The sequence below is a fragment of the Mesorhizobium sp. M2D.F.Ca.ET.226.01.1.1 genome, from assembly GCF_004022705.2.
Taxonomy (GTDB): domain Bacteria; phylum Pseudomonadota; class Alphaproteobacteria; order Rhizobiales; family Rhizobiaceae; genus Mesorhizobium.
Genome location: NZ_RZOY02000006.1, coordinates 323,414 through 379,704 on the forward strand (window position 1 = coordinate 323,414; position 56,291 = coordinate 379,704).

Consider the following 56,291-nt stretch of genomic DNA (forward strand, 5'->3'; position numbering starts at 1 on the left):
GACTACGGCCTCTCCTTCGACCTCCAACTCTTCCCCGCGCAAATGAAGGACGGGCTGACGCTGGTCGGCGAGAACCCGCAGACGAATTTCATCCTCACCCATGCCGGCATGCTGACCGGCATGGAGCCTGAAACCACTGAAGCATGGAAGGCGGGTCTCCGCACGCTTTCGACAGCGCCCAATTTCTACGCCAAGCTGTCGGGGCTAGGCACGTTCGTCCACCGCAACGACCCGGAACTCATCGCCTACATCGTCGACAACGCGATCGAAATCCTCGGCAGCGACCGGCTGATGTTCGGCTCGAACTTCCCGATCGAAAAACTCTGGACCAGCCATGCCGAACTGATCAAGGCGCACCGCGCGGCGGTTGGCAGGCACGGTGCGAAAGCCGAGGCGGACATCTTCTGGAATACGGCGGAAAAGGTCTACCGGCCGGTGTAGCTCGGCTTCTTCCTTCCCCCCTTGTGGGGGAAGGTGGATCGGCGCGCAGCGCCGAGACGGATGAGGGGTGCTCCAGCGGAGTGAGACCTTAGAAAATAGGTGCTTCCAGCATCTTAGATCTTGTACGCTGCACTCCGTCCAACACCCCTCATCCGTCCGAGCTTCGCTCGGCCACCTTCTCCCACAAGGGGAGAAGGGGAAGTCGGCGCCTCACTTTACCTCGAACTGCGGATCGAGCGGTATCTGCATAGCGGTGACCAGATGGTTGGTCTGACCCGCGAGCCCGATGATCGACACCAGCTCGCGGTGATCTTCTCCTCCGTCGCCTCCGCCCGCGGGAACTCCTCGACGATGCGGCCCTGTCGGCAGACCAGGATGCTGGAGGAGAAGGAATTTGCGTCCCCAAAGCGCACTAGGCCCGATGTTATTTGTCCTCGAGATGCTCAGAGACTTCGGCGCCGGCATTGGCCGGCAACACCAGGAAACGCATCGCCGCCGCAAAGGCCGAGCAGGCCCATCGCGACAAAGGTGATTCTGAAGTCGACATGGTCGGGCAAGACCTCACCCCTGGCGACGCGCTGGTTGAACAGCATAAGCCTGATCCAGTCCAGAGCTTATCCGACAAACTTCCGTGTCGCCCTTTCGCCTGTTATGGATTAGCCGGGGTGGCCGAGGACAATGTATGAAGCCCATCTACATCGATTACCTCAACGCGCTCGACATCGAAGCGCTTTCCATGACCGATGCCGAGATCATCGGCGCCGTCGAAGCCGGGCTCGTCGCGCAAGGCAAGGGTGAGACGGTGATCGAGCCGCGCGTCCACCTCGAACCGGACCCCTCCTTCCACGGCCACTTCAACGTGCTGCGCGGCTATGTGGCGCCGCTCGACGCCGCCGGCGTGAAGATCGTCGGCGACTATGTCGACAACTACAAGCACGGCCTGCCGTCCGAATTCGGCATCCTCAATCTTTTCGATCCGCGCACCGGCACGCCACGCGCCATCCTCGACGCCACCGTCATCACCGACATGCGCACCGGCGCCGTCACCGCTATCGGCGCCAAGCATCTGGCGAAGAAGACCTCGAAGGTGCTCGGCCACATCGGCGCGCGCGGCACCGCCTATTGGAACGCGCGGCTGCTCGACCATCTTTTCGACTTCGACGAAATCCGCGTCCACTCGCGCCGGCCGGAAAGCCGCGATGGCTTTGCCGCCAAGCTGTCGGCCGACCTCGGCAAGAAGGTCACCGCCGTCGCCGACTGGAAAAGCTGCGTCGACGGTGCCGATATCGTCGTCGAGGCCTCGCGCCTCAACGAACCGCAGCCTTTGCTCAAGACCGAATGGATCAAGCCCGGCGCGCTGGTGGTGCCCTATGGCACGATGAGCGCGGTGGAGCTGTCGCTCACCGACATCATGGCCAAGATGGTCGTCGACGACTGGGGTCAGTGCAAGGGCGGCAAGTTCGGCTCGTTGCGCGCCCATGTCGAAGCCGGAAAGCTGAGCGAGGCGACGCTGCATGCCGAGCTTGGCCAGATCGCCGCCGGACTGAAAGCCGGGCGTGAAAGCGACGACGAGACGATCCTGTTCTGGCATCGCGGCCTCTCGCTTTCCGACATCGCGCTCGGCAAGGCCATGCTCGCCAAGGCGGGCGAAAACGGCATCGGCCAGAGGCTGCGCTTCGCATGAGCCCGCTCGTTCTCACCGGCGCCGGTGTCAGCATCGAGGATGTGGCTGCAGCCGCGCGCAATTCCACCAAGGTCGAAGTCACGCCGCTGGTCATCGAGAAGCTCGGCAAGGCCCGAAAGGTTCTCGACGAGGCCGCGGCCGCCGGGCAACAGATCTATGGTCTGAACACCGGTCTCGGCGCCAATCTCGGCACAGCGGTGGAAGGTGATGCTGGTGCCTTCCAGCGTCAGCTTCTCGACGGACGCGGTGCCGCAGTCGGGGAAGCCTTGCCGATGCAGACCGTACGAGCAGTGATGTTTGCCCGCATCGCCATGCTTTCGGCAGGCGGCTCCGGCCTCTCGCCGCATGTCTTCACCGCACTCGTCGAAGCCCTCAATGCCGGCGTCCATCCGGTTATGCCGTCGCTGGGCTCGATCGGCGCCGGCGATCTGGTGTTGATGACAGCGATCGCGCACACGCTGATCGGCGAAGGCGATGCCGATTACCAGAGCCGTCGCATGCCTTCTGCCAAGGCGCTGATGATGGCGCGTCTTGCCCCGGTCAGCCTGGCGCCAAAGGACGGGCTGTCGCTGATCAACGCCTCGGCGGTCTCGGCCGGCACCGGCGCGCTGGCGCTTGTCGACGCGCTGTCGGCGATGGAACAGCAGCAACAGGCCGCCGCGCTGACCATGGAGGCGCTCGGTGCAAACCGTACCATTCTCGACCAACGCCAGCATGTCGCCCGCCCCGCGGCGTGCCAGCTGCTGGCCGCAAAGACTCTGCGCGAGCTGCTCGCCCGCGACCAGGAGCCGGCGCCGACCACCATTCAGGATCCGCTCTCGATCCGCTGCATGCCCTCGATTCACGGCGCGCTGATCCAGGCGATCGACCATGCAAGGCTTGCGGTCGAAATCGAGCTCAACGCCGCCGCTGACAACCCGCTGGTGCTCGCGGAAGACGCGCTCGTGCTGTCGACCGGCAATTTCCATACCGCGTCGCTGGCGCTCGCCTTCGAGACGCTTGGCATCGCGATCGCCCAGTGCGCGGCGGCCTGCGCCGCCCGCTTCATCCAGCTCACCGGCTCGAGCCGCCATGGCCTGCCGAAATATCTGTCGCCGATCGGCGGCGCATCCGCTGGCTTCGTGCCACTGCAGAAGACGGTGAGCGCGATTCTCGGCGGCATCCGCCAGAAGGCCAATCCGGTGATGCTCGACTTCCTGCCGGTGTCCGAGGGCGTCGAGGATCATGCCACTCAGACACCGCTCGCCATCGCCAAATGCGCCGAGATGATCACGCTGTGGCGGCGTCTGGTCGCGCTAGAGCTGATGGCGGCGGCCCAGGCCGTCGACCTGCGCGAAGGGCTGGTGCTGGCCCCGGCAACCGGGGTGATCCATGCGGCGGTCCGAACGCATGTCGCGACGCTCAAGGAAGACCGGCCGCTGGGGACCAGCGCCAACGCACTCTACGCCGCGCTTACCGACGGAACCTGGCAGGCCTAGAGCGTTCCACCGTTTCACGGAAACGGCGAACCGCTCTATCTCTTTGTTTTATCGCAATTTCCAGGCGGAAAACCGCCCACACTTTTCCTGGAATTGCTCCAGTTCCGCAGTACCTGACGCTGCTTGCTCAGACCTTTGCATCCACCTTCTTCATGAACAGCGCGAGCTCGTCCGGATTCATGTGCACGTTATGCCTGTCTTCCGGATAGGCGCCGCTGTTGACGTCGGCGACATATTCCGAAAACGCCGCGATACGCTCCTGCTGCAGCCGGTCATATTCGGCGGCGAAGTTGCGGTAGACTTTCGAGTGGCGCGGCATGTGACCGCGATTGGTGCCGAGTATATCCTCGGCAAACAGATATTGCGCGTCGCAGCCTGTGCCCGCGCCCATCGACAGCATGATCAGCGTGGTGCGCTCGGAGATCGCCTTCGCCACTTCCACCGGCACCACCTCGATCTCGGTGCCGATGGCGCCGGCGGCCTCCAGCTGCTTGACCGCCTCGAACACCTGCATGGCGGTGTCCGCGGTCTTGCCGACCGCCTTGAAGCCGCCGGTCCAGGTCGCGCGGGAAGGAATGAGGCCGACATGGCCGATCACCGGAATGGCATCGTCGGCCATGCGCTTGATCGTGGCGTAGCCGGCGCTGCAATAGACCGCGTCGGCGCCGGCCTTGTAGAGCCGGAACGACCAGCGCAGGAAATCGTCCGCCGTGCCGATCTCGAAAAAATTCTCGCCCGGCATGGTGAAGAGGCTGGGCGCCGCGTCGCGGTACTGCGGATTGAGCACCAGTTCCGGCGGCACCGAGACGATGTCGATGCCGGCGCGCTCGGCAGCCTCGGCTTCGTCCAGCGTCAGCACGCGCAGCATGGTCAGCTGCCGCTTGCCCTTCATGGCGCGCAGATCGGCAACAGTCGGTCTCTTTCGGCTCATTGACTTGTTTCCTCATTCTTTCGTCGGCTCAACCGATATCGATCAGCACTTTCCCGGCCTCGATCTTGACCGGATAGGTCTTGAGGTTGACGCAGACCGGCGCGCCTTTGGCCTGGCCGGTCTTGTAGTTGAAGCGGCCATTGTGCTTCGGGCATTCGATGATGTCGTCCATCACCAGCCCGTCGGCGAGGTGCGCCTTTTCATGCGTGCAGAACCCGTCCGTCGCGAAGAACGCATCGTCCGGCGAGCGGTAGATCGCGAAGGTGCGGCCGCCGTGGTCGAAGCGGATCACATCCTCCTCGTCCACGTCGTCGACCGCACAGGCTTCGACCCATTCCGCCATCGTCTGTCTCCGGGTTTGCCGCGGCGCCTATTCGGCGGCCGCGGCCGTTATGTCGAGATCATGGAACTCGCCGCGATAAGGCTTGGCCGTCGGCGGCAATTCGCGCTTGAGATAGAAATCCTCGTACTTCAGCTGCCTGAGCAGCACCGGCCACACCTCGCGATAGGCGTGCCACATCGACGGGTTCGGCATCGGCAGATCGTGCTTGATCAGCTCGTGCAGCTTCGGCAGCGCATGATAGGGCACCATCGGGAACATGTGATGCTCCACATGATAGTTCATGTTCCAGTAGATGAACCGGCTGACCGGGTTCATGTAGACGGTGCGGGTGTTCAGCCGATGGTCGACGACGTTGTCGGCGAGCCCGATATGCTGCAACAGGCCCGTCAGCACCATGTGCCAGGTGCCGTAGAGGCGCGGCAGACCGATCAGCACCAGCGGTATCCATGATTGAAGCGCGATCGCGACAGCGATCGTCGCGACGTACACGACCATGTGCCAGCGCGCCGCGACCACCGCCTTGTGCTGCTCCATCTGCGGGATGTAGCTTTTCTCGTCCTCCGACAAATTGCCGAAGGCCTGGCGCACCAGAATCGGCAGCGAATAGCGGAAGTCGAGGATGCCGGTGAAGGCCAAAGCCGCCTTGATGAGGTCCGGCGGCCGCATCACCGCGATCTCGGCGTCGCGGCCGACGATGATGGTGTCGGTGTGGTGGCGCGCATGGCTCCAGCGCCACTGCACCGGATTGCGCATCAGCATGAAGGAGGCAAGGTGATAGACGACATCGTTCATCCAGCGCGTGCGGAAGGCGGTGCCGTGGCCGCATTCGTGCCAGCGCGAGTCGCTCGACGAGCCGTAGAGCACGCCATAGACGAACAGGAACGGCACCACCCACCAGCTGCCCCAGAACCAGACGATGCCTGCGGCCGAGCCCAGGATTGCGGCAATCCAGATGATGGTGTCGCGGATCGCCGGGCCGTCCGAGCGCTGCATCAGCTCCTTCATGGTCTTGCGCGGTACATCCGTGTGGTACCATTCGGCCGAGGCCAGCCCGGTCTCGATCGCCCGGCGCGTGCTTTGGCCGACAAGGCTGTAATCGCGCTTGGTGCTGGAGGCCACCGTCATCGTCCCTCCCCGCAATCAAAGCCCGTTCGCGCGGAATTTGCCGTCGAGGAATGTCTTGGCGCGCGGCACGTCGTCCTCGGTCAGATGCTCGATGATCACCGGGATATTCGGATGCTTCTCGCTGAGCCGCCTGAGGTAGAGGTCGTAGTTCAGCGCGCCGAGCCCCGGCGCCGGCAACTCGATCTCGCCGACGCCGCGGAAGGTCAACCCCTCATGCGCGTCCGCGTCGCCGATATCGGCGTGCTTCTCGGTCTTGTCGCTGCCCGAACGCTTCACATCCTTGGCATGCGCGATTTTGATCTTGTCGGTCAGCGTGTCGAACACCTGGTTCAGCACCAGGTCCATGCGGTCGATGTTGTGCGCCTCGAAATAGTTGGTCGGATCCATCAATAGCCCAAGCCCAGGATGGTCGACCTGCGCGAACATTTTCACCGTCTCCTCGACCGAGCCGACGACATTGTTGACATAGGTCTCGAGCAGGAACACCGCGCCGTGATCGTAAGCCGTCTGGGCGAGGTCCGAGATCACCTTGCGGCATTCCTCGAAGCCTTCCTCGGTCTTGTTCTTGGGATGATGCACCCAGTCGGACTCGGTGTTGTAGGTGCCGGTCTCCGAGATCACGTAAGGCGAGCCGAAGCCGCGCGCGTTGCGGATGATCTCCTTGAGGTAAGCGAGCCGCCTGTCCCGCTCTCCCTTATCCGGGTGGATGATATTGGTGTAGCCAGACACGCAGCAGACCGGCAAGTTATGATCGCGGAACGTGTCGCGCACCGTCCGCGCCTTGTCCTTCGTGATCTGTCCGGCCGACAGGTCGATGTCCTTGAAATGCAGGTCGAGCTGCACGGTGTTGAAGCCGAGCGCCCGGATGCGCCTTGCCGATTCCTCCAACCCGTAGGGGAAATAGCCTGTGAAGATACCTGCCTGCATCATGAGGTGAAGTCCTCCGGGTAAGCGATTCAGTTGCCGCGTCTTTCGACTGCCTCAGTCGACGCGGATTTCGGACAGCCTGACAGTTCGGCCCTCGGCCATGGACCGGTAGCCGGCCTCGACCAGCGCCATGGTTTTAACGTTGTCGGCAACGGACAGCGCCGGCGGCGTGCCGGTCTTCAGCGCATATTGCAGTTGCTCCATGACGCCGATGAAGGCATGCGGGAACCACATTGTCTCCCAGCTTGGGCTGACCCATTTCCCGCCCGTCGTCTCGGTCGAGGCGTAGATCAACGTAGAGGCGACGCCCTTCGGCCAGCCGATCGTGCCCTTTGCAACACCCTTGGTGCCGTCGACGCGCCAGTTGATGTGCTGGTCGTCGTCGTAGCCCTCCTGGCGGGGACCGGACCAGACGTCTTCTAGTGACACGGCAAGCACGCCAGATGGAAAGCGCAGGGTCGAAACGGTAATGCCGTCGGAATGGTCGAATTTCGTGCGCGGGTCCTTGCGCGTCAGTGTGGTGATCTCGTCTGGATCGCCGAACAGGAAGCGCAGCACGTCGAGATGATGCACGCTCATATTGGCGAGCGTCAGCCGGTCGTAATCGGCCAGGAAGGTCTGCCAGTGCGGGATCGCGTGCATGTCGATCTCGGCAAAGACGATCTCGCCAAGCGCGCCACTGTCGATGATCTGCTTCAACACGCGCATCGACTGGTCGTAGCGCATGTTCTGGTTGACCGAGAGGATCTTGCCGGAGGCAGCCGCCTCGTCGCGCAGCCTCATAGCTTCCTCGACCGACAGCGCCAGCGGCTTCTGCGCCAGGATCGCCTTGACATGCTTTTGCTTCAGCGCATGGCGGATCAGCGCCGGTTGCTGGTCGGGAGGAAAGGCAAGGTCGACGATTTCGACGCGATCGTCCTCGATCAATTGCTCCGGCGTGTCGTGGACAGTCGGGATATGCCAGCGATCCGCCACCTTCGCGGCATTCGACTTGGTACGGGAAGCGATCGCCACCACCGGAAAGCCGGCTTGCGCATAGGCGGCGAGATGGCATTCGGCCATGATCATGCCGGCGCCGATGCAGCCGATCCGGTAGTCATTGACCCGGACCCTTACGTCAGGCTCGAAACCTGTACTCGCCATCCATTCCTCCCGTCGAGGACTGGATATAACGCGTTGGTCCGGGCCTCAGCCAAGCCCCGCGCCATCATTTCCCATCAGCGAGATCAGGCGGCCGCGATCAGCACCGTGCTGTCCGGCGACCAGCTGAGCACCACGGGCTCGCCCTCGGCCAGCCTTTCGGCGCCGGTGTTCTGGACGATCACCTTCAGCGTCTGGCCGTCACGGTCGACGAAATAGGTGCTGTTGTTGCCGGCGAAGATGCGCTTCGAGACCTGGCCCTTAAGCGTGTTGGCGTTGGCTGGATCGGGCTTTGCCGCGCCCGTCGAAATCTGGATGCGCTCGGGCCGGACCGCGCAGCTCGCCTTGGCGCCCGCCGGCACCGACGCGCCTGTGGAGGCCGCGATCGTCGTGCCATCCGGAAGCTTGATCCCGGAGCCAGTCGCATCGCCACGAAAGATGTTGGCATCACCGAGGAAGGTCGCGGCGAACTCGCTCTGCGGTCGGTCGTAGATCTCTTCCGGCGGTCCCTCCTGCACCAGCCTGCCGTCACGCAATATGCCGATGCGGTCGCTCATCGTCAGCGCCTCTTCCTGGTCGTGCGTGACGAAGATGGTGGTGATGCCGATCTCGCGCTGGATGCGCTTCAATTCGATCTGCATGTCGACGCGCAGCGCCTTGTCGAGCGCGCCGAGCGGCTCGTCGAGCAGGAGCACGCGCGGCTTGGTGACGATGGCGCGCGCCAGCGCGACACGCTGGCGTTGACCGCCGGAGAGCTGGTGCGGCTTGCGCGCGCCGAGCTTGCCGAGTTGGACGAGATCGAGCGCGCGCTGCACTTCCATAGCGATCGTCGCTTTCGGCTCGCCGCGCACCGAGAGGCCGAAAGCGACATTGTCGGCGACGCTCATATTGGGGAACAGCGCATAGTTCTGGAACACCATGCCGATGCGGCGCTTCTCGACCGGCACGCGCTCGACGCTTTCGCCACCGATGGCGATGCGGCCGGAATCGGGAAAGTCGAAACCGGCGATCTGCCGAAGCAAGGTGGTCTTGCCGCTGCCGGACGGCCCGAGCAGCGCGTAAAAACCGCCGTCGGCGAAATCGATAGAGACGTCATCCAGCGCCTTGTGCGCGCCGAAGCTGCGCGAGACATTCGCGACCTGGACGCCAGCCATTATTTCTCTCCGCCGAATTTGAAGAAGCGGGCCGTGAGCAGCATCAGCGCCATCGACACGACAATGATGATCGTCGAGACCGCGTTGATCTCAGGGGTAAAACCCTTGCGGATCGCGGCATAGATTTCGACCGGCAGCGTCGTCTGGCCGGGCGTCGACAGGAAATACGAAACCACGAACTGGTCGAACGAGACGGCGAAGGCAAACAGCCCGCCGGCGATCACGCCGGGCATGATCCAGGGCAGCGTGACACGCATGGTCACCTGCCACTGGTTGGCGCCGAGCGAACGCGCCGCCTCCTCCAGCTCCGGCGCGAAGGTCTGCAGCCGCGCCGAGACGACGACGATCACATAAGGCAGTGCCAGCGCGACATGGCCGAGCAGGATGGCGACCAGCCCGCGGCCGATGCCGACGCCGAAGAAGAAGATCAGCATCGCCGTGCCGGTGATCAGCCACGGAATGGCGATCGGCGGGAAGAGCAGCGCCTGCAGGACTTTCTTGCCGCGGAACTCGTAGCGATAGAGCGCGAGCGAAGCCATCGAGCCGAGCACGGTCGAGATCAAAGTGGTGATGATGGCGATCTCGATGCTGTTCCAGGTCGCTGCGATCAGCTGGTCGTTCTGCCAGAGCGAGGCGTACCAGTCGGTCGTCCACTCGAACGGCAACTGGTAGAAGGGCGAGGCGTTGAAGGACATCGCCGCCATGATGATGATCGGCAGATAGAGGAAGCCGAGCAAAAGCACTATGTAGAAGCGCCCAAGCCCTTCGAGGATGCGCGTCGTTGCCATCAGCCGGCCCTCCGCAGCACAGGTGCTGCCAGCGCCAGGATGATCAGCACCACGGCAAGCAGGATGAAGGAGAGCGCGGCGCCCAACGGCCAGTTGAAGACGGCGACGAACTGGTCCTCGATGACCGTGCCGTAGAAGGTGCCGGTGCGGCCGCCGAGGATGCGCGGCTCCATGAACGAGCCGACGACCGGCACGAAGATCAGCGCGGCGCCCGCGATCAGTCCCGGCATCGACAGCGGGATGATCACCCGCCAAAGCACCTGCCGCCGCGACGCGCCGAGCGAGCGCCCCGCCTCGATCAGCGAGTCGTCGATGGCCTGCAACGTCAGATAACAGGTCAGCACCATGTAGGGCACATAGGAGTGCACCAGGCCAATGATGACGGCCGGATAGGAATACATTAGATCGATGTTGATCTTGAACGGCAGCACCGCGTTGAGCGCCGTGTCGAGGATGCCGCCTTCGCGCAGCACCATCGCCCAGGAGAAGATGCGCACCAGCCCGTTCGACCAGAAGGGCAGGATGACGAGCAGGAAGATCGCCTCGCGGCTGCGCCCTTTCAGCACCTTGGCCAGCACATAGGCCGCCGGATAGCCGATGACGACGCACCACAGCGTGACCTCAAGCCCGAGCCGCAGCGACGCGAACAGAAGTGTCGAATACAGGCTTTGCGAAAAGAACGCCGCGTAGTTGCCGAGCGTGAAAGTCCACTCTTTGCCCGCCAGAGGCAGGTCGGTCATGAAGGAGAAGAACGCCATGGCCGACAGCGGCAGGAAGATCGCCACCGTCAGCCACAGATAAGCGGGAAGGAGAAGCGGCAGGGCCGGCCTCAGTCCGCGGCGCGAACCGATCGCAAGCTGGTCAGCCATTCTGCCTCTCCTCCCCCGAAGGACGCCGATTACTTCACGTTGACCTTCAGCTCCTGCCACAGCGCCAGATACTTCTCGCGCTGCTCGTCGGTGACCGGCGCCTGGAACTGGATGCGCTTGGCGACATCGGGGCTGCCCATGACCTTGCGGTTGAAGGCATCCTCCGGCAGCGCGTCGACAGCCTTGGTGTTGGCCGAAACCGGCGCGCCGACCTTGGTGACCCATTCGACATAGAATTTCGGGTCGATCATGTAGTTGATGAAGGCCTCGGCGCCGGCGACGTTCTTGGAACCGACGGGGATCGAGAAGGCGTCGAGCCAGGCGACGGCACCTTCCTGCGGGATGACCAGCGAGACCGGCAGCTTGAAATGCGTCTTGGCGCGATCGGCCGAGCCGCTCCAATAGGTGCCGATGTCGATCTGATTGGAGGCGACCATCTGGTTCCAGTCGTTCTCGGAGCTCCAGAAGGTCTTGATCTGCGGCATCAGCGAGGTGAGCTTCGCCTTGACCGCTTCCATATCCTTGATGTCGTTGATGTTCTGCCCCGAAGCGATCGCGCCGAACTGCACCGCCTCGACGGCGTCGTCGCGGATGATGACGCGGCCTTTATGCGCCGGGTCCCACATTTCGGCGATCGACGTCGGCGGCTTGTCGAAAGACTTGTCGTTGATGGCGATAGCGGTCAGGCCCCACACCCACGGCACACCATAGACCTTGCCGTCATGGTTCAGCATCGGCGAGCCGGCCTTGTCCTTGGCGATATCGGCATAGTTGGAAAGCTTCGAGACATCGATCGGCTGGATCAGCTTGCCGGCCATCGCCTGGTCGTTGAAGGCGGCGTTGATCATGACGACGTCGTAGAGACCCGGATTGGTGCGGATCTTGGTCAGCATCTCCTGCTCGGAGTTGAAGAAGTCGTTGACCACCTTGAAGCCGGTCGCCTTCTCGAAATTGGCGACCGCCCACGGCTCGTCGGCGCCATAGCCTTTCCAGTTGAGCACATGCACTTCCTCGGCGGCTTGTGCTGCCAGCGTGAATGCAGAGACAAAGACGGCGGTCGCCGCCAGGAAAGCGGTCAGTCTGGGCATGCGCATGTTCTTTTCCTCTCATTGTTTGCCCGGTTGACGGGCTTGTTAAGTTGCAGTCGCTTCCTCCTGGCCAAGCGCGGTCGTCGCTTCGCCGCGCTCAGTCAGGAATTCCTGGATTTCTTGATGGGTCGGCGCCGAGGACCCGCCATGACGGGTGACGGAAAGGGCTGCGGCGGCGTTGGCGTAACGGGCCGCCTCGCAGGGCGACATACCGTACGAAAGGCCGCTGATGAAGGCGCCGATATGCGTGTCGCCGGCCCCGTTCGTGTCGACGGCCTCCACCTCGAAACCGGGAACCGCGCGGGTGCCCCCGTCGGCCATGCGCACCAGGCAGCCATGCGCGCCGGCGCGAATGACGACGCCTTCGGCGCTGGGGCAATGCTCGGCCAGCAACCGAATTGCGACGGTCTGGACGTCGCCGGCACCCGCTATTTCGGCTGCTTCATTGGTGTTGCAGCTCAGCCAGGTCGTACGCGCCAGCACCCTGTCCAGGATCGGTCGCGGAATATCGGCGATCACCGGTGTCGGATCGAAGACAAAGGGAATGCCGGCCGGCAGCGCCTCGATCCAGTCGGTGAGCGCATCGCGGCTGCCGGGATAGCTCAGCGTGTAGCCCGAGGTGAAAACCCAATCGCCCGGAAGGACTTGGACCGGCTTCATCATGTCCGGCGTGAGCCGGCTCTCGGCGCCCGGCCAGGAGACGAAAGTGCGTTCGGCATCGCCGCTGATCATGGCGACGCAATTGCCGCTGTCCATCAGGGGCGACGGCGGCGTCAGCGTCTCGATGCCTTCGGCCGCGAAAGCGGCGCGCAGGAACTCTCCGTCCGGCCCGGTGCCGAGATGGCCGCCGAACACCACCTTCATGCCGGTGCGGCTTGCCGAGACCATCATGTTGAAGCCGCCGCCGGCGACGCGGGCATAGCTCGTCGCGGTCTTTTCTGAGCCGGCCGCCGGCAAGGCATCAATGCGGTAGACGTAATCCACCACCGCGCTGCCGACATGGACGAGGCGCCCGCTCATGCGGCGTCCTCCTTGCCTGGCCCGGCCTTGGAGCCGCGTGCCGCGACCAGATCCGCAGCCAGCGCGCGGACCTCCGCGATGTCGATGCCTTTCAGCTCGGCGATGCGGTCCTGCGGCAGCTTCGACAGGCCGGCGCAGGCACCCGCCATGCCGGCGGCAATCGCCCCGATCGTGTCGGTGTCGCCACCGAGATTGGCGGCGATCACGGCAGCCCGCCATGGATCGCCTTGCGCGACCTCCAGCACCGCGAAGGCCGCCGGCACCGATTCCTGGCTGGCGACGCCGGTGCCAATCAGGTCGACGATCAGCTTGATCGCTTCCTTTTCCGCCTTGCCGTGGACAAGCTCCTGCGCCCAGAGGATGCGCGCGGCAATGTCGCCGCCGGTGACCCAATGGCCGACCGTGGCACCCAGTCGCGCCGCTGCTGCCGCGTGGCCGGAAGCGGCGCGCCAGTCGCCACCCGAGACACCGCGGCTGACTGCGGCGGCGACCGCCGCAGCGGAGGCAATAGCGATAGATGTGTTGTGCGTGGCCCGGCAGGTTTCCGCCACCTTGGCGACCAGTGCGTCAAGCGGCTCCGGCGGCATCATGATGCCGGCCGGCCCGACGCGCATCGCCGCGCCATTGGTGTCGCCGCCGCGCCCAGCCTCTTCAGGCGGCGTGCCGCTGTTGATGGCGTCGATGGCGCGCTTGGTCGACGGCCCAAGCAGGTCATAGCTGTCGCGCGCCTTGACGTCGCGCTCCCAATCCAAAAGCGCGTTGACCCAGCGCGCATGGTCGAAGCGATCGCCGGACTCGACGAGGATGCGGCCAAGCAGCAACGCCTGCTCGGTGTCGTCGGTGATCGCGCCAGCCGGCAGCCCTTTCGACACCGGATGGTCTTCGGAAGGGGCGACGAAACCCTCGACATGGCCGTAGAGCCCGGCGATGCGGGCCGGCGACAGAAGCTGCGTCGGCATGCCCAGCGCATCGCCCAACGCCCCGCCGATCAGCGCGCCCATTGCCCGATCCATCGAGGCAGCGTCTGCCATGCTTAGAACTCCAGGTGTAGCGCGAAATGCGCGGGATTGAGCAGGCTGGTGACGAATTCGATGGCGCGTCCGTCGGCGGCGCGCGTCAAGCGGCGTGTGCGCAGGAACGGCGTGCCGGGCGCGCAGGCGAGGATCGTGGCGTCGGCCGCGCTCAGCATCTCGATGTCGACCCATTCCTCGCCGTGATCGGGCACGAGCCCTGCCCCGCGCAGCGTCTGGTGGAGCGTGCCTTCGCGCAGGCCGCGCAAGGGAATGTCTTCCAGCTCGGGCGACAGCGGCAGGCGGCTGCGCTCGATCGAGATGGCGTGGCCGTCATCGGCATTGGTGCGGGCGCGGTCGACGGCGATAAAGGACGAACTCTCCACCCCGAGCCTTGCCGCCAGTTCCGCGTCCTCGATGATCTCCAGCCGCAATGTGCGGGTCTCGGCATTGGCGCCCGCATTGGCCAGCGCGCGCGACCAGCCGATCGCATCGTCGACCGGCATGCCGTCGAAGGTCACGAACGAGCCGATGCCAACCTTGGTGGTGATCAGCCCCCGGCTCGACAGTTCTTCGAGCCCTTTGCGGACCGTATTGCGGCTGACGGAGAAGCGCTGGACGAGCTCGTTCTCGCTCTGCAGGCGGTCGCCGAAGCCGAGCAGGCCGGAGCGTATCTCATGCTCCAGAACCGTCGCGATCTGCTCGGGCTTGCCCGTGCCGGGAGTAAGCTGCATCGCGCGACGGGCCATATCGATACCTGTTCAATGAACCTGTATAATCCTGTTCAATAATAGAAAAAAGAGATAGAGTCAACGAGTTCGTACCGAGCGGCGTTAGCGGGCTCCTGACGCCAAATTTCAAACGTTGGCGCCGCCCCTCACCTGCCTGCCGGCATCCTCTCCCCGTATACTGACGGGGAGAGGGACGCTCTCATCAGCGGTTTCGCCAATCGCCAACGTTGCAGGACCAGGTGCCGGCGTCGCGGGCAGCCCCCTTCTCCCCGTCACTATACGGGGAGAAGTGCCGGCAGGGCGATGAGGGGCAGCGCCGACTTTAGCGATTGGCGGCAGATTGGACGCTGAGATGGTTACCTGCGACACACGTGGGCGAGACGTTGCAGAGGATCAAACAAAGAAGAACTCCTCAACCCGCTGCTTGGCCTTGCGCAACACCGGCAGTATCTCGCGTTCCATCGCTTGAACCGAGAAGCGCGCCGATTGCGTCGAGACGTTGATGGCTGCAACGGTGCGGCCGGAGCGATCGACGATCGGCACCGCGATCGAGCGCAGGCCGAGTTCCAGTTCCTCGTCGACGATGGCGAAGCCGTTCGCCCTCGCCTTGTCGATGGCCTTGCCGAGCGCGGCGCGGCTGGTGATCGTCTTCGGCGTTCGCCGCTCAATCGCGACTTCAGCAAGGAAGGTTTTCAACTCATCCGCCCCCGAACCGGAAAGCAGCACCCGCCCCATTGAGGTGCAATAGGCCGGCAGTCTCGTGCCGACGTCAAGCGCCACGCTCAGGATGCGGCGCCCTGGAATGCGCGCGACATAGACGACGTCCTCGCCCGACAGCACGGCCGCATTGCAGGCTTCGTCGAATTTGCCGGCCACCTCGCGCATGACCGGCGCAGCGAAGGTCCAGAGCGACGCACCGCCAAGCCAGGTCCGCGCAACCGTCAAAAGGCGCGGCGACAGCGAGAACAGCCGGCCGGACTGCGTCGCATAGCCCGTGGCGACCAATGTCAGCAGAAAACGGCGCGCACCGGCGCGGGTCAGCCCGGCTTCCTCAGCCATTTCGGTCAAGGTCATGCCTTCCGGATGGCGCGCGAGAATTTCCATCACCGCCAGGCCGCGCTGCAGCGATCCGACATGGTCGCGCGAACCAGTCTCATCGTCCGCCACCGCTTCCATGACGTTGACTCCCAATTCGCGTCAGATTAGAAAGTATCGCATATCAAACATCTGTTCTCAATGCGAACTTTTTCTGATTTGTCGGAGGGGAAAATGGTGAAGTTTCTGCCGCTGAAGGAAGCCGTCGCGGAGAACCTGCACGATGGCGACACGGTGGCCTTCGAAGGCTTCACCCATCTGATCCCGACCGCCGCCGCGCATGAGGCGATCCGCCAGGGCTTTCGCGACCTGACGCTGATCCGCATGACGCCCGACCTGATCTACGACCAGATGATCGGCATGGGCATGGCGAAGAAGATAGTCTTCTCCTATGTCGGCAATCCGGGCGTCGGCCTGCTCAGGCGCGCCCGCGACGCCATCGAGAACGGCTTTCCACGCACCATCGAGGTCGAGGAGCACAGCCACGCCGGCATGGCCAACGCTTATGAGGCGGGCGCCGCCGGCCTGCCCTGCGCGGTGTTCCGCGGCTACCGCGGCGCCGGCCTCGCTTCCGTCAATCCCAACATCAAATCCATCACTTGCCCGTTCACCGGCGAGGTGCTGGCCGCTGTTCCCGCGATCCAGCCGGACGTCACCTTCATCCACGCGCAGAAGGCGGACCGGAAAGGCAATGTGCTGGTCGAGGGCATCATCGGTATCCAGAAGGAGGCCGTTCTTGCCGCAAAGCGCGCCGTCGTGACGGTGGAGGAAGTGGTCGACAATTTCGACGACCTGCACCCCAACCTCACCGTGCTGCCAAGCTGGACGATCGCGGCGATTTCGGTGGTCCCTGGCGGTTCGCACCCCTCCTACACGCATGGCTACTACGAGCGCGACAACGCCGCCTATCTCGAATGGGACGAGATCGCCGCCGACCGCGACCGTTTCCAGGCGTGGATGCAGAAGAACGTCATCGAAAGCCGCGCCGACGACTTTGCCGGCCGCGTCGAGCATTTGAGGAAGGCCGCATGAGCGAACTCGGTTTTACCCCCAACGAGATGATGACGATCGCTGCCAGCCGCGCCTTGAAAAGCGACGATGTCTGCTTCGTCGGCATCGGCGCGCCGTCGGCTGCCTGCAACGTCGCGCGGCTGACGCACGCGCCCGACATCACGCTGATCTATGAGAGCGGAACCATCGGCACCGCGCCCGACGTGCTGCCGCTGTCGATCGGCGACGGCGAGTTGTGCGAGACGGCGGTTACCACCGTCGCCGTGCCGGAGATGTTCCGCTACTGGCTGCAGGGCGGCCGTATCTCGATCGGCTTCCTGGGTGCCGCCGAGCTCGACAAGTTCGGCAACATCAACACCACCGTCATCGGCGACTATGCGCATCCCAAGACCCGCCTGCCCGGCGGCGGCGGCGCGCCGGAGATCGCCACCTCGTCGAGGCAGGTCTACATCACCATGGCGCAGTCGAAGCGCGGCATGGTCGAGAAGATCGACTTCTTCACCTCCTTTGGCCATGGCGACGGCGGCGATCATCGCCAGCGGCTTGGCATCGATACCGCCGGACCGACGCTTTTGATCACCGACCTCGCCATCTGGAAGCCGGACCCGGTGACCAAGGAATTCACCGTCGTGTCGCTGCATCCGGGCGTCACGCGCGAGCAGGTGCAGGAGACTTGTGGCTGGGTCGTAAAATTCGCCGAGGCCCTTGACGAGACGCCGGCGCCGACGGAACTCGAGCTGAAGACATTGCGCGACCTGCACGCCCGCACCAAGGCGGCGCATCAAGGAACCGCGAAAGGGAAAGCTGCCTAGATGACCGACGCCTTCATCTGCGATTACATCCGCACGCCGATCGGCCGCTTCGGCGGTTCGCTGTCTTCCGTGCGCGCCGACGATCTCGGCGCCATCCCGTTGCGGGCGCTCGTCGAGCGCAACAAGCGTCTCGACTGGACCGCCATCGACGACGTAGTCTATGGCTGCGCCAACCAGGCCGGCGAGGACAACCGCAACGTGGCGCGCATGGCGCTGCTGCTGGCCGGCCTCCCCCAGGACATTCCCGGTTCGACCGTCAACCGTCTGTGCGGCTCGGGCATGGATGCCGTCACCATCGCCGCCCGCGCCATCAAGTCAGGCGAGGCTGAGCTGATGATCGCAGGTGGCGTGGAATCGATGAGCCGCGCGCCCTTCGTCATGCCGAAGGCCGACACCGCCTTCTCGCGCAATGCCGAGATCTACGACACCACCATCGGCTGGCGCTTCGTCAACCCGCTGATGAAGAAGCAGTATGGCGTCGATTCCATGCCGGAGACCGGCGAGAATGTCGCCGAGGATTTTTCCGTCGACAGAGCTAATCAGGACGCCTTCGCCGTGCGCAGCCAGCACAAGGCGGTCGCCGCGCAAGCTAATGGCCGGCTGGCGAAGGAGATCACGCCGGTGACCATCCCGCAGAGGAAAGGCGACGCGATCGTCGTCTCGAAGGACGAACATCCCCGCGCCGGCACCACCATCGAGACGCTGGCCAAGCTGCCGACGCCGTTCCGCCAGGGCGGCACGGTGACCGCCGGCAACGCTTCCGGCGTCAATGACGGCGCGGCTGCCCTCATCATCGCCTCCGAAGCGGCGGCAAGGAAGCACGGCCTGACCCCGATCGCCCGTATCCTCGGCGGTGCCGTCGCTGGCGTTGCCCCGCGCATCATGGGCATTGGACCGGCGCCGGCCACGAAGAAGCTTTGCGCCCGCCTCGGCCTGACGCCGGATCAATTCGACGTGGTCGAATTGAACGAGGCCTTCGCCTCGCAAGGCATCGCGGTGCTGCGCCAACTCGGCATCGCCGAGGACGCCGCGCACGTCAATCCGAACGGCGGCGCGATCGCGCTCGGCCATCCGCTCGGCATGTCCGGCGCACGCATCACCGGCACGGCGGCACTGGAACTGCGCGAGCGCGGCGGCAAGCTGGCCTTGGCCACCATGTGCATCGGCGTCGGCCAGGGGATTGCAATCGCTTTAGAGCGGGTTTGACCGGTCAGGCTAATCAATAAGGCAACCCGACGTAATTTTCCGCAAGTGCCGTGGACGCTGCTTTCGAGTGCACGAGGTAATCGAGCTCGGCTTCCTGTATGCGTTGGCCGAACTCGCCCGTCTCGGGGAAGCGGTGCAGCATCGTCGTCATCCACCAGGAAAAGCGCACCGCTTTCCACACCCGCGCCAGCGCCTTGGCCGAGAAGGCGTCGAGCCCGGCCTCTGACCTCTCACGGTAGAATTCACGAAGCCCGGCAAAGAGATAGCGCACGTCGCTGGCAGCGAGGTTGAGGCCCTTGGCGCCGGTCGGCGGCACGATATGGGCGGCATCGCCGACCAGGAACAGTTTTCCGAAGCGCATCGGCTCGGCGACGAAGGAGCGCAGCGGCGCGATCGATTTCTCGAAGGACGGCCCGGTGGTGACGGCGGCCGCTATCTGCGCCGGCAGGCGGCTGCGCAATTCGTCCCAGAAGCGCTCGTCGGACCAGTCCTCGACGCGCTCGTCGGCCGGAACCTGCACATAGTAGCGGCTGCGCTGCGGCGAGCGCATCGAGCAGAGCGCGAAGCCGCGCTCGTGATTGGCATAGACCAGCTCGTGGTCCGCCGGCGGCACCTCCGCCAGCACGCCCAGCCAGCCGAACGGATACTGCCGCTCGAACGTCTTCAGCGCGTCCTGCGGCACCGATCGGCGGCTGACGCCGTGGTAGCCGTCGCAGCCGGCAATGAAGTCGCAATCGATGCGGTGCGTCACGCCATCCTTGTCATAGGTGACGAAGGGCGACGCGCCATCGAAATCATGCAGCGCGACATTCGAGGCTTCGAAAACGGTCGGGAGCCCAGCCGCTTCGCGCTTCTGCATCAGATCGAGCGTCACCTCGGTCTGGCCATAGACGGTGACATGCTTGCCGCCGGTGAGCGCCGTCATATCGATGCGGTGCGCGCGGCCGTCGAAGGCGAGCGAGATGCCTTCATGCGGGAGGCCCTGGGCATGCAACCTTTCCGCGGCGCCCGCTTCGCCGAGCAGGTCGACCGTGCCCTGTTCGAGCACGCCGGCCCGAACGCGACCGAGCACATGCTCGCGGCTCGACCGTTCGAGGATGATCGTCTCGACGCCGATGCCGGCGAGCAACTGTCCAAGCAGCAGGCCGGACGGTCCCGAGCCGATGATGACGACCTGCGTACGCATCAGTGGCCCAGACTCTCGATCTGCCCGGCAAGCTCAGCGGCAAGCCTGAGCGCGGCCGCCGTCGCCACCACCATTTGCGGCAGGATGAGCCACTCCAGCGTCCAGGCCGCGCCCGAGCGCTCCTGCTCATGCACCAGCGCCTGATGCATGCCGGAAAGCTGCGCGGCATTGAACCGCGCCAGCGCGACCAGCGCCTCCGCCTTCACCGGGTTCTGCTTGTGCGGCATGGCCGACGAGCCGCCGCCACCGGACAATTTGATGTCGGAGCCCGCCAGCGCCATCAGCGCGACATCCTGCCCGAACTTGCCGAGGCTGCCGGTCACCAGCGACAGCCAGCCGGCGAACTCGGCCAGCGCGTCGCGCTGGCTGTGCCATTGCGGCGCATCGGCAAGACCGAGCTTCCCGGCAAGCGCGGTGCGCACGGCGGCGGCCCTGTCGCCGAGCTTTTCCAGCGTGCCGGCGGCGCCGCCGAATTGCAGCACCAGCACACGGCCGGACATTTCGGCAAGGCGCTGCTGGTGACGCTCGAGCGGCGCCCTCCAGGATGTAGTCCGACCCGTCACTGTGATCGGGATTGCCGGCTGCATGCGCGTCGTCGCCATGAACTGACGTTCTCCGAACTCCAGTTCGAGGCCGGTGAGGCGCACGATGTTCTCGCCAAGCAGCAGGCCGATATGGTCGATGGCCTGCCGCAGGCGCAGCACCAGCGAGGTGTCGATGACATCCTGGCTGGTGGCGCCGAAATGCACATGTGCATCGTGCGGCGAACCGACAGCGGCCTTGATTTGCCGAACCAGTTCCGGCATCACGACGCCATCCCCGGCGACGCCGCCGCGCAGCTTCGCGGTGTCCGGCCGGAACGCGGCCAAAGCCTTCAAGATCGCCGCCCCGGCATCACGCGGAATGGCGCCGCACCCGGCTTCCACCTCGACCAGCGCGCGCTCGAAATCGAGCATCGCGGCAATGTCGGCTTCGACGGAAAAATGCCTGGCCGCCTCCTCGTCGCCGAGCAGGCCGGAAAGCAGTGGATGATCGAAGGGCGAAACGGTCATATTGCTTGCGGTCAGCTGTCGAAGAAGACCGTCTCCTTTTCGCCCTGCAAATGGACATCGAAGACGTAAACGTCGCCCTGGCGCTCGGCGATCAGCGTCGGCACTCGCAAGCGATGTTCGATGCGGGCAAGGATCGGATCCTCGGCATTGGCCTTTTCCTCGTCCGAAAAATAAAGCCGGGTGTGCAGGCCGATATTGATGCCGCGCGCCACGATCCACAGCGTGATATGCGGCGCCATCAGCCGCCCGTCGCGGAACGGCACGCGGCCGGGCTTGATCGTGCGGAACTGGCAGACGCCAGTTTCCATGTCGGTCGGCTGCCGGCCCCATCCCTGGAAGTTGGGATCGGCGGCGCCGCGCAATTCGGCCGGCGAGTTGTAGAGCCCGCTGGCATCCGCCTGCCAGATCTCGAGCAGCGCATCCTTCAGCGGCGTGCCGGTGCCGTCGAGCACGCGGATGCGGAGTTCAATGCGCTCACCCTTGGTCTCATCATTGACTATGGTCGAGCCAAGATCGCTCGCATAGACGCCGCCGATGCCGCAGAAATTCGGCGTCAGCCCGATATGCACATAGGGTCCGGCGGTCTGCGAAGGGCTTTCCTTCAGCTGGTCTGGCGGCTGCGCCATCAATTGCCCTCCGGCCTGTTCTCGAACAGCGTCGAGCGGCGCCCGCGCAGCACGATGTCGAACGCGTAGGCGAGCGCGTCCATCGGGATGGTCGACTGCATGTCGAGCGTGGCGATCAGCGCCTCGACCGCGGCCTTGTTGGAAATGCCGCCGACGATCGGGCAGCGCCAGATCAGCGGATCGCCCTCGAAATACATCTGGGTGATCAGCCGCTGCGCGAAGCCATGCCCGAACACCGAAAAATGAATATGCGCCGGGCGCCAGTCGTTCGGGCCGTTCGGCCACGGATAGGGTCCGGGCCTGACGGTGCGAAAGGCGTAGCCGCCATCCTCGCCGGTGATGGTGCGGCCGCAGCCGCCGAAATTCGGATCGAGCGGCGCGAGATACCCGTCCTTCTTGTGGCGGTAGCGGCCGCCGGCATTGGCCTGCCAGAATTCGAGCAACACGCCCGGCACGCCTTTGCCGCGCTCGTCCAGCACGCGTCCATGAACGATGATGCGCTCGCCGATGGCGCTCTCGCCGGCCTTGGCGAAATTGTGGATCAGGTCGTTGTCGAGCTCGCCGAGCATCGCGTGCCCGAACACGGGCCCGGTCAGTTCCGACAGCGTGTTGTCGAACGACAACAACGCTTTCTGCGGCGAGCGCAGCACCGAGCTCTTGTAGTTCGGCGTGAAGGCCGGCGGATGCCACTGGCGGTCGCGTTGGAAGAAGGCGCCGGTTTCCGGCGAACGGTTGGAGCCTCGCTCAGCCATGGGCTGTCTTGGCTCCGTCCATCTGCGCGAACACCTCCTTGGCGATCTTGAAGGCGCGGTTGGCGGCCGGCACGCCGGCATAGATCGCAACATGCAGGAAGGCCTCGCAGATGTCGTCGCGCGAGGCGCCCGTGTTGGCGGTGGCACGCACATGCATGGCGACTTCCTCGTCGTGGCCAAGTGCCGCAAGCAGCGCCAGCGTCACGATCGAGCGCTCGCGCTTCGACCAGCCGGGCCGCGCCCAGACCGTTCCCCAGGCCGCCTCGGTGATCAGTTGCTGGAACGGCCGATCGAAATCGGTCGCCGCGTCCTCGGCGCGGTCGACATGGGGATCGCCGAGCACGGAGCGGCGAACATCGAGGCCCGTCCGGTAGCGGTTTTTCGTAACATCATCCATGAGCAGGCTTTCCCTCAGGCAGCGAGGCGACGAAATCGCGGATCAAAGTGACGAACGCGTCCGGCTGCTCGATGCATGGAATGTGTCCGGCATTGCGGATCACCTCGAAGCGCGCACCCGGGATCAGCCCGGCCAGCGAGCGGACGAGATCGGGCGGCGTCGAGCCGTCCTGATCGCCGACGACGCACAGCGTCGGCACCGCGATACGTGATGCGGCATTCGTGAGATCGGCGTCGCGCACCGCCATGCATGTGCCGATATAGCCGGGCAGCGCCTGCCTCGTCAGCATGTTGCGGCAACCGGCCAGATCGGCTGCACGCGCAGCGTGGAAATCCGGCGTGAACCAGACTTTCATGATGCCGTCGGCGATCACCTCGATGCCGTCGTGCTCGACGGTTGCGATGCGCGTGTTCCAGCTCTCTGCGGTGCCTATTTTGTGCGCGGTGTCGCTTAGGATCAGCGCCTCCACACATTTGGGATGGCGGGTGTAGAGCCGCTGCGCGACCAGGCCGCCGACCGACAGCCCGCACAGCACAACCCGCTCGAAACCGAAATGATCGATGAGGCCAAGGAGATCGTCGACATGATCATCGATGGAGCGTACGCCGCCGCCTATGTCGGACAGCCCGTGGCCGCGCTTGTCGTAGACCAGCATCGGCATTTCACCAGTAAGCCGCGAGACGACGTCGTCCCAGATGCGGAAGTCGGTGCCCAGCGAATTGATGAAGATGATCGGACGCGACGTGCCGGTCGCCTCGATATGGCGGTGATGCAGCGTCACGCCGCCTATGCTGACGAATGGCACGATTTTGATCCTCCAAAGCCACATTGCACGAGCGGTTTGGTTCGGTAAAATGATATTTTGCGCCGTTTCATTAACTTCGGGGTTATCGAACCATGGCCGAAAGCCGGATCCGCTTCCGCCACCTGCAGGCGTTTCTTGAGGTGGCCAGACAGGGAAGCGTGGCCCGCGCCGCCGATTTCCTGCATGTCAGCGCGCCAGCCGTGACCAAGACTTTGCGCGAACTGGAAGAAGCACTTGGCGTCCCGGTGGTAGAGCGTGACGGGCGCGGCATCCGTGTCACACGTCTCGGCGAAATCTTCCTCGGACACGCCGGCTCGGCGATCTCGGCGTTGAAGCGCGGCGTCGATTCCGTGCGCCAGGACGGCGCCCTCAATCGCGACCCGATCCGCATCGGCGCGCTGCCGACCGTGTCGGCGCGGGTGATGCCGCTCGCCATGACCCTGTTCCTCGAGGAAACCACTGGCGCGGCGCTCAAGATCGTCACCGGCGAGAACGCGGTTCTTCTGGAACAACTGCGTGTCGGCGCGCTCGACCTCGTGGTCGGCCGGCTAGCGGCGCCCGAGCATATGACCGGCTTCTTCTTCGAACACCTTTATTCCGAACAGGTGCTGTTCGTCGTGCGGGCCGGGCATCCCCTGGCCGAACCCGGGACCGATATTTTTGCGCGTCTCGACGAGTTTCCCGTCCTGATGCCGACGCGGGAATCCGTCATCCGCCCCTTCGTCGACCGGCTCTTCATCACCAACGGCATGACCGCGCCGGCGACGGAGATCGAAACCGTTTCCGATTCCTTCGGCCGCTCCTTCATGCGCCAGAGCAACGCGGTGTGGATCATCTCGGCCGGCGTCGTCGCCAACGAAATCGCCAGCGGCGCCTTCGTCGCCCTGCCGGTGGATACGGAAGAAACCAAAGGGCCGGTGGGCCTGACCATGCGCACCGACACCGCGCCTTCGCCCGCCTTCACCATCCTCTTGCAGACGATCCGCGAGGCCGCGCGCCACCACGCCTGACGATGAAGTCCGAATTCTGCTAACCCAGGGGTTAATGAAACACCGTAAAATATCATTTTACCGAACCAAACCGCTAGTGCAATGTGACCTCGGAGGATCGAGAGCCGTGCCATCCGGCCGCAAACGGAAGACCCGTTTGCCGTCGTGTCGAACGGTCACTGAGGGAGGAGCAGATGTCTCGCACTAACGGCGGCAAAACCGCAATCTCCGGCATTTCAAGACGCCAGTTCATCGCCACTTCGGTGGCCGGCGGCGCGGCATTGGCATTCGGCCGCGGCAAGGCCTTCGCGCAAAGTGCCGACACGCTCAAGGTGGGCTTCGTCAGTCCGCGCACCGGCCCTCTTGCTGGCTTCGGCGAAACCGACGGCTATGTGCTCGACCTCGCCCGCAAGGCTCTGGCCAATGGCATCGAGCTCGGCGGCAAGAAATACAGCGTCGAGATCCTCGACCAGGACACCCAATCGGATCCGTCCCGCGCGGGCCAGCTCGCCAAGGACCTGATCAACAACCAGGCCATCGACCTGATGCTCGCCGTCTCCACGCCGGAGGTGATCAATCCGGTCGCAGACGCCTGCGAGGCAGCCGGCGTGCCTTGCCTCTCCACCGTCATGCCGTGGGAGGCCTGGTATTTCGGCCGCGGCGCCAAGCCCGGCGCGCCCTCGCCTTTCAAATGGACCTATCATTTCGGCTTCGGCGTCGAGGAGTTCTTCAAGGCCTATATCTCGCAGTGGAACCTGATCGAGACCAACAAGAAGGTCGGCGTCATGTATCCCAACGACGCCGACGGCAACGCCATCCGCGCCCATCTGGCGCCGCTGCTCGCCAAGCAGGGTTTCACCATCGTCGATCCGGGTGCGTACGAAACCGGCACCACCGACTATTCCTCGCAGATCGCGCTGTTCAAGCAGGAAGGCGTCGAGATCTTCAACTCCTTCCCGATCCCGCCTGACTTCGCCGCCTTCTGGCGTCAGGCAGCGCAGCAAGGCCTGACCCGGCAGATCAAGATCGCCCAGGTCGCAAAGACCGGCCTGTTCCCCTCCGACATCGAAGCGCTCGGCGATCTTGGCGTGAAGATTTCCAGCGCCGCCTACTGGCACAAGGCATTCCCCTATAAGTCGCCGCTGACCGGCGTCTCGGGTACCGAGCTTGCCGATGGCTACGAGGCGGCGAGCGGCAAGCAATGGACGCAGCAGCTCGGCGCCTCGATGTCGCTGCTCGACGCCGGCTTCGAAGCCTTGAAGGCGAGTTCGAACGCCAAGGATAAGGCGGCGGTGGCCAAGGCGCTGAGCACGCTGAAGACCGAGACCATGATCGGCAAGGTCGACTTCACCAGCGGCCCGGTGGCCAATGTCTCGCCCGGCCCGATCATCGGCACGCAATGGGTCGCGGCCAAGGAGGGCTCGAAATTCCCGCTCGACTATGTCGTGACCGAGAACGCCACCGACCCGAAGGTTCCGGTCGAAGCCAAGCTCCAGCCGTATAACGGCTGATCTGTCGGGGGACCGCATCGTGAACGCTCTGCCCAACGGTGCGATCCTCAATGCCGCCGGCATACACAAGCGCTTCGGCGCGCTGGTGGTGCTGGACGACATCGACTTCGCCATGGCCGCCGACGACGCGATCGGCATCGTCGGCCCCAACGGCGCCGGCAAGACGACGCTGCTCAGTGTGCTTTCCGGCGCCTATCCGCCGAGCGCCGGCACCATCGCCTTCAAGGGCGATGACGTCACCGCGCTGCCAGCCACGCAGCGCTGCCGGCTGGGGCTGGTGCGCACCCATCAGGTGCCGAAACCCTTCGGCGGCATGACCGCATTCGAGAATGTCTTCGTCGCCGCCTCGCACGGCGCGGGGCTTGTCCGCGACGAGGCTTATGAGGAAGCGCTCGGATCGCTGAAGCTCTGCGGCATGCTCGGCGTCGCCAACCGGCGCGCCGAGACGCTCGGCCTGCTCGACCGCAAGCGGCTGGAGCTGGCGCGCGCGCTCGCGGCGAAACCGACGCTGCTTCTGCTCGACGAGATCGGCGGCGGCCTGACCGACGGCGAGGCCGGCGAGCTGGTCGAGACCATCCGCGAATTGCGCCGCCGCAGGATCGGCATCGTCTGGATCGAGCACATCGTGCATATCCTTTTGCAGGTGGCCGAGCGGCTGATCTGCATGGACGCCGGCAAGATTATCGCCGATGGCGAGCCGCAAGCGGTGATGGCCGACCCGCAGGTGATCAGCGCCTATCTCGGCGGAGGCCCGAAATGAGCCTGCTGTCGGTCGAGGATCTGGTTGTCCGGCATGGCCTGCTGCAGGCGGTGCGCGGCGTCAGCTTCAGCGTTGAGCACGGCGAGACGCTGGCGCTGGTCGGCGCCAACGGCGCCGGCAAGACGACATTGTTGAGGGCGATCGCCGGCGCGCACCAGGCAGCCTCGGGCCGCGTCGTCTTCGACGGCGCCGACCTCTCCGGCGTGCCTTCGCATGAGCGCGTTCGCAAGGGCGTGGCGCTTGTGCCTGAAGGCCGTCGGCTATTCGTGCAGATGACGGTTGAGGAAAACCTTCTGCTTGGCCGCACCGCCGGCCGCCCCGGCGACTGGAGCGTCGAGCGCGTGCTGGAAACCTTCCCCAACCTCAAGCCGCGCCGTCACGCCAAGGCCGGACATCTCTCCGGCGGCGAGCAGCAGGCGACGGCAATCGGCCGCGCGCTGATGAGCAATCCCGACCTGCTGCTGCTCGACGAAGTCTCGCTCGGCCTGTCGCCGCTGGTCGTCGACCGCGTCTATGCATCCCTTCAGGGTCTGATCAGCTCCGGCACGACGATCATCCTTGTCGAGCAGGACCTCAACCGCGCCCTCTCCGTCTCCGACAAGGTCATCTGCATGCTCGAGGGCCGCATCGCGCTTGCAGGCGACAGCAAGAACGTCTCGCGCGACGAGGTGACCAAAGCCTATTTCGGCCTGCACCGCAAAAGCGCCGGGGGCGTGCCGGCATGATGAACCAGATCATCCAGGGCATCCTGCTCGGCGGCTATTACGCCCTGATCGCCTGCGGCCTCTCCTTCATGTTCTCGGTGATGCGCATCATCAACCTCGCGCATGGCAGCCTCGCCGTGCTCTCGGCCTTCGCGCTGTGGCTGCTCGCCTCGCGCTTCCACATCTCGCCTTTCCTCGGCCTCGCCATCGTGTTGCCGCTGATGGCTGTGATTGGCTGGGCCTTGCAGCGCTTCCTGCTCCAGCGGAGCGCCCGCGGCGGCGCGCTGCTGCCGATCCTCACCACCTTTGGTCTGGCCATCGTCATCGACAATGTGCTGTTCGAGCAGTTCGGCGCCGACACACGCTCGCTGGCACCCTATATCGGCAGCCTGTCCTACGCTTCCTGGGAATGGCCGGGCAGCATCTATGTCGGCAAGCTGGCGGTGATCATCTTCGTCACCGCCGTCGTCCTGCTCGGCGGGCTGCAGCTCTTTCTCACCCGCACTAGCCTCGGCCGCTCGATCCGCGCGACCTCGGAAGACCCCGATACCGCCGGCCTGGTCGGCGTCGATGCGCGCCGCGCCATGGCGACAGCCGCGGCCATAGCCATGGTCACGGTCGGCCTCGCCGGCGCCTTCCTCGGCATGCGCGCCACCTTCGATCCCTATGCCGGCGCGACGCAGCTTCTGTTCGCCTTCGAGGCGGCCGTCATCGGTGGCGCCGGTTCGCTCTGGGGCACATTGATCGGCGGCATCATGCTGGCGCTCGCCCAGACGCTCGGCGCGACCGTGCACCCACAGGGCTTTCTCATCGGCGGCCATGTCGCTTTCCTGATCGTGCTGTTCATCCGGCTCTACACCTCCGGCCTTGGCTTGGGTGGTTTGCTGCGGCTCTCCACGGGGAAGGCATCATGAGCGCCGCCTCCCCCGTCATCGAACGTGGCACCGCCGCGTCCCGCATCGCTGGCGTCGGCGTCTTGGCCATCATCGTGCTGCTCGCCGTCGCGCCGCAATTTCTCTCGGCCGGCGCGGTCGACCGCATGACCGCGCTGTTTATCTACGTGATCCTCGCGGCGATGTGGAACGCGCTTGCCGGTTTCGGTGGACTGGTCTCGGTCGGCCAGCAGGTGTTCTTCGGTCTCGGCGCTTATTTCGCCATCCGGCTGGCCAATGCCGGGCTCAATCCTTTCGTTTCGCTGTTCGTCTCGGCGGTCGTCGTCGTCGCCGTTTCCTGGCCGATCTCGCTGTTCATGCTTCGCTTGAAGAACGGCGAATTCGCCATCGGTATGTGGGTGATCGCAGCACTGACGCACCTCCTCGTCAATCTCGACCGGCTGATCCAAGGCGAGACCGGCACGTCGCTGATCTCGCTCAACGTCTACGATGCTTCGGCACGCAGGCTGACCATCTACTGGCTGGCGCTGGCCTCGATGACGGCGCTGCTGGCGACCCTCTTCGGCCTGCTGCGCGGCAGCACGGGCGCGGCCATTCGCGCCATCCGCGACAATGAGGATGCGGCGGCCTCCGTCGGCGTGCGCGTCACCGGCACCAAGCGGCTGCTCTTCGTGCTCGCCGCTTTCGGCATCGGCGTTGCCGGCGCGCTGTGGCTGGCGACCTCAATCACCTTCCAGCCGAAGACGTACTTCAGCGTCCAGTGGACCGCCTACATGATCTTCATGGTGCTGGTCGGCGGCATCGGTACCTTCGAAGGCGCGATCCTTGGCGCGCTCATCTTCTTCCTCATCGAGACCTGGTTCGGCGGCACCGGCGTCTGGTACCTGATCGGCCTCGGCGCCACGGCGCTGGTCTTCTCGCTGTTTTTGCCGCGCGGCCTGTGGGGCACGGTGGAAGAGCGCTTCGGCTGGCGACTGCTGTCGGTCGGCTACCGTGTCAGGCTTCCAGCTGTTGGCGCCGCAGACCCTGCCACCGACACGATCGCATCGGCACGGACAACGACACACAGGGAGAAGGCGTGAGCATGCTGTTCGGCAAGACGATCCTCATCACCGGCGTCGCCTCGGGCATCGGCGCCCGCACGGCGGAACTGGCGGGCCAGCTCGGCGCCCATGTGATCGGCGTCGACCTGCGCGAGCCAACCGATCATCAGGGCATCTTCGTCAAGGCCGACATCTCGTCCAAAGCCGGCGTTGACGATCTTGTCGCGCAACTGCCGCAGCGTCTGGATGCGCTGTGCAACGTCGCCGGCCTCTCCGGCAACACGGGCGCGGCATCGACGCTCGCTGTCAACTTCTACGGCCTGCGCGCGCTGTCGGAAGCGCTGGCGCCAAGACTTCGCGAGGGCGGCGCCGTCGTCAACGTCGCTTCGATCGCGGGCTTCGGCTGGCGCGCCAATCTCAACCGCGCCGCCTCGATGGTGAGCGTCGAAGGCTTTCCCGATGTCGCCAAGGTGATCGCCGACCACGCGGTCAAGAACGAGGAAGGCTATCCGGTCTCGAAGGAGCTCTTGCTCCTGTGGACCTTCCGCGCCGCGCATCAGGATCTGTTCAAGAGCCGTGGCATCCGCGTCAACGCGGTCAGTCCTGGTCCGGTCGAGACGCCGATCCTGAAACAGTTCCGGGCGGTCCTCGGCGATTCCAGGGTCGACAGCGATATCGCCCGGGTCGGCCGCGCCGGCACATCGGGCGACATCGCGCCGGTCGTGCTGTTCCTGTGCTCGGACGGCGCACGTTGGATCAACGGCGCCAACGTGCCCGTCGACGGCGGCCTTGAAGCATCGATAAGCGCCGAAGTGCTCGGCTTCTAATTTGTAGCGCTCCAGCAGGAGCGAGGGAGAGAACAATGGATATCGGACTTCTGATCGACGGCGACGAGCGGGCGGCAACCGGCAAGGCCTCCTACGAGCGCCTGGACCCCTTCACCGGCAAGCTCGCGACACGCGCCGCTGCTGCAAGCATTGCCGACGCCAACACCGCAGTCGATGCGGCGGCCGCTGCTTTCGATGCCTGGTCGAAGACCGGCCCCGGCGAGCGCCGGGCGCTGCTCTTGAAGGCAGCCGATGTGATGACTTCGAAAGTTGGCGAGTTCACGAAGCTGATGATGGAAGAGACCGGCGCCACCGGACCCTGGGCCGGCTTCAACGTCATGCTGGCCTCCAACATGCTGCGCGAGGCGGCCGCCATGACGACGCAGATCTCCGGCGAGGTTATTCCGTCGGACAAGCCGGGCACGCTGGCCATGGCGATCCGTCAGCCGGCCGGCGTCTGCCTCGGCATCGCGCCGTGGAATGCGCCGGTCATCCTCGGCACGCGCGCGCTCGCCATGCCGCTCGCCTGCGGCAACACCGTGGTGCTGAAGGCGTCCGAAATGTGCCCCGGCACGCACCGCCTGATCGGCCAGGTGCTGGTCGAGGCCGGCCTGCCGAAAGGCGCGGTCAATGTCGTCACCAACGATCCGAAGGACGCGGCGGCAATCGTCGAGGTGCTGATCGCGCATCCGGCGGTGAAGCGCGTCAACTTCACCGGTTCGACCAAGGTCGGCCGCATCATCGCCGAGCTCTCCGGTCGCCACCTCAAACCGGCGCTGCTCGAGCTCGGCGGCAAGGCGCCACTGGTCGTGCTGGACGACGCCGACGTCGACGCGGCGGTCAATGCCGCTGTTTTCGGCGCCTTCATGCATCAGGGCCAGATCTGCATCGACCGAACGCCTGATCGTCGACGAAAAGATCGCCGACGAATTCGTTTCCAAGCTCGCCGCCCGTGCCTCAAAACTTCCAGCCGGCGATCCGCGCGGCCATGTCGTGCTGGGCTCACTGATTAGCAGCCAGGCCGCCGACAAGATGGAGGAGCTGATTGCCGACGCAACCGCCAAGGGCGCGAAGCTTGCCGCCGGCGGCAAGCGCACCGGCACGGTCGTCGAAGCGACGCTGCTCGATCATGTGACGCCCGCCATGCGTGTCTATGCGGAAGAGTCCTTCGGCCCGGTGAAGCCGGTCATTCGCGTGAAAGGCGAGGACGAGGCGGTGCGCGTCGCCAACGATACCGAATACGGCCTGTCGTCGGCCGTCTTCAGCCGCGACATTCGCCGCGCCATGGCTGTCGCCGCGCGCATCCAAGCCGGCATCTGCCACATCAACGGCCCGACCGTCGGCGATGAGGCGCAGATGCCGTTCGGCGGGGTGAAAGGCTCCGGCTACGGCCGCTTCGGCGGCAAGGCCTCGATCGCTGAATTCACCGACCTGCGCTGGGTGACGATCGAGGATCCGGGCCAGCACTACCCGTTCTGATTCTTCCTTCCCCCCTTGTGGGGGAAGGTGGCCGCGAAGCGGCCGGATGACGGGTGCTCCAGGGAAAGCCAGCGTCCGTGAAATGAGCATGGCGGCACAATCGCCAACGTCTCACTCCGCTGGAACACCCCTCATCCGTCTCACCCCAGCGTCAACCCCGCCTTCTTCGCTTCCTCGCGCAGGAACGGCAGGCCGACCTCGATGACGTCGCGCGGATCCTCGGCCACCGGCCGCCACACCGCGAGACCGCCGGCGATGTCGACATCGACATGGTTCATGCTTTCAAGCGTGATCGCGCCCTGATAGCCGATGTCGGCGATCGCCTTCATGCAGGCCGCCCAGTTGAGCATGCCGCGCCCCGGCACGCCGCGATTGGCTTCCGACACATGCACATAGCCGAGATAGGGTGCTGCCGCCTCGAAGCCGGAACCGAAGCTCTCCTCCTCGATATGCATGTGGTAGGTGTCGAGATGGATGAAGATGTTATCGGCGCCGACCCGCTCGATGATCCGCGCCGCGTCGATGCCGCGGTTGATCAGATGCGTCTCGTAGCGGTTGCAGGGCTCGATGCCGAGCTTGAGGCTGCGCGACTTGGCCGATTTCGCCGCGCGCTCGAGGAAGCGGCACGTGCCATCGATCTCGCGCTGCGTCGGCGCCCGTCCGGTGGTCTTGCCGATCGTGCCGTAGGTGACCCCGCCAAGCGCCTCGGCGCCGACCTCATTGCAGACCTTGAAGGCAGGCTGCAGGAAGTCGAGCGCCTCGTCCGGCCGTTCGACCACGTCGAGCGCGCGCGGCAGGCCGAGCGATGGGATGAGCTCAACACGATAGTGGTTGGCGAAGCCGCGCGTGCGCTTGGTGTCGATCTCCTCGGGGCGCAGCAGCGGGATCTCCATCAGGCCGATGCCGAGCTCCTTCAGCCGGTCCATCTGCGGCTCGATGCGGGCAAGGTCCCAGACCGGAGCGATGGCGAAAGTGTGCAGTCCGAAGGTATTCATATCAGCCTCGTTGCTCATGCGCCGCCGCGGCGGCAATGTCGCCGCCGCCGACGATGCGGCTGACGACTTCGTTCATATTGGTCCTGGCGGTGACGAGATCGGCATCCGCTCGCCCATGGCGCAGCACGACGATGCGGTCGGTGACCGACAGCACGTCGTTCAGCCGGTGCGAGATCAGGATGACGGCGATGCCTTCCGACTTGAGCCGCCGGATAAGGTCAAGCACGCTCTGCACCTCGCGCACGGCAAGCGCCGCCGTCGGCTCATCCATGATGACGAGCTTCGGGTTGAAGGTGAGCGCCCGCGCGATCGCCACCGTCTGCTGCTGGCCACCGGAGAACGAACCGACCGACCGGTTTATCGACGGCAGATGCGCGCCCAATCGCTCGATCATTTTCGCGGCCTGGCGGTCCATCTCGCTTTTGTCGACGAAGCCGGGGAGCAGGCCGAACAACCTTTTCGTCGGTTCGCGCCCGAGGAAGATGTTGGAGGCCACGTCCTGCTGCTTGGCCAGCGACAGATCCTGGTAGATCATCTCGATGCCGAGCTGGCGTCGCTGACCCGGGTCGAGGGCAAGAATGTCCTTGCCGTCGAACTCGATCGAGCCGGTGTCGGCGCGGTAGATGCCGGTAATGGTCTTCATCAGCGTCGACTTGCCGGCGCCGTTGTCGCCGACCAGCCCGACCACCTCGCCAGCCGCGACCGAGAGGTCGACGCCATGCAGCACGTCGACCGCGCCAAAACTCTTGCGGATGCCGTGAAGCGAAAGCAGGGTCATACGCGTGACTCCTTCCGCACCTGGTACTGGTCGATGAAGACGGCCAGGATCAGCACCGCGCCGATCGCCATCTGCTGGTAGTAGGATTGCACCGCAAGCAGCGTCAGCCCGTTCTGCAAGACGCCCATGATCAGCGCGCCGATCATCGTGCCGAGGATCGAGGCGCGGCCGCCGAACAGGTTCGTGCCGCCGATGATCGCCGCCGTGATCGCGGTAAGCTCGTAGTTGATGCCGGCGGTCGGGTCGCCGGCATTGACGCGGGCGGTGAAGAGCAGGCCGGCGAGCCCGGCCAGCGCACCGGAGAGCGTATAGATAATGCGGCGATGATGCTCGACGCGAATGCCGGCCGCGCGCGCCGCACCCTCGCTATCGCCCAGCGCCAGCGTATGGCGGCCGAAGCGCGTATAAGCAAGCACCGCATGCGCGACGATCGCGGTGAGCACGAAGATAATGACCGGCATCGGAATGCCGAGCGGCCGGCCCTGGCCGATATAGACGATCTCGGGCGGCAATCCGTATATCGCCCTGCCCTGCGAGATGACCAGCGCCAGCCCGCGCGCCAGGCCCAGCATGCCGAGCGTGACGATGAAGGCTGGCACGAAGGCGCGGGTCACCAATTGCCCGTTGATGTATCCGGCAATCGCGCCGGCGAGGATGCAGGCAATCACCGCGAAGACCGACGGCCAGCCGAGATTGACCGCGACGTAGGCACCCGCCACGCCGGCCAGTCCCATGACGGAGCCGAGAGACAGGTCGAGCCCGCCGGAGCCGATGACGAAGGTGGCGGCGATCGCCAGCACGCCGATCGTCGAGGTGGCGAGCAGGATGTTGAGGAAATTGCTGAGCGACAGGAAATAGGGCGACAGCACCGCCATCGCCGTGCTCAGCGCCAGAAGCACCACCAGCGACTCCAGCCTGATGTGGAGCCTTTCGACGGATGCGCGCTGCACCCGAGCCCAGAAGCCGGGCTGCGTCGTTTCGGAAGCCATTTTCGACCCTTCGGGTAGGGGAATAAGGGAGTAGGTTAGTAGTGGAGTAGGGAAAGAAGGCGGCTGGGCCAAGCCTGCGAAGCGCAAACCACGCTTTCCTACTCCCCTACTGCCTTACTCCCCTACTCCCTTCCTTTCACTACTTCACATATTGCAGCATCGGCTCCTTGCCGGCGTCGATCACGTCCTTGGTCAGCACCAGCGTCGGCACCGCGATGCTTTCCTCGACTTTCTCGCCCGCGAGCGCCTTCTTGACGTTCTCGACCGCCTGCTTGCCGACGAGATAAGGAAGCTGCGCGACTGAAGCGTTGAGGCGGCCTTCCTTGATCGACTTCACGGCATCGACATTGCCGTCGACGCCGATCATCGTCACCTGCTGGCCCTTGCCGGCCGCATAGACCGCTTCCACCGCGCCCAGCGCCATGCCGTCATTGGCACAGAAGATGGCGACGAGGTCGGGATGCGCCGTCAGCGTGTCGGTGGCGATCGAGGCGGCCTTGCCGCGATCCCAGTCGCCCGGCAGCGAGGCGACAATCTGGAGGCCAGGCGCCAGTTCCTTCAGCTTCTCGGCGAAGCCCTTGGCGCGCTTCTCGCCGGTGATGTTGCCGGAGAGGCCTTCGATGACCAGCACCGGACCCTTGGCGTCCTTGCCGAGCTTCTTGGCGAGATATTCGGCGCCCTGCGCGCCGGCGGCGATGTTGTCGGAGCCGATATGGAAGGTGACCTTGACGCCTTCTTTGTCGAGCACCGCCTGGTCGAGATTGTTGTCGAGGTCGACGATCTTGATGCCGGCCTCCTGCGCCGACTTCAGGCAGGGCAGAAGATTGGTCGAGTTGATGGCGGCGGTGATCATCGCCACGGGCTTGCGCTCGAGCATCGTGTTGCAGAGATTGAGCTGCGGCTCGGCGGCCTGGTCGCTCTCGGCCGCCTGTTGGAAATATTTCACCCCGGCTTCCTTGGCCCCGTCCGCGACGCCCTGCGCCATCGCGCCCCAGAACGGGTTGGCCAGCGTCTTCATCAGCACGCCATATTCGCCATCCTCCGCTTTGGCGACGCCGATGGCCGAAAACGCCAGACCTACGCCCAATGCAAGGGTAAATCGATTTATCTTCAGGGTAAGCGATGTCATTCCAGTCCTCCTTCTGATCTGGCGTGCCGGATGCCTTGGCCAGGCCGGCACCGTCCTTCCGTTGTCGACAATGGGGGCTATTGTCGGTCTCCTCCCCCGGAATGCGGGCCGCTGCCTGGCGAGCCAACGGATTCCCGCTCCAACACCTGGCAGGATTCGAGCCGTGCCGTGGGTGGTCCCATGGCGCCCTCGACCCTGCGAAACAAAAGGTTCATCGCCTCGCTGGCAATCCGGCGCACCGGCTGCACCACGGCGGCGATCGCCGGCCATGTCACCTGCATCCATTCGGCGTCGTCGAAGCCGACCAGCGAGATATCGTCCGGGCAGTGCCAGCCGCGCCGGCGAAACTCCGACAGCGCGACGAGCGTGCCCTTCAAGAGCAGCGAATAAACGGCGGTCGGCCGCTCGCCTTGACCGAAATAGTCGCGCAGCGAGGACCTGAGCGGCTCGACGCTGACCTCCGATGTGATGACATCGATGCGCATCGACGGATTAAGCGCCAGCGCCTGGGAGCGAAAGCCCTCCAGGCGCGCGCGCACCGTCGCCGCCTGCTCGGCAAGGCCAATCACCAGGATATGGCTGTGGCCCTTTCCGACCAGCATCCGCGCCACCTCGGCGCTGGCAGCGGCGCTGTCGGCCGAGACCGTGTCGAAGGCGTCGTCGGAGAGCACGCGGTCGATCAGCACGCCGGTCATGCCGTTGGCTTTCATGAAATCGGCCGCCGGGCCATGCTCGTTGCGCACCGGCGCCAGCACCACGCCGGCAACGCGCCAGTCATGCATGCGGGCAAGGATCTCCGTCTCGCGCGCTTCCGATTCACGGCTCGATGCCGCGACCAGCGTATAGCCGCGCTGCTCGGCAAGGCCTTCCAGCTCGGTGACCATCTGGCCGAAGAACTCGCTTTCGAATTCCGGCATGATGGCGCCGATGATGCGGCGCTTGGCCCTGCGCATGTCGGAAGCCAAAGGATCGACGCGATAACCGAGACGCTCGACGGCATCGAGGACGCGCCGCGCGTTTTCCGGCTTCACCGTGGTGACGCCGGCCAGCACCTTGGAGACGGTGGCCGCGGACACGCCGGCATGGCTTGCCACGTCGTGGATCGACGCACGTCGCTGCTGGACTTCGCGTTGCGCCATTAATCTCCTCCAGAAAGCAGGTGCCTGCCCGCCTTCTCATCACTGTAACCGATAAATCGATTTTTCGCTGGTGTAAATCGTTTCATCCGGAGTAAAAAACACAGATGTGATTGACGCGATCCAATCGCGCCGGGAGGAAACATCATGTCCGACAAAGCCTTGCCGCTGGTGATCAGCGCGCCCGAACCGCGCACGCTCGACCTGATCTTCACGCCGCCGCAGCTGGCGCTGTTTCGCAAAAAATATCGCATCGTCGAGACAACGCCAGAAGGCGTCGCAAAGTTGCCGCCGGATGTGCTGGCCGAAGCGCGCTACATCGTTGGCCAGCCGCCCATCGGCTCGGAAACGCTGCAAAAAATGACGGCGCTGCGCTGCATCTTCAATGTCGAGACCAACCTGCTGAACAACATGCCTTATGAGACGCTGTTTGCCCGCGGCATCCATGTCGTCACCACCGGCCTGGTCTTTGCCGAACCGGTGGCGGAGCTCGGTCTTGCCATGGCGCTCAATTTGGCGCGCAACATCGTCGACGCCGACCTCGCGTTCCGCCAGGGCAAGGAATTGTGGGGCGGCGACGGCAACCAGACGGCGCGGCTGCTCTCCGGGGCCGATGTCGGCATCATCGGCTTCGGCGACCTCGGCCGTGCGCTCAACCGACTGCTGACCGGCTTCCGCACCTGCACGAAGGTCTACGATCCGTGGCTGCCGCCGTCGATCCTGATCGACAACGGCGTCGAGCCAGCTTCGCTCGACGAGGTGTTGTCGCAGAGCGATTTCGTTTTCGTCGTCGCTTCCGTCACCAGCGAGAACCAAGGGTTTCTCGGTGCGGACTCTTTTGCCAAAATGCGCAAAGGCGCGGCCTTCATCCTGCTCAGCCGCGCCGGCGTCGTCGATTTCGCCGCACTGATGGCGGCGGTGAAGAGCGGTCACATCGTCGCCGCCAGCGACGTCTTCCCCGAGGAGCCGCTGGCCAAGGACCATCCCGTCCGCGCCCTCCCCGGCTTCCTGCGCTCGGCACACCGCGCCGGCGCGCTCGACGTCGCCTTCAAGCGCATGGGCGACATGGTGCTGGAGGACATGGATCTGGTCGACCGCGGCCTGCCGCCGCTGCGCTCCAAGCGCGCCGAACGCGAGACCGTATCGAGGATGCGGTCGAAACCCGTCGACCGGAACTGAAGCTGCGGCGTCAGGCGACGAGATCGTCTCTCGCGACATGGCCTGCCGGTTGCCCGAAATTAGCCCCGAGCCAGGCGATCGCGCTGGCGACATCTTCGATGGCGAAGCGCGCCGCCGTCTCGCCTTGCGGCTTCACGCGGATCGAAATTCCTCCGGCGGCATTGACCGTGTCGAAGCCGTTCTCGTCGGAGGTGTCGTCACCAAGGAACACAGGCCGCCTGCCGCTGAATGGATCGAGTTGCATGAAGCGCCGGATCGCGGCGCCTTTGGCGGCTTCGAGCGGCATCAGCTCGACGCCGGCATTGCCGGCGATCACGCGGTAGCCCTTCGGCAGGCGCGTAAGCGCCGCCTCGACCAGCTCCGTCGCCCGCGCCAGAAGCTGCGGTGCGGCTCTTGTGTGGATGGCGAGCACCGGTCCCTTGCGCTCGACATAGACGGCTTTGCTTGCCAGCTGCAATTCGATCTCGTCGGCGAGCGCCGCCATATCGGCCGGCGCGTCGGCTGCCTCTATCTTTCCATCCGGCGCGAGCCTGTGCTCCAGCCCGTAAAGGCCGGCGATGCGCAACTTCAACGGATCGAACAGGTGGTCGACGGCGGCGATCGAGCGTCCGGTGATGAAGGCGAGCGCGCCGTCGAGGCGACGCTCGATCCTTCCCAGGAGAGCGCGCAACTCCTCGCTGACAGATACCGCGTCGGGGTGCGGCGCGTGCTCCAGCAACGTGCCGTCAATGTCGAGGAAAAGCGCCCAGCGGCCTTCGGGAAGCGGCGGGGTGAGGTCTGCCTGGATGTTCATCGGAATCCGACTGCCTGTTTGCGTTCGAACATGGAAACGACATTGTCGCTGGCGGGACCCGTCGGCCGGTCGTATGAAGCGGTGACCCGGTCGAGGTCGCCGCGCTTTCTCAGCCGCGCCGCGTCGAGCAGCATGCTGCCGGCCCAGCGATAGACATTGTTGTCGCGCACGATCTCGCGCATGCGCCGCATGCGCTCGTGCTGCTCGTCCGGCCCCATCGTCAGCGCCTGCAACATCGCCTCGCTCATCATCGCTGCGTCGTAAGGGTTGACGATCAGTGCCTCCAGGAGTTCGCGCGAGGCTCCGGCGAAGGTGCTGAGCAACAGCACGCCCTGCTCGTCGTCGCGCGAGGCGACGAACTCCTTGGCGACGAGGTTCATGCCGTCATGCAGGCTGGTGACCATGCAGATGTCGGCGGCGCGATAGAGTTCGTAGACCGAGAGCTGCGAATGATGTTCGGCCACCATGACGACCGGCCGGTAGGAGCCGCCGCCATAGCGTTGGTTGAGTTCCTCGGCATAGCGCAGGCATTCCTCATGCAGTTGCTTGTAGGCTGGCAGCGTGCCTCGGCTGGGCGCCGCGATCTGCAGGAACACGACGTTGCCCACCATTTCCGGATGCCGGATGAACAGTTCCTCCAGCGCGTGGAAGCGATCGAGGATGCCCTTTGTGTAGTCGAGGCGCTCGACGCCGACGCACAGCTTGGCGCCGGCTGGAATTTTGAACCGCCTGCGAACGCGCGCCCGGCACTCTTCGACACTTGGCAGGCATTTCAGGAGCTCGGCCGGCCACTCGATCGAGATCGGATAGGAATGCACCAGCGTCACCTGGCCGCCATACGAAATGGCGGCATCCGCTCGCTCGATGCGGCTTTCCATGAAGCGGTCGACGCTCTCGGTGAAGTTGTTGGCATGGAACTGGGTGTGGAAGCCGACGATCGAACTGCCGAGCAGGCCGTCGAGGATGCGCTCGCGCCACGGACAGATGCTGAACACTTCCGAATTCGGCCACGGGATATGCCAGAAGGTGATGACGATCGCCTCGGGCAGCCGCTCGCGGATCATGCGCGGCAACAGCGCGAAGTGATAGTCCTGGACGAGCACGATCGGCCGCTCGTTGCGCGCCTCGGCAACCACCGTCTCGGCGAACTTGCGGTTGACGGCTTCATAGGCCTCCCAGTCCGACTCGCGAAAGATCGGCCGCGTGAAGGCGATATGGCAAAGCGGCCACAGGCCCTCATTGGCAAAGCCGAGATAATAGCCCTGGTATTCATCGTCGCTCAGCCAGACCCGGCGCAGCGTGTAGGACGGATGATCGGGCGGCACCTCTACGCGATCATTCCTGTCTACCACTCTGCGGTCGGCGGTGCCGCCGCCATAGGCGATCCAGGTGCCGGCGCAGGCGCGCGTGATCGGCTCCAGCGCCGAGACCAACCCGCTCGCCGGCACCACCAATTCGACCTCGCCGTCCTTGGTCTCGTTGTGGATATAGGGCTCGCGGTTGGAGACGACGATGACCTGCGCATCCGGCAGATCCTCGGCAAGGATCTTGCGCAGGGTCTCGGGCGACCAGGTCACCAGAGCCGCATCGACCGACTGCCCGTTCTTCTCGAACTCGCGCAGCATCTTTCGCGCCGCCTCGGACGCAACATCATCGGCCGGCGCAGCCGCGGCGCGCGCATTCAGGCGCCGATGCCGTGAAACAGAAATGAAGATCGCGAGTGCGGAAAGTCCGAGGCTTGCGAGAATAAGAACCAAAAACAGGTCGACGCCATATTGTGTCATTGAGATGCCAGGTTGCCTCCGGCTGTCCGCTCTTTTTTGTTTTCGTTGCTGCCGGCTGCGGACCGGGAGACCGGTTCAGGTTTGCAAACGCGCAAGGCAAATATCGGTTCCGACATTTTTCGATTGTTGAATGCGCAGTTGCGGCGCTTTGTTTACGTGCGGACGATGAGCGGCACCTGGCCTTCATGCCGGTCGGAGAGGAAAGCCACGACGCGGTCGCCGACCCGCTGGAAGGTGAGATCGACTGCCTTGTCGCCGACGCTGAGATGCCTCAGCGTCAGCGTGTCGATACCGATCGGCAGTCTCGGCCGCGTGACGTGCAATTCGCCTTCCCAGCCGTCGATCTCCAGCCCCAGGCATGCCTGCATCAGCATGAAGGTGGAACCTGCCGACCAGGCCTGCGGCAGGCAGGCCACGGGATACGCGATCGGCGCCTCGCCGGGCGCGCGGGTGAAGCCGCAAAACAGCTCCGGCAGCCGCATGTTGAAATGCACGGCCGCCTCGAAAGTGCCACTCATCAGCCGCACCACGCTCTCGCGTTCGCCGTAACGCGCGAGACCCACCCCGCAAAGCGCCGTATCATGCGGCCAGATCGAGCCGTTGTGATAAGACATCGGGTTGAAGAACACCGCGTCGTCGGCGAGCGTCCGCAGCCCCCAACCGGAATGGAATGAGGCGGAGAGCAGTTGGTCGGCGACGAGCTTCGCCCGCTCAGGCTGCGGCAGCCCGACAAAAAGCAGGTGCCCGGCATTTGTCGTTCGCACCTTGCACGGCTGGCCCTCGCCATCGATGGCCAAGGCGTAGAAGTTCATGTCGTCCAGCCAGAAATCGCGTTCGACAGCGACCCGCATTTCCTCGGCGCGGTTTTCCCAGTGCTCGGCGTCGGCGAATTCGCCGCGGCGGCGCGCCAGCGCCGCCAGGCCGCGAAAGGCCGCGAAGACATAGCCCTGCACCTCGACCAGCGCGATCGGCCCCTTGGGAATGCGCCCATCGGCGTGGAAGACCGAGTCGAAACTGTCCTTCCAGCCCTGATTGGCGAGACCGGATTCGGCAGCGCGCTGGTAGGTGACGAAGCCGGTGGCGCGGCTCGCCTCCTCCGTCCATTCGGCGGCGGCCTTGAGCGAAGGCCACAATTTGTCGATGAAGGCCATGTCGCCGGTGCGTTCGGCATAGGCGGAAGCCAGATGGATATACAGCGGCGTGGTGTCGACGCCGCCGTAGTAGCGGCCGAAGGGAAGCTCGCGCAGCGCCGCCATCTCGCCTTTGCGCGTCTCATGCATGATCTTGCCCGGCTGGGAATCCGAGAAGGGCGAGGTCTCGGTCGCCTGATGCTCGGCGAGAAATGCCAGCACGCCGCGCGCGAGACCTGGGTTGAGCCAGAGCATCTGCAGGCTCGAGATCACGCCGTCGCGGCCGAACGCCGTCGAAAACCATGGGATGCCGGCATAAGGATAAGGCCCGGTCGAAAGTTCGGTCGTGAGCAGCGCCACGTCGGCGCGGGCGCGCTCGACCCAATCGTTGAAGACGCGGCCCGAGCTGTGCACCGTGGCGCCATGCCGGCGTTTGGCGCGCATGCCGAAGCGGGCGCGCGCCGCCGCGGCGCGGAAGCGGTCGCGGTCCGGCGTATCGGCGACCTCGGGACCCACTTCGATATAGAGCACTTTCTGGCTGCGCTTGGTCACCGCGATGAGGAAATCGGCGCGGTTGTCGCTCAACTGGTCGGGCGCCTGCGAAAACGAGATTGCCGAACGCCGCGGCAAGCCGTCCAGGCCGTCATAGCCGAGCAGCACCGAGATCTTGTCGGTCTTGGCGACATGCGTCGTGCCGCGCTTGACCCGTGTCGAGCCGCGCACTTCGAACATGTCGCGAAAGTCGGCGGAAAAATGCAGCGAGACCGTGATGGTCGAATGTTCGCGGCTGTAGTTGGAAAGCGTGATGCGCTCGAACAGCCTGTCCTGCCAGATCAGCCTGACTCGTTCGATATGGATCGCGCCTTGCGGGATATCGCGGCCGGCCGCACTCTGGATCGGCAGATTGGTCAGATTGGATGTGAACAGCACATTGTCCTGGCTGAGCGAAGCGCCGAGCAGCGACATCTGCCGGCCGCCAATGGTCAGCCGGAATTCGGACAGCACGCGCGTGTCGTCGCGGAAGAAGCCGTCGCCCGACCCCCTGATGTCGCCATAGGCGTCGGCGACGGCGAAACAGTCACCCTGCTTGAGGGCAAAAAGCCGGTGCGGTTCGCGCGGTCCGGTCTCGTCGAGTGAAGAAAGGGCTACGGCAGGATCGAGCTTGCGCTCGTCGAGCTCCATCATTCGTCACCTCTTCGTTTTGCCCCGCCCTAGAGCATGATGCCGAAAAGTGTGAAGCGCTTTCGGACAATATCATGCTCTATCTCTTTGATTTAGAGCCGGATTGAGATTTCAGGTCGAACAGACCCGAAATCATCCGGCTCCAGGCATCAAGGTCAGGAGGCCTTGGCCTCCGGCATGCCGGTCAGACGCATATAGGCAGCAACGTACTCGCGTGCCATTCTTGCCGCCGAAAACCTCTTTTCGAACACCGCCCTCACCTGCCGCCGGTCCAGATCGAGAAGCGCGGGCATCGACGCGACCGCATCATCCACACTGTCCACGACGAAGCCGGTGACGCCGTCGTCGACGATTTCCGGCAGAGCGCCGCTGTTCCAGGCGATCACCGGCGTGCCGCAGGCCATAGCCTCGATCGCGACGAGGCCGAACGGTTCCGGCCAGTCGATGGGGAAAAGCATGCCTGCCGCATTGCCGAGGAAAGCAGCCTTCTCGTCCTCGGTAATCTCGCCAACATAGTCGATGCGGTCGCCATCGATGAGCGCCTCGATGTTGTCGCGGAAATAGGCGCGATCGTCGTCGCCGATCTTGGCCGCCAGCTTCAGCTTCAATCCGGTCCGGCGCGCGATCTCGATGGCGCGGTCCGGCCGCTTGTCGCGCGACAGCCGTCCGAGGAAGGCGAGATAAGGTTCCTCCGCCTGCGGCTCATAGGTCGGCCGGTAGGCGTCGAGCGGCAGTCCGTGATGGATCGTGGCCAGCCAGTTCGCGTCGGGCAATCCCCGTTTCTGGCTGTGCGAGATCGAGATCATCGGGAAGCGCGGAAAGCGTTTATAGGCCGGCGCCAGGTCGACATAGTCGAGCCGGCCATGCGGCGTCGTCACCGTTCGCCCCGCAATGGCCTCGAAGAACGGGAAATGCAGGAAGTGGCTGAGATGGAAATGGATGACGTCGAACTCTTGGGCGCGCTCGCGCACATCGGCAAGCATCGCCAGATGCGCGGCAATCTCCGATTTCTTCGGCCGCGGGTCGAGCCGTATCGCCTGGTCGCGCCCGGGCACCAGCTTGGCCGAAGTCTCGCTGTCGCCGCTCGCGAACAGCGTCACCTCGTGCCCGAGCTCGACCAATGCTTCGGTTATGTAGAAAACGATCCGCTCCGTACCACCGTAGAGCTTTGGCGGCACGGATTCGTAGAGCGGCGCGACATGGGCAATGCGCATCGGGTCCCTCGGCTGTTGACGCGAGCAAAATGCGTCAGCGCCGAGATCGTTCCTGCCCAATTGGCCGCGGGTTAAGCTGGGGCCTTGCGCCCACGCCGCGCCAGGATGTTCGCCACCAGCAAAAGCAGGATGGACAGCCCCATCATCAAGGTCGCCGCCGCGGTGATCGCGGGGCTCAGTTTTTCGCGCAAGCCGATGAACATTTCGAGCGGCATGGTGCGCTGGCCGGCACTGGCCAGGAACTGCACGACGACCACCTCGTCGAAGGAGGTGACGAAGGCGAAGGCGGCGCCCGAAAGCACGCCGGGAAGGATCAGCGGCAGCATGACGCGGAAGAACGACGTCAGCGGTTTTGCGCCGGAGATCGCCGCGGCGCGCATCAGGTTGCGGTCGAAGCCGGTCAGGCTTGCGCCCACCGTCACCACCACGAAGGGGCTGGCGAGAGCAGTGTGCGCCAGGATGATGCCGGCATAGGTGCTGGCCAGCCCGACACGGGCATAAAACAGGTATGAGCCGACGGCGGTGATCACCACCGGCACGATCAGCGGCGACAACAGCAGCGGCATGATGATGCGCCGCCCGGGGAATTTCTCATCGGAAAGCGCGATCGCCGTCAGCGTGCCGAGCGTCGTCGCGATCACCGTCGTGCCGAAGGCGACGATCAGGCTGTTGCCGATCGCCGACTGCCAGCGCTGGGTGCCGAGCACCACCTCGTACCAGCGCGTTGATATCCCCTCGAGCGGGAAGATGAAGAAGGCGCCGCTGTTGAAGGAGAGCGGCACCGGGATGATGATCGGCACTAGCAGGAACAGGATGACCAGCCCGCACCATATCCACAGCAGCGTGATGCGGATGCGTTCGCTGGTTGTAGGGTAAGGGGACAACAGCATGGCTACACCAGCTTCAGGCGGTCTAGGCCGAGGACGCGGGCGAAGATGCCGAACAGCGCCAGCGTGAAGACCAGCAGGATGAAGGACAGCGCTGCCGCCATCTCCCAGTTCAGTTCGACATTGACGTAGTTGGCGATGAAATTGCTGATCAGTTGATCGCTTGCCCCGCCGATAAGCGCCGGCGTTATGTAATAGCCGAGGCACAGGATGAAGGTGAGCATGCAGCCGGCCATCACGCCCGGGAACACCTGCGGAATGTAGACGCGGCGGAACGCGGTGAAAGGCCGGGCGCCCAGCGAATAGGCGGCCTTCATCTGCGACGGCGGAATGGTGCGCATGACGCTGTAGATCGGCAGCAGCGTGAACGGCAGCTGGATATGCGTCATGGCGATGATCAGGCCGATGCGGCTGTACATCAGGTCGAGCCGGTCGCTGGTGACGCCGATGAGAAGCAGGAAGTCGTTGACCAGGCCGAACTTCTGCAACAGCACCGTCCAGGCCGCGGTGCGCACCAGGATCGAGGTCCAGAACGGCAAGAGCACCGCGACGATCAGGATGGCCGCCAGCCCCTTCGGCACGTTGGCGATCAGATAGGCGAGCGGAAAGCCGAGGATCAGCGTTGCCAGCGTCACCGACGCGGCAACGAAGAAGGTGCGCAAGAACACCTGGATGAAGATCGCCTGCTCCGGCGGCACCCGCTCGATGGCGCCATCGGCGTTCCAGCGCAGGTCGAGCGCGCTCAGCAGATAAAACGAAGTGAAGCTGCGCGTGCCGCTCTGGATCGCCGGCCAGGTCGCTGGCGCCGACCAGAACGGCACCGACTTCATGGCGTCGAGCGCGGCCTGGCCGTCGGCGCTTTCGAGCTTGCGCACTGTCTTCAAGAGCTGGCTGCGCGCGCCCGGAAGGCGAGCGTTCAGGCTCTTGGCCAGTTCATAGGCTGTACCCTTGGCCTGGTTGTCCTTGAGGTCTGCCGCAAGCGCCGCGAAGGCATCGTCGCCGGGCAGGCCCTGGCCGTTCCAGCCGGCCAGGGCCGCGGTCGTCTTGGGCAAAGCGTCCGCGATGGTCGGATCATAGACTGCGCGTGAGAGCAAAAGCACGATCGGAATGCCGAAGACTCAGCGCCAGCAGAACCAGCAGCGGCGCCGCCAGCAGCAGCAAGCGCATCCGGTCGCCGAATTCGGCGCGCCGGAGCGCCGCCGACACGGACTTCAGGTCCGCATCGGCGGCTGACCGGTCGCGGGCCAGCGTCGGCCGGTCGAGTTCGCTGGGCTGGAGCGCCGACATGCCGTCTCCTACTGGGCGAGCCAGGCGTTGAAACGCTTGACGAGGTCCTCGCCATAGTCGCCCCAGAACTCGGTGTCTGCGACGAGATAAGCGCCGGCCAGATGATCGGGAGCGTTGGGCAGTTTCGGCAGCGCGTCGGCCGCGACGAAGGACGCTGCGTCGGTGCGCACCGGCCCGTAGGTGATGAAGCTGGCAAGCTTGGCGTTGTTCTTAGGCTCGCTGATATAGGCGAGATATTTGTAGGCCAGCTCCGGATTACGCGCGCCTTTCGGGATGGCGATCATGTCGTATTCGAGGATCTGGTTGTTCCAGACGATCTTGAACGGCTTCTTGTCGTTGTCGATCGCGTTCTGGATGCGGCCGTTCCACGCCGTGGTCATTACGACTTCCTTGGAGGCGAGCAGCTGCGCGGGCTGCGCGCCGGCATCCCACCAGACGATGTCCTTCTTGATCGTGTCGAGCTTCTTGAAGGCGCGGTCTACGCCCTCCGGCGTGGCCAGCACCTTGTAGACGTCGGCCGGCGCCACGCCATCGGCCATCAGCGCCCATTCGAGGTTCTGCGCCGGGAATTTGCGCATGGCGCGCTTGCCGGGGAATTTGGTCGTGTCGAAAAGGTCGAGCACCGAGGTCGGCGCTTCCTTGAGCACGGTCGGGTCATAGGCGAGGATGTCGCCGTAAGCATCGAGCCCGACTCCGCAATCCAGCGCCGAGCCTTCGATGAATTTGTCACGCGGTCCGATCTTGGCATAGTCGAGCCGCTCGAGGATGCCGGCGTCGCAGCCCTGCAGCACGGTCGCGGTTTCCACCGTCACCAGGTCGATCGGCACGTTGCCGGTCTCGACCATGGCTTTGACCTTGCCGAGGTCGCCGAGATATTCCTGTTCGAGGATTTTGGCGCCGGTTTCCTTGGCGAAGGGCTCGAACCAGGCCTTGCGCTGCGCGTCCTGCCAGGCGCCGCCGCTCGCCATGATCGAGAGTTCCTCGGCGAAGGCGGCGCCGGCGATGGTCATGCAGGCCGTGGCGGCAGCGAGCGCGAGAAGAGTCTTTCTCATTTGTGTCATTGCATTTTCCCCTGTTTTGGAATGGCGCCGCCCGTTCCGGCATCGGCTGGAAAGGCGCGGCAATCGTTGGGCGCGCAGGAGACCGTCACGGTCTCGCCATTCGCCATCGTCGCTTCGGGGCCGACCTTGACGGTCAGCACCTGGTCGTTGGCGAGCCTGGCCAGAAGGCGCAGGTGATCGCCGAGATAGATACGCCCATCGACGGTCGCTGGCAGCGCGTTGCCGCCATTGGCGGCAGCCGACAGGCTGAGCCGCTCGGGCCGGATCGCGACATGGCAGGCGCCGCCTTGCGTCACACCGACCGCCAGCGCGGTGATCTCGCCGCCGCCATTCAGGCGGACGCGGCATTGCTCACCTGAGACGCGGTCGACCACACCTTCCAGCGTGTTGTTTTCGCCGATGAAGCTCGCCACGAATGAGCTTTGCGGCGTGTTGTAGAGATCGTCGGGCGAACCGAGCTGGGCGATGCCGCCCTGGTTGAACACGGCGACGCGGTCCGACATCGTCAGCGCCTCGCTCTGGTCGTGTGTGACATAGACGATGGTGACGCCGAGCATCGTGTGGATCTGCTTGATCTCAAGCTGCATGTGCTCGCGCAATTTCTTGTCGAGCGCGCCGAGCGGCTCGTCCATCAGCACCAGGCTCGGCTGGAACACCAGCGCGCGAGCCAGCGCCACTCGCTGTTGCTGGCCGCCGGAAAGCTGCGTCGGGCGGCGGTCGCCGAATTGCTTCAGCCGCACCATGTCGAGCGCGCGGCCGACGCGGGCCGCGATGTCGGCCTTGCTCACCTGGCGGACGGAGAGCGGAAAGCCGACATTCTCCTCGACCGTCATATGCGGGAAGAGCGCATAGTTCTGGAAAACCATGCCGATATTGCGCTGATAGGGCGGCAGCCTGTCGACTGGCTGGCCCTCGAGCGTGATCGTGCCATGCGTCGGCCGCTCGAAGCCGGCAAGCATGTTGAGCGTGGTGGTCTTGCCGGAGCCAGACGGCCCGAGCAGCGTCAGGAACTCGCCGCGCGCGACGCTGAGGTTCATCCGCGTTACCGCGAAGCTGCGGCCGTCATAGGATTTCTCGACGTCGGCGAATTCGACGAAGCCCTGGCCGGCTCTCGCCTGCGCTGGGCCCGCAGCCGTTGCTCCGCCGGTCGGCGCGAAGGCCTGGCTGGCGCTCATCGCTCGCAGTCCCGGCTGCCGATTAGCGATTCGTCATGCGGCTTGCGATCCATGCCTCGTCCTCCCGGTGCGGGCCCGCCGAAACAGCGCGCCGCCCGACTTGTATGGTCACACAATCAAGGTGAAATTGACCATAAATGCGGACAACTTTGCCCGTCAAGCTGAAAAATGCGGGATTGTGTGATAATTTTTCTCGGATTGGATGTAGGACAAGCTCTATTGTCCGGACCGTTGTCTTATGCTAGATGCCCGACAAGTGAGACGTCAGCCGTAGTTCGAATCCCCCTATGCTCGAAGATCTTCGCCTCACCGAGGATGAAAGCCCGGTCTATCGCCGTCTTGCCGACGCGATCGCCGAACGCATCGCCGCGGGCACGCTTGCCGTCGGCGACCGGCTGCCGCCGCAGCGCGAGATCGCGCGCGCTTTGGGCATCAATGTCACGACCGTGACGCGGGCGCTCTCCACCCTGCAGGAGCAAGGTCTGCTCGAAGCGCGCCCCGGGCGCGGCACGACAGTCGCCGCCCGCGACGCGGGCGAGAAGCCGGGTTTCGTGTCGGCGCCGAGCGACCAGAGCGGTATCATCGACCTCTCGGTCAACCGGCCGGCTACCTCCGCCTATCTGGATGCGGTAGCCGCTCTGCTGCCACGCCTTTCCAAGGATCGCCACTACGCCTCGCTGCAGGATTATCACCCGCCGGAGGGACCGCTCTGGGGACGCGTGGCGGTCGCCGATTGGTTCAAGGCAGTCGCCGGCGACGGCGACCCGGGCCGTGTCGTGCTCGCCGCGGGCGCCCAGCATGGCCTCGACTGCGTTCTTGGCGCCGTCACCCGGCAAGGTGAGGTGATCCTTGCCGACGAGGTGACCTATCAGGGCATCAACGCGCTCTGCCGTGTGCACGGGTTGGACCTGCGCGGCGTCGCCATGGACCGCGGCGGCATGCGTCCGGACGCCTTCGAGGCAGCTTGCGCGCAGCTTCGCCCGCGTGCGGTTTTCCTGGTGCCGACACTGCACAATCCGACGACGATCACACTGAGCGCGGAGCGCCGGCATGAATTGGCGGCGGTAGCGCGACGCCACAATGTGCTGATCATCGAGGACGACGTCTACCGGCCGCTGGCCGATGACCCGCCGCCCTCCTTCGCCAGCCTCGAACCGGAGCTGACGATCCATCTCGGTGCACTGTCGAAATGCCTGGCGCCCGGCCTTCGCCTCGGCTTCGTCATTGCCCCGCGCCCGATCGCCGGCCAGGTCGCGGCGGCCTTGCGCATCAATTGCTGGAGCATCAGCCCGCTGACGGCGCTGATTGGCGCGAGATTGATCGAGGAAGGTGCTGCCGCCCGCATCATCGACATCCAGAAACAGGAACTGCGCCAGCGCCAGGCGATCCTCTCCGAAATCCTCGGCCGCTTTGACATCCAGAGCCACCCGACCTCGACGCATGCCTGGCTGCGCCTGCCCGAACCCTGGCGCGGCGCCGGCTTTGCCCGCACCTGCCTGGAGCGCGGCGTCGCCGTGCTGCCGGGCGATGCCTTCGCCGTCGGCCGCGAGCCGGTCCAGCACGGCGTGCGCATCAATGTCGGCGCGGCGCGCTCGCAAGAAGACCTGCGCTCGGCGCTGACCACCATGGCCGAGCTGCTCGCCGCCGGTCATCTGCAATTACCGGGCTTCGTCTGACAGACATGACCTCAACAGTCGCGCCGAAATCGGTCGAGATCGCCATCATCGGCGCCGGTGTCATCGGCCTGGCCACGGCCTTACGGCTTGCCGGCGAGGGCCGCGAGGTCTTGCTCATAGACCCGAATGAGCCGGGCTCGGGTGCTTCGTTCGGCAATGCCGGCACGATCGCCGAATATGCCTGCATGCCGGTCGGCAATCCCGGCGTGCTGCGTGCGCTGCCGACGCTGCTGCTCGATCCAGACAGCCCGTTCTCGCTGCGTTGGGCAGCACTTTTCCAGCTCGCGCCATGGCTCATCCGCTTCGTCCGGCAGTCGCTGCCGAAGACCACCCGCGCCAATGCGCTGGCGCTTGCAGGTCTACTTGCCGAAGCCCTGCCGGCCTGGGGCGAGATGGTGCAGGAGGCCGGTCTTCAGGACCTGATGCGCCGCAATGGCTGCCTTTATGTCTATCGCCGCGCAGCCGATTTCGCCGCCTCCGCGGTCGGGCGGGCCTTGCGAGCCGAGCTTGGCGTCCACCAGCAGGTGCTGAGTTCCGAACAGGTGGCCGCGCTGGAGCCACGGCTTGCGGCGTTCGAGACTCGGGGCCTTTATTTCCCGGATTCGATCAACGTCAGCGATCCCAGGGCAGTGATGGCGCGGCTTGCGGCAGCCGCCACCGCCAGGAGTGCCCAATTCGTGCGCGCGAGCGTGACCGGCCTCGCAACGGCTGCCGGCGACGTGCGGCTGAGCGGCCCGGGCCTCGCCGTCACGGCGCAAAAAGTGGTGATCGCGGCGGGCGCGCGGTCCCGGCCCCTCGCGGCCCAGGCCGGCGATCGGATCCCGCTCGACACCGAGCGCGGCTACCATCTGGAATTTCAGACCGCGGCACCTTTGCTCAACCGCCCGGTCTGTCCTGTCGATCTCGGTTTCTACATGACGCCGATGGACGGCCGGCTGCGGGTTGCCGGCACCGTCGAGTTGGGCGGCCTCAAGGCGCCGCCCAACCCGCGCCGGCTGGCGCTGCTCGATCGCGGCGTGCGGCAGTTCTTTCCCGATCTCGGCCAGCCCTCCTCGCAATGGCTGGGCTTCCGGCCGTCGCTGCCGGACTCGCGACCCGTGATCGGGCCTTCGGCAAAGTCACCGAATGTGATCTACGCCTTCGGCCACGGCCATCTGGGATTGACGCTCGCCCCGGCGACGGCCCGCTGGGTCGCCCGCTTCATCGCTGGCCAGGACGTGCAATCGGCCGCCGATTTTGCTCCTGCGCGTTTCGGCTGAGCCAGCGCGCCAAGCGACTGACATTTTTCTCACGCGGCGAAGCCGCGAGACCTCATTCGGGGTAGCTCAAAGCCTTTGGCCGTCTGGCGGCATCAATATAATTAAATCAACTTGATTTTCAAAAGGGGCATTATACACTTGGCGTGACTGGTAAGTACCTCATGATCCTCAAGAAAACCATCTCCGGTACAAATCTCGAGCAGGCGAAATCGCATAACCGGCGTGTGGTGATCGAGACGATCCGCACCAACGGCCCGCTGTCGCGAGCGGCAATCGCCAGGCTGACGGCGCTGTCGTCGCAGACCATCTCCAATATCGTCGAGGAATTGGAAGAAGCCGGGCTGCTGCGCCCGGAAGCGACGCTGAAAGGCGCGCGCGGCCAGCCGGCCGTCCCCTACTCCATCAACCCTGATGGCGGCTACTCGATCGGCCTGCAGCTCGACCATCAGCTTGCCGTCGGCGTCGTCACCGACCTTTCCGGCACGATGCGCGCCCGTATCGAGCGAAATGTCGACCGCCCGACCCCCGCCGAGGCGATGCCGCTGCTTGCCGTGATCGCGGACGACCTGATCGCCACCTCCCGCCTCGACCGCACGAAGCTGCTCGGCATCGGCATGGCGATGCCCGGCCCTTTCGGCGTCGAGGGCATGACGTCGGTCGGCCCGACTGCGCTCCCCGGCTGGCATGACTTTCCCGTTGCCGAAGAACTGGAACGGCTGACCGGCATCGCCGTGATCGTCGAGAACGACGCCACCGCAGCCGCAATAGGCGAGCGGCTCTATGGTGTCGCCCGCAAGCTCGACAACTTCGTCTATCTGTTCATCGGAACCGGCCTGGGCGCCGGCCTCTTCCTCGACGGCCATCTCTACAAGGGCAGCCGGCACAATGCCGGCGAGATCGGCCACATCATCGTCAAGCCGGGCGGCCTGCCCTGCGACTGCGGCAAGCGCGGCTGCCTGGAGCGCTACATCTCGCTACGCGCGGCCTATGACAGGCTCGATCTGCCGGATCCCGACCACGCCTCGCCCGGCCTGCTGGAGGAATTGCTGGCCAAGCGCGACAGGCGTTTCGAGGCATGGCTCGCCGAAGCGGTCGAGCCGCTGCGCCAGGCGATCGACGTCGTGGAGATGGCGCTCGACCCCGAAACCGTCGTGCTCGGCGGCTTCATGCCGCTGCCGGTGATCGAGGCTCTCGCCGCCCGGCTGGAGCCGCTGCATCTTTCGGTCAGCTCGACCAGCGCCCGCGCGACGCCGCGCGTTGTGGTGGGCGCCGCCGGCAAGGACACGTCCGTGCTCGGTGCCGCGGCCCTACCGATCTTTTCGGAGACCAACCCGCAATTCGACGTGCTGCAGAAGCCTGTGGGCTAAAGCAATTCCAGGAAAAGTGCGAGGCGGTTTTCCGTCCGGAATTGCGTGAAAGAGAGATATGCCGGTTCGGCCGATCGTAAAATTCCCCGATCCGCTCCTGCGTGCCGTCGCGGATCCCGTGAAGCTGTTCGACAGCGATCTGCGCGATCTGGCCGGCGATCTTATCGACACAATGCACGCCGCGCCCGGGATCGGCATAACCGGCCCGCATATCGGCATTCTGAAACGCCTGGTCGTGATCCAGGTGCCTCCCGCCACCAACCCTTCGGTCTATGCAAATCCCTCGATTGTCGAGGCCTCGTCCCAAATGATGCGTCACACCGAAGGCAGTGTTTCGATGCCTGGCGTCACGGAAGAGATCGAGCGGCACGCCCGCGTACGGATTCGCTATCAGGATCTCGAGGGCAAGGAGCATTTCGAGGACGCCGAAGGTCTGCTGGCGGTGTGCCATCAGCACGAGATCGATCAGCTCGACGGCGTCTTCTGGATACATAGGCTGTCGCGCCTGAAGCGCGATCGCCTGATCAAACGCTACGGCAAACTGACACGGTAGACTGGCGAGGCTCAGGCGGAGCGCAGACGGCATCAATCCCGCGAGCGTGAGCCGTGGTTCGGCGCATGTCGGGAGCCCACAATCTCCGGCAGAGGAACTACTTGGCTCTTCTGAGAAGACGCCAGCTTCAACTTGCCGCGAGTGTTAGCTGCTTCACAGTCACGCTCGCCCGGACAGCACAAAATCCCGCTGTATTGATTTCATTTGCGAATACTTGTCGCCTTTGCCGCTGCATCGACATCGGAGCTGTTCCCGTTGCCGGCCGCAAGGGCTCCGGGGGCATTTCCGATGCGGGTCTACGAGGCGATCGTGAAGGGCCTGGAAGGCATTGGCGTCGGCGCCGCATTCGGTGGCGCGGGCGAAAATGCCGCCGGACTGATGCTGGCGCTGAAACACTCCAAGTCGATCCGGCCGGTGATCACCAGGCATGAGCAGGCGGCGTCCTTCATGGCCTGCGGCTACGCCATGTTTTCCGGCCAGCTCGGCGTCTGCTTCGCCACCGCCGGTCCCGGTGCCTTCAACCTGTTCTCGGGCCTCGCGGTCGCCATGTCGGACTCCTATCCGGTGCTGGCGGTCTCCGGCTTCGCCTCACGCAAATGGACCGGCAAGGGCGCGCTCAATGAAACCTCGGGCGTAAGCCGCACGCCGGACTCGCAAAAGATGTTCGCCGCGACGACGAAGAAATCCTTCCTGCTCACCGATGCCGCCAAAACCTGCGACGTGCTTGAAGAGGCCGTCAACATCGCCTTCGAAGGCAGGCCCGGTCCCGTCCACATCCACGTGCCGGAGGACCTCACCGAACACGATGTGTCGGTCGACAATTTCCGCCCGATCGACCTTCAGGTGAAACCGGTGCTGCCGGACCCTGCAAGAGTGCGGGACGTCGCCGAGATGCTTGTCGAGGCTCTGGAGAAGGGCAAGAAGGTTATCGCACTGATCGGCTTCGGCGCGGTCAAGAGCGGCGCCGGCCACGAGCTGAAGCAGCTCCTCGAGCGTTACCAGATTCCCTTCGCCACGACGCTCGACGGCAAGGGCATCGTCGCCGAACGTCACCCCCTATGCGTGGGCGTCTTCTGCGACAGTGGCCATAGCGCGGCCTGGAAGGCGTTCCTTGACGCCGACCTTGTCCTGGCCGTCGGCAATTCCTTCGCCCAGCACGCGACCTTCGGTTTTCGCGACGACCTCTTCGAAAACCGCAAGCTGATCCACATCAACATCGACATCAATGAGATCGACAAGGTCTACAAGGCCGATGGCGCCATCATCGGCGACGCCAAGCTCGCGGTCGGCGCGCTGCTTGCGAAGATGTCGGACATGCTCGAGCCGAGCCTGCCGGCGGACCGCGAGGCGACCGATTACAGCGACGAGCACATCCTGCATCTGACCGGCAAGATCCACCCCGGACAGATGGCGCAATCGCTGTCGAAACGCTTGCCGGACAATGCGATCGTGCTTGCCGACGCCGGCGCGCATCTCGCCTGGCTCGGCTATTACCTGCAGATCGCGCCCGGCCAGAACTTCCGCAAGCCCGGCGATTTCGGGCCGATGGCGGGCAGCGTCAACGGCGCGCTCGGCGTCAAGCTCGCCCATCCCGAACGCCCGGTGATCGTCGGCTGCGGTGACGGCTGCTACCTGCTCTCCGGCTTCGAGCTGCTCACCGCGGTCCAGTACGACATCCCGGTGATCTGGATCGTCTTCAACAACAACGAGTTTCAGCTGATCAAGCTCTACCAGCTGCAATCCTACCAGGAATACGGCCTGGTCGATTTCGACAACCCCGACTATGTCGGCTTCGCCCAGGCCTGCGGCGCGAAGGGCTACCGCGTCGAGACGCTGGAAGAATTCGAAGCCGCGCTCGACGACGCGATGGCGCTCGGCAAGCCGGCCGTCATCGACGCCCACATCACCAGGCTGGCGTTGCCGCATTACAGCCCCTCGCCCGGGGGTCTTCTCAAGGGCGTCGGGGAGATGATCGAAAAGCGCATTCGCCCCGACTGAAGCAATTCCAGGAAAAGTGCTGGGCGGTTTTCCGCCCGGAATTGCGTGAAACAAAAAGCAGGGAGGCTCATCGTGTTGACGCAACCTGGCAAGCAGGCAATGACGAACTGGCGCGAGATCCCGCAAGCTCGGACGAGCAGGAGCGCCTGCTGTTCGAGAAGCTGGCGCAGGACATGATGCATGTCCAGCTGAAGACGAAGCAGCGCGCCAAGGCGGCCGGCATCCAGCGCGCCTTCCACGCCAAGCCGATCTTCGCCTCGATCGACGCGGTGCTGCGCTTCAACGACGATCTTCCCGCCGAACTCCGTGCCGGCTTCGCCCAGCCGGGAAAATCCTATCCGGCGATCGTGCGCTTCTCCAATGCGAATGGTTCGGGCCAGGCCGATTACAAGCCCGACCTGCGCGGCATCGCCCTGCGCGTCAAGGTCTCGGACAAGGAGCAGCACGATCTGCTCGCAACCAATTTTCCTGTCTCGCACGCCCGCGACGCAAGACAGTTCGTCGCTTTCGCCAAGGCGACCGCCGGCGGCACCATCGCCAAGATCGTCGGCCTCATCGGCCTTGCCTTGGGCTTCGGCCCCGGCGAGGTAATCCGCATGCTGAAGAACGTCTCCACGGGGCGCAAGCGCAAGGTGCGCAGCGTAGCGCTGGAGACGTTCTGGAGCCGCGGCGCCATCCGCTGGGGCGAAACGCTTGCCGTGCGCTACCTAGTGCGGCCGGTGCCGAGCGCGGCACCTGCGCCCGATCCGTCGACGACGGATGCGAGCTATCTGGCGAACGAGTTCGCGGCGCGGCTGGCGGCTGGCGATGTCCGCTTCGAGCTATGCCTCCAGACCTTCGTC

At 64.8% G+C, this 56,291-nt stretch carries 54 protein-coding genes and 2 pseudogenes (2 of these 56 running past the window's edge); 22 read left to right on the top strand and 34 right to left on the bottom strand.

The features are described from left to right. Window positions 1–441, top strand: the 3' portion of a protein-coding gene (locus EN869_RS16555) for an amidohydrolase (protein WP_167506926.1). 447 nt of this gene lie to the left of the window's left edge; the window shows 441 of its 888 coding nt (coding positions 448–888); its start codon lies off the left edge, out of view; the stop codon is at window positions 439–441. 210 nt (window positions 442–651) lie between these two features. On the opposite strand, the pseudogene EN869_RS35080 reads toward EN869_RS16555, so the two are convergent. Next, a pseudogene (locus EN869_RS35080) lies at window positions 652–750 on the bottom strand (carboxymuconolactone decarboxylase family protein); the annotation flags it as partial. Window positions 751–905: 155 nt separating this feature from the next. Here EN869_RS35080 and EN869_RS34765 point away from each other — a divergent pair. From EN869_RS34765 to hutH, 3 genes are read left to right on the top strand one after another with little or no spacing between them, the layout of a single operon-like run. Then, complete coding sequence (locus EN869_RS34765) at window positions 906–1,127, top strand: hypothetical protein (protein ID WP_127229269.1); 222 nt, start codon at window positions 906–908, stop codon at window positions 1,125–1,127. Next, window positions 1,124–2,125 (top strand): ornithine cyclodeaminase family protein, encoded by a 1,002-nt coding sequence (locus EN869_RS16570; protein ID WP_127229270.1) that lies wholly within the window; start codon window positions 1,124–1,126, stop codon window positions 2,123–2,125. Before EN869_RS34765 ends, EN869_RS16570 begins: the two co-directional genes overlap by 4 nt. Continuing rightward, entirely contained in the window at window positions 2,122–3,603 is a 1,482-nt protein-coding gene (hutH, locus tag EN869_RS16575) for a histidine ammonia-lyase (protein WP_127229271.1), read from the top strand. Before EN869_RS16570 ends, hutH begins: the two co-directional genes overlap by 4 nt. 127 nt (window positions 3,604–3,730) lie before the next feature. Here the strand turns inward: hutH and EN869_RS16580 are convergent, their stop codons facing one another. The 13 genes from EN869_RS16580 to EN869_RS16645 all read right to left on the bottom strand — a co-directional run bounded on the left by EN869_RS16580 (window position 3,731) and on the right by EN869_RS16645 (window position 15,905). Then, entirely contained in the window at window positions 3,731–4,534 is an 804-nt protein-coding gene (locus tag EN869_RS16580; protein ID WP_127229272.1) for a 3-methyl-2-oxobutanoate hydroxymethyltransferase, read from the bottom strand. Window positions 4,535–4,562: 28 nt separating this feature from the next. After that, window positions 4,563–4,877, bottom strand: a complete 315-nt coding sequence (locus tag EN869_RS16585) for a MocE family 2Fe-2S type ferredoxin (RefSeq protein ID WP_127229273.1) — start codon at window positions 4,875–4,877, stop codon at window positions 4,563–4,565. Window positions 4,878–4,904: 27 nt separating this feature from the next. Next, entirely contained in the window at window positions 4,905–6,002 is a 1,098-nt protein-coding gene (locus EN869_RS16590) for a fatty acid desaturase family protein (RefSeq protein ID WP_127229274.1), read from the bottom strand. A 15-nt stretch (window positions 6,003–6,017) separates the two neighbouring features. Then, a complete protein-coding gene (locus EN869_RS16595; protein WP_127229275.1) occupies window positions 6,018–6,932 on the bottom strand; it encodes a sugar phosphate isomerase/epimerase in 915 nt (304 codons plus the stop codon). Window positions 6,933–6,983: 51 nt separating this feature from the next. After that, entirely contained in the window at window positions 6,984–8,072 is a 1,089-nt protein-coding gene (locus EN869_RS16600; protein WP_127229276.1) for a Gfo/Idh/MocA family oxidoreductase, read from the bottom strand. Between the two features lie 83 nt (window positions 8,073–8,155). Next, entirely contained in the window at window positions 8,156–9,223 is a 1,068-nt protein-coding gene (locus tag EN869_RS16605; protein WP_127229277.1) for an ABC transporter ATP-binding protein, read from the bottom strand. Then, the gene (locus tag EN869_RS16610; RefSeq protein WP_127229278.1) at window positions 9,223–10,011 is read right to left on the bottom strand and encodes an ABC transporter permease; all 789 of its coding nucleotides are present in this window, start codon (window positions 10,009–10,011) and stop codon (window positions 9,223–9,225) included. Before EN869_RS16610 ends, EN869_RS16605 begins: the two co-directional genes overlap by 1 nt. Beyond that, on the bottom strand, window positions 10,011–10,880 hold the full coding sequence (locus EN869_RS16615) for an ABC transporter permease (protein ID WP_127229279.1): 870 nt from the start codon (window positions 10,878–10,880) through the stop codon (window positions 10,011–10,013). The genes EN869_RS16610 and EN869_RS16615 overlap by 1 nt, the downstream gene beginning before the upstream one ends. A gap of 29 nt (window positions 10,881–10,909) precedes the next feature. Beyond that, entirely contained in the window at window positions 10,910–11,974 is a 1,065-nt protein-coding gene (locus tag EN869_RS16620; protein WP_127229280.1) for an ABC transporter substrate-binding protein, read from the bottom strand. Between the two features lie 39 nt (window positions 11,975–12,013). Next, complete coding sequence (locus tag EN869_RS16625) at window positions 12,014–12,988, bottom strand: PfkB family carbohydrate kinase (protein WP_127229281.1); 975 nt, start codon at window positions 12,986–12,988, stop codon at window positions 12,014–12,016. Further along, on the bottom strand, window positions 12,985–14,019 hold the full coding sequence (locus EN869_RS16630; protein ID WP_127229282.1) for an ADP-ribosylglycohydrolase family protein: 1,035 nt from the start codon (window positions 14,017–14,019) through the stop codon (window positions 12,985–12,987). Before EN869_RS16630 ends, EN869_RS16625 begins: the two co-directional genes overlap by 4 nt. A gap of 2 nt (window positions 14,020–14,021) precedes the next feature. Next, the gene (locus EN869_RS16635; protein WP_127229283.1) at window positions 14,022–14,747 is read right to left on the bottom strand and encodes a GntR family transcriptional regulator; all 726 of its coding nucleotides are present in this window, start codon (window positions 14,745–14,747) and stop codon (window positions 14,022–14,024) included. Between the two features lie 375 nt (window positions 14,748–15,122). After that, complete coding sequence (locus EN869_RS16645; RefSeq protein WP_127229284.1) at window positions 15,123–15,905, bottom strand: IclR family transcriptional regulator C-terminal domain-containing protein; 783 nt, start codon at window positions 15,903–15,905, stop codon at window positions 15,123–15,125. 93 nt (window positions 15,906–15,998) lie between these two features. Between EN869_RS16645 and EN869_RS16650 the strand changes: the two genes are divergently transcribed. From EN869_RS16650 to pcaF, 3 genes are read left to right on the top strand one after another with little or no spacing between them, the layout of a single operon-like run. After that, entirely contained in the window at window positions 15,999–16,856 is an 858-nt protein-coding gene (locus EN869_RS16650; protein ID WP_127229285.1) for a CoA transferase subunit A, read from the top strand. Further along, window positions 16,853–17,647, top strand: a complete 795-nt coding sequence (locus tag EN869_RS16655; protein WP_127229286.1) for a CoA-transferase subunit beta — start codon at window positions 16,853–16,855, stop codon at window positions 17,645–17,647. Before EN869_RS16650 ends, EN869_RS16655 begins: the two co-directional genes overlap by 4 nt. Beyond that, window positions 17,648–18,853, top strand: coding sequence for a 3-oxoadipyl-CoA thiolase (gene pcaF / locus EN869_RS16660; protein ID WP_127229287.1), 1,206 nt, complete (start codon window positions 17,648–17,650; stop codon window positions 18,851–18,853). 13 nt (window positions 18,854–18,866) lie between these two features. Here pcaF and pobA read toward each other — a convergent pair whose 3' ends face one another. Genes pobA through pcaD form a run of 6 tightly spaced genes read right to left on the bottom strand, consistent with a single transcriptional unit; the run spans window position 18,867 to window position 23,671 of the window. Next, the gene (gene pobA, locus EN869_RS16665) at window positions 18,867–20,039 is read right to left on the bottom strand and encodes a 4-hydroxybenzoate 3-monooxygenase (protein ID WP_127229288.1); all 1,173 of its coding nucleotides are present in this window, start codon (window positions 20,037–20,039) and stop codon (window positions 18,867–18,869) included. Beyond that, window positions 20,039–21,091: a 3-carboxy-cis,cis-muconate cycloisomerase gene (locus tag EN869_RS16670; RefSeq protein WP_127229289.1), complete on the bottom strand. Its 1,053-nt coding sequence runs from the start codon at window positions 21,089–21,091 to the stop codon at window positions 20,039–20,041. Before EN869_RS16670 ends, pobA begins: the two co-directional genes overlap by 1 nt. Window positions 21,092–21,102: 11 nt before the next feature. After that, window positions 21,103–21,717, bottom strand: coding sequence for a protocatechuate 3,4-dioxygenase subunit alpha (gene pcaG, locus EN869_RS16675; RefSeq protein ID WP_127229290.1), 615 nt, complete (start codon window positions 21,715–21,717; stop codon window positions 21,103–21,105). Then, window positions 21,717–22,469, bottom strand: a complete 753-nt coding sequence (gene pcaH / locus EN869_RS16680) for a protocatechuate 3,4-dioxygenase subunit beta (RefSeq protein WP_127229291.1) — start codon at window positions 22,467–22,469, stop codon at window positions 21,717–21,719. Before pcaH ends, pcaG begins: the two co-directional genes overlap by 1 nt. Then, window positions 22,462–22,866, bottom strand: a complete 405-nt coding sequence (gene pcaC / locus EN869_RS16685) for a 4-carboxymuconolactone decarboxylase (protein ID WP_127229292.1) — start codon at window positions 22,864–22,866, stop codon at window positions 22,462–22,464. The genes pcaH and pcaC overlap by 8 nt, the downstream gene beginning before the upstream one ends. Continuing rightward, the gene (gene pcaD, locus EN869_RS16690) at window positions 22,859–23,671 is read right to left on the bottom strand and encodes a 3-oxoadipate enol-lactonase (protein ID WP_127229293.1); all 813 of its coding nucleotides are present in this window, start codon (window positions 23,669–23,671) and stop codon (window positions 22,859–22,861) included. The genes pcaC and pcaD overlap by 8 nt, the downstream gene beginning before the upstream one ends. Window positions 23,672–23,763: 92 nt before the next feature. Here pcaD and pcaQ point away from each other — a divergent pair, with 92 nt between their 5' ends. The 8 genes and pseudogenes from pcaQ (at window position 23,764) to EN869_RS16730 (ending at window position 31,877) form a co-directional block, all read left to right on the top strand. After that, window positions 23,764–24,681, top strand: a complete 918-nt coding sequence (pcaQ, locus tag EN869_RS16695) for a pca operon transcription factor PcaQ (RefSeq protein ID WP_127229294.1) — start codon at window positions 23,764–23,766, stop codon at window positions 24,679–24,681. A gap of 173 nt (window positions 24,682–24,854) precedes the next feature. Next, complete coding sequence (locus EN869_RS16700) at window positions 24,855–26,171, top strand: ABC transporter substrate-binding protein (protein WP_127229295.1); 1,317 nt, start codon at window positions 24,855–24,857, stop codon at window positions 26,169–26,171. 28 nt (window positions 26,172–26,199) lie between these two features. Next, a complete protein-coding gene (locus EN869_RS16705; RefSeq protein ID WP_281015721.1) occupies window positions 26,200–26,931 on the top strand; it encodes an ABC transporter ATP-binding protein in 732 nt (243 codons plus the stop codon). Beyond that, window positions 26,928–27,656, top strand: a complete 729-nt coding sequence (locus EN869_RS16710; RefSeq protein WP_127229297.1) for an ABC transporter ATP-binding protein — start codon at window positions 26,928–26,930, stop codon at window positions 27,654–27,656. The genes EN869_RS16705 and EN869_RS16710 overlap by 4 nt, the downstream gene beginning before the upstream one ends. Continuing rightward, window positions 27,653–28,549 carry a branched-chain amino acid ABC transporter permease gene (locus tag EN869_RS16715; RefSeq protein WP_127229298.1) on the top strand — a complete coding sequence of 299 codons (897 nt, stop codon included), beginning with the start codon at window positions 27,653–27,655 and terminating at the stop codon, window positions 28,547–28,549. Before EN869_RS16710 ends, EN869_RS16715 begins: the two co-directional genes overlap by 4 nt. After that, on the top strand, window positions 28,546–29,610 hold the full coding sequence (locus EN869_RS16720) for a branched-chain amino acid ABC transporter permease (protein WP_127229299.1): 1,065 nt from the start codon (window positions 28,546–28,548) through the stop codon (window positions 29,608–29,610). The genes EN869_RS16715 and EN869_RS16720 overlap by 4 nt, the downstream gene beginning before the upstream one ends. A gap of 2 nt (window positions 29,611–29,612) precedes the next feature. Then, on the top strand, window positions 29,613–30,398 hold the full coding sequence (locus EN869_RS16725; protein WP_127229374.1) for a coniferyl-alcohol dehydrogenase: 786 nt from the start codon (window positions 29,613–29,615) through the stop codon (window positions 30,396–30,398). A 35-nt stretch (window positions 30,399–30,433) separates the two neighbouring features. Continuing rightward, window positions 30,434–31,877, top strand: a pseudogene (locus tag EN869_RS16730) (aldehyde dehydrogenase). Window positions 31,878–32,017: 140 nt separating this feature from the next. Here EN869_RS16730 and EN869_RS16735 read toward each other — a convergent pair. The 5 genes from EN869_RS16735 to EN869_RS16755 all read right to left on the bottom strand — a co-directional run bounded on the left by EN869_RS16735 (window position 32,018) and on the right by EN869_RS16755 (window position 36,907). Beyond that, a complete protein-coding gene (locus EN869_RS16735) occupies window positions 32,018–32,872 on the bottom strand; it encodes a sugar phosphate isomerase/epimerase family protein (protein ID WP_127229301.1) in 855 nt (284 codons plus the stop codon). Window position 32,873: 1 nt separating this feature from the next. Next, window positions 32,874–33,650, bottom strand: a complete 777-nt coding sequence (locus EN869_RS16740) for an ATP-binding cassette domain-containing protein (protein ID WP_127229302.1) — start codon at window positions 33,648–33,650, stop codon at window positions 32,874–32,876. Beyond that, window positions 33,647–34,639, bottom strand: coding sequence for an ABC transporter permease (locus tag EN869_RS16745; RefSeq protein WP_127229303.1), 993 nt, complete (start codon window positions 34,637–34,639; stop codon window positions 33,647–33,649). Before EN869_RS16745 ends, EN869_RS16740 begins: the two co-directional genes overlap by 4 nt. Before the next feature lie 139 nt (window positions 34,640–34,778). Further along, on the bottom strand, window positions 34,779–35,768 hold the full coding sequence (locus EN869_RS16750) for a substrate-binding domain-containing protein (protein WP_127229304.1): 990 nt from the start codon (window positions 35,766–35,768) through the stop codon (window positions 34,779–34,781). A 77-nt stretch (window positions 35,769–35,845) separates the two neighbouring features. After that, entirely contained in the window at window positions 35,846–36,907 is a 1,062-nt protein-coding gene (locus EN869_RS16755) for a LacI family DNA-binding transcriptional regulator (protein WP_127229305.1), read from the bottom strand. A gap of 144 nt (window positions 36,908–37,051) precedes the next feature. On the opposite strand from EN869_RS16755, the gene EN869_RS16760 reads away from it, so the two are divergent. Further along, window positions 37,052–38,083 carry a hydroxyacid dehydrogenase gene (locus EN869_RS16760; protein ID WP_127229306.1) on the top strand — a complete coding sequence of 344 codons (1,032 nt, stop codon included), beginning with the start codon at window positions 37,052–37,054 and terminating at the stop codon, window positions 38,081–38,083. Window positions 38,084–38,093: 10 nt separating this feature from the next. Here EN869_RS16760 and otsB read toward each other — a convergent pair whose 3' ends face one another. From otsB to EN869_RS16800, 9 genes are all read right to left on the bottom strand, one after another. Continuing rightward, complete coding sequence (gene otsB / locus EN869_RS16765) at window positions 38,094–38,876, bottom strand: trehalose-phosphatase (protein WP_127229307.1); 783 nt, start codon at window positions 38,874–38,876, stop codon at window positions 38,094–38,096. After that, window positions 38,873–40,660: a trehalose-6-phosphate synthase gene (locus EN869_RS16770; protein WP_127229308.1), complete on the bottom strand. Its 1,788-nt coding sequence runs from the start codon at window positions 40,658–40,660 to the stop codon at window positions 38,873–38,875. Before EN869_RS16770 ends, otsB begins: the two co-directional genes overlap by 4 nt. Window positions 40,661–40,812: 152 nt before the next feature. Beyond that, a complete protein-coding gene (locus EN869_RS16775) occupies window positions 40,813–42,975 on the bottom strand; it encodes an amylo-alpha-1,6-glucosidase (protein WP_127229309.1) in 2,163 nt (720 codons plus the stop codon). 152 nt (window positions 42,976–43,127) lie between these two features. Beyond that, window positions 43,128–44,186: a glycosyltransferase family 4 protein gene (locus tag EN869_RS16780; protein WP_127229310.1), complete on the bottom strand. Its 1,059-nt coding sequence runs from the start codon at window positions 44,184–44,186 to the stop codon at window positions 43,128–43,130. A 71-nt stretch (window positions 44,187–44,257) separates the two neighbouring features. Then, a complete protein-coding gene (locus EN869_RS16785) occupies window positions 44,258–45,076 on the bottom strand; it encodes an ABC transporter permease (protein ID WP_127229311.1) in 819 nt (272 codons plus the stop codon). A 2-nt stretch (window positions 45,077–45,078) separates the two neighbouring features. After that, complete coding sequence (locus EN869_RS16790) at window positions 45,079–46,173, bottom strand: ABC transporter permease (RefSeq protein WP_245514635.1); 1,095 nt, start codon at window positions 46,171–46,173, stop codon at window positions 45,079–45,081. Continuing rightward, the gene (locus EN869_RS35085) at window positions 46,145–46,360 is read right to left on the bottom strand and encodes a hypothetical protein (protein WP_245514636.1); all 216 of its coding nucleotides are present in this window, start codon (window positions 46,358–46,360) and stop codon (window positions 46,145–46,147) included. The genes EN869_RS16790 and EN869_RS35085 overlap by 29 nt, the downstream gene beginning before the upstream one ends. 8 nt (window positions 46,361–46,368) lie before the next feature. Next, complete coding sequence (locus EN869_RS16795; protein WP_167498501.1) at window positions 46,369–47,412, bottom strand: ABC transporter substrate-binding protein; 1,044 nt, start codon at window positions 47,410–47,412, stop codon at window positions 46,369–46,371. A 5-nt stretch (window positions 47,413–47,417) separates the two neighbouring features. Beyond that, window positions 47,418–48,596, bottom strand: coding sequence for an ABC transporter ATP-binding protein (locus tag EN869_RS16800; protein WP_127229313.1), 1,179 nt, complete (start codon window positions 48,594–48,596; stop codon window positions 47,418–47,420). A 287-nt stretch (window positions 48,597–48,883) separates the two neighbouring features. Between EN869_RS16800 and EN869_RS16805 the strand changes: the two genes are divergently transcribed. The 6 genes from EN869_RS16805 to EN869_RS16830 form a co-directional block, all read left to right on the top strand. Continuing rightward, complete coding sequence (locus tag EN869_RS16805; RefSeq protein ID WP_127229314.1) at window positions 48,884–50,272, top strand: PLP-dependent aminotransferase family protein; 1,389 nt, start codon at window positions 48,884–48,886, stop codon at window positions 50,270–50,272. Window positions 50,273–50,277: 5 nt separating this feature from the next. After that, on the top strand, window positions 50,278–51,531 hold the full coding sequence (locus tag EN869_RS16810; RefSeq protein ID WP_127229315.1) for an FAD-dependent oxidoreductase: 1,254 nt from the start codon (window positions 50,278–50,280) through the stop codon (window positions 51,529–51,531). A 161-nt stretch (window positions 51,532–51,692) separates the two neighbouring features. Then, window positions 51,693–52,898, top strand: a complete 1,206-nt coding sequence (locus EN869_RS16815) for an ROK family transcriptional regulator (protein WP_127229316.1) — start codon at window positions 51,693–51,695, stop codon at window positions 52,896–52,898. 58 nt (window positions 52,899–52,956) lie between these two features. Beyond that, window positions 52,957–53,451 carry a peptide deformylase gene (locus EN869_RS16820; RefSeq protein WP_127229317.1) on the top strand — a complete coding sequence of 165 codons (495 nt, stop codon included), beginning with the start codon at window positions 52,957–52,959 and terminating at the stop codon, window positions 53,449–53,451. A gap of 288 nt (window positions 53,452–53,739) precedes the next feature. After that, window positions 53,740–55,449 carry a thiamine pyrophosphate-binding protein gene (locus tag EN869_RS16825; protein ID WP_127229318.1) on the top strand — a complete coding sequence of 570 codons (1,710 nt, stop codon included), beginning with the start codon at window positions 53,740–53,742 and terminating at the stop codon, window positions 55,447–55,449. A 173-nt stretch (window positions 55,450–55,622) separates the two neighbouring features. After that, window positions 55,623–56,291, top strand: partial view of a peroxidase family protein gene (locus EN869_RS16830; protein WP_127229319.1) — the 5' portion only. It continues 2,106 nt past the right edge of the window; the window shows 669 of its 2,775 coding nt (coding positions 1–669); its start codon is at window positions 55,623–55,625; its stop codon lies beyond the right edge, outside the window.

Excerpts from the sequence above, each read along its gene's own strand:
- EN869_RS16570 (WP_127229270.1), top strand. The coding sequence starts at position 1,124 with ATGAAGCCCATCTACATCGATTACCTCAACGCGCTCGACATCGAAGCG.
- hutH (WP_127229271.1), top strand. The coding sequence starts at position 2,122 with ATGAGCCCGCTCGTTCTCACCGGCGCCGGTGTCAGCATCGAGGATGTG.
- EN869_RS16580 (WP_127229272.1), bottom strand. The coding sequence starts at position 4,534 with ATGAGCCGAAAGAGACCGACTGTTGCCGATCTGCGCGCCATGAAGGGC.
- EN869_RS16585 (WP_127229273.1), bottom strand. The coding sequence starts at position 4,877 with ATGGCGGAATGGGTCGAAGCCTGTGCGGTCGACGACGTGGACGAGGAG.
- EN869_RS16590 (WP_127229274.1), bottom strand. The coding sequence starts at position 6,002 with ATGACGGTGGCCTCCAGCACCAAGCGCGATTACAGCCTTGTCGGCCAA.
- EN869_RS16595 (WP_127229275.1), bottom strand. The coding sequence starts at position 6,932 with ATGATGCAGGCAGGTATCTTCACAGGCTATTTCCCCTACGGGTTGGAG.
- EN869_RS16600 (WP_127229276.1), bottom strand. The coding sequence starts at position 8,072 with ATGGCGAGTACAGGTTTCGAGCCTGACGTAAGGGTCCGGGTCAATGAC.
- EN869_RS16605 (WP_127229277.1), bottom strand. The coding sequence starts at position 9,223 with ATGGCTGGCGTCCAGGTCGCGAATGTCTCGCGCAGCTTCGGCGCGCAC.
- EN869_RS16610 (WP_127229278.1), bottom strand. The coding sequence starts at position 10,011 with ATGGCAACGACGCGCATCCTCGAAGGGCTTGGGCGCTTCTACATAGTG.
- EN869_RS16615 (WP_127229279.1), bottom strand. The coding sequence starts at position 10,880 with ATGGCTGACCAGCTTGCGATCGGTTCGCGCCGCGGACTGAGGCCGGCC.
- EN869_RS16620 (WP_127229280.1), bottom strand. The coding sequence starts at position 11,974 with ATGCGCATGCCCAGACTGACCGCTTTCCTGGCGGCGACCGCCGTCTTT.
- EN869_RS16625 (WP_127229281.1), bottom strand. The coding sequence starts at position 12,988 with ATGAGCGGGCGCCTCGTCCATGTCGGCAGCGCGGTGGTGGATTACGTC.
- EN869_RS16630 (WP_127229282.1), bottom strand. The coding sequence starts at position 14,019 with ATGGCAGACGCTGCCTCGATGGATCGGGCAATGGGCGCGCTGATCGGC.
- EN869_RS16635 (WP_127229283.1), bottom strand. The coding sequence starts at position 14,747 with ATGGCCCGTCGCGCGATGCAGCTTACTCCCGGCACGGGCAAGCCCGAG.
- EN869_RS16645 (WP_127229284.1), bottom strand. The coding sequence starts at position 15,905 with ATGGAAGCGGTGGCGGACGATGAGACTGGTTCGCGCGACCATGTCGGA.
- EN869_RS16650 (WP_127229285.1), top strand. The coding sequence starts at position 15,999 with ATGGTGAAGTTTCTGCCGCTGAAGGAAGCCGTCGCGGAGAACCTGCAC.
- EN869_RS16655 (WP_127229286.1), top strand. The coding sequence starts at position 16,853 with ATGAGCGAACTCGGTTTTACCCCCAACGAGATGATGACGATCGCTGCC.
- pcaF (WP_127229287.1), top strand. The coding sequence starts at position 17,648 with ATGACCGACGCCTTCATCTGCGATTACATCCGCACGCCGATCGGCCGC.
- pobA (WP_127229288.1), bottom strand. The coding sequence starts at position 20,039 with ATGCGTACGCAGGTCGTCATCATCGGCTCGGGACCGTCCGGCCTGCTG.
- EN869_RS16670 (WP_127229289.1), bottom strand. The coding sequence starts at position 21,091 with ATGACCGTTTCGCCCTTCGATCATCCACTGCTTTCCGGCCTGCTCGGC.
- pcaG (WP_127229290.1), bottom strand. The coding sequence starts at position 21,717 with ATGGCGCAGCCGCCAGACCAGCTGAAGGAAAGCCCTTCGCAGACCGCC.
- pcaH (WP_127229291.1), bottom strand. The coding sequence starts at position 22,469 with ATGGCTGAGCGAGGCTCCAACCGTTCGCCGGAAACCGGCGCCTTCTTC.
- pcaC (WP_127229292.1), bottom strand. The coding sequence starts at position 22,866 with ATGGATGATGTTACGAAAAACCGCTACCGGACGGGCCTCGATGTTCGC.
- pcaQ (WP_127229294.1), top strand. The coding sequence starts at position 23,764 with ATGGCCGAAAGCCGGATCCGCTTCCGCCACCTGCAGGCGTTTCTTGAG.
- EN869_RS16700 (WP_127229295.1), top strand. The coding sequence starts at position 24,855 with ATGTCTCGCACTAACGGCGGCAAAACCGCAATCTCCGGCATTTCAAGA.
- EN869_RS16710 (WP_127229297.1), top strand. The coding sequence starts at position 26,928 with ATGAGCCTGCTGTCGGTCGAGGATCTGGTTGTCCGGCATGGCCTGCTG.
- EN869_RS16715 (WP_127229298.1), top strand. The coding sequence starts at position 27,653 with ATGATGAACCAGATCATCCAGGGCATCCTGCTCGGCGGCTATTACGCC.
- EN869_RS16720 (WP_127229299.1), top strand. The coding sequence starts at position 28,546 with ATGAGCGCCGCCTCCCCCGTCATCGAACGTGGCACCGCCGCGTCCCGC.
- EN869_RS16725 (WP_127229374.1), top strand. The coding sequence starts at position 29,613 with ATGCTGTTCGGCAAGACGATCCTCATCACCGGCGTCGCCTCGGGCATC.
- EN869_RS16735 (WP_127229301.1), bottom strand. The coding sequence starts at position 32,872 with ATGAATACCTTCGGACTGCACACTTTCGCCATCGCTCCGGTCTGGGAC.
- EN869_RS16740 (WP_127229302.1), bottom strand. The coding sequence starts at position 33,650 with ATGACCCTGCTTTCGCTTCACGGCATCCGCAAGAGTTTTGGCGCGGTC.
- EN869_RS16745 (WP_127229303.1), bottom strand. The coding sequence starts at position 34,639 with ATGGCTTCCGAAACGACGCAGCCCGGCTTCTGGGCTCGGGTGCAGCGC.
- EN869_RS16750 (WP_127229304.1), bottom strand. The coding sequence starts at position 35,768 with ATGACATCGCTTACCCTGAAGATAAATCGATTTACCCTTGCATTGGGC.
- EN869_RS16755 (WP_127229305.1), bottom strand. The coding sequence starts at position 36,907 with ATGGCGCAACGCGAAGTCCAGCAGCGACGTGCGTCGATCCACGACGTG.
- EN869_RS16760 (WP_127229306.1), top strand. The coding sequence starts at position 37,052 with ATGTCCGACAAAGCCTTGCCGCTGGTGATCAGCGCGCCCGAACCGCGC.
- otsB (WP_127229307.1), bottom strand. The coding sequence starts at position 38,876 with ATGAACATCCAGGCAGACCTCACCCCGCCGCTTCCCGAAGGCCGCTGG.
- EN869_RS16770 (WP_127229308.1), bottom strand. The coding sequence starts at position 40,660 with ATGACACAATATGGCGTCGACCTGTTTTTGGTTCTTATTCTCGCAAGC.
- EN869_RS16775 (WP_127229309.1), bottom strand. The coding sequence starts at position 42,975 with ATGATGGAGCTCGACGAGCGCAAGCTCGATCCTGCCGTAGCCCTTTCT.
- EN869_RS16780 (WP_127229310.1), bottom strand. The coding sequence starts at position 44,186 with ATGCGCATTGCCCATGTCGCGCCGCTCTACGAATCCGTGCCGCCAAAG.
- EN869_RS16785 (WP_127229311.1), bottom strand. The coding sequence starts at position 45,076 with ATGCTGTTGTCCCCTTACCCTACAACCAGCGAACGCATCCGCATCACG.
- EN869_RS35085 (WP_245514636.1), bottom strand. The coding sequence starts at position 46,360 with ATGTCGGCGCTCCAGCCCAGCGAACTCGACCGGCCGACGCTGGCCCGC.
- EN869_RS16795 (WP_167498501.1), bottom strand. The coding sequence starts at position 47,412 with ATGAGAAAGACTCTTCTCGCGCTCGCTGCCGCCACGGCCTGCATGACC.
- EN869_RS16800 (WP_127229313.1), bottom strand. The coding sequence starts at position 48,596 with ATGAGCGCCAGCCAGGCCTTCGCGCCGACCGGCGGAGCAACGGCTGCG.
- EN869_RS16805 (WP_127229314.1), top strand. The coding sequence starts at position 48,884 with ATGCTCGAAGATCTTCGCCTCACCGAGGATGAAAGCCCGGTCTATCGC.
- EN869_RS16810 (WP_127229315.1), top strand. The coding sequence starts at position 50,278 with ATGACCTCAACAGTCGCGCCGAAATCGGTCGAGATCGCCATCATCGGC.
- EN869_RS16815 (WP_127229316.1), top strand. The coding sequence starts at position 51,693 with ATGATCCTCAAGAAAACCATCTCCGGTACAAATCTCGAGCAGGCGAAA.
- EN869_RS16820 (WP_127229317.1), top strand. The coding sequence starts at position 52,957 with ATGCCGGTTCGGCCGATCGTAAAATTCCCCGATCCGCTCCTGCGTGCC.
- EN869_RS16825 (WP_127229318.1), top strand. The coding sequence starts at position 53,740 with ATGCGGGTCTACGAGGCGATCGTGAAGGGCCTGGAAGGCATTGGCGTC.